54 protein-coding genes, 5 tRNA genes and 1 other RNA gene are annotated in these 54,577 nt (G+C 73.2%); 36 read left to right on the forward strand and 24 right to left on the reverse strand.

The annotated features are described in order from the left end of the window. Window positions 1–1,309: sulfatase-like hydrolase/transferase (locus AB0E83_RS13900; protein WP_362109973.1), on the forward strand; the 1,309-nt coding region annotated here is incomplete at its 5' end. Here AB0E83_RS13900 and AB0E83_RS13905 read toward each other — a convergent pair. Both AB0E83_RS13905 and AB0E83_RS13910 read right to left on the reverse strand, forming a co-directional pair. Continuing rightward, window positions 1,303–2,121: an META domain-containing protein gene (locus AB0E83_RS13905; protein ID WP_362109975.1), complete on the reverse strand. Its 819-nt coding sequence runs from the start codon at window positions 2,119–2,121 to the stop codon at window positions 1,303–1,305. The two genes, AB0E83_RS13900 and AB0E83_RS13905, sit on opposite strands and share 7 nt — an antisense overlap. Before the next feature lie 39 nt (window positions 2,122–2,160). Then, complete coding sequence (locus tag AB0E83_RS13910) at window positions 2,161–2,949, reverse strand: sterol carrier family protein (protein ID WP_362109977.1); 789 nt, start codon at window positions 2,947–2,949, stop codon at window positions 2,161–2,163. 65 nt (window positions 2,950–3,014) lie between these two features. On the opposite strand from AB0E83_RS13910, the gene AB0E83_RS13915 reads away from it, so the two are divergent. Next, window positions 3,015–3,425: a nuclear transport factor 2 family protein gene (locus tag AB0E83_RS13915; RefSeq protein ID WP_362109979.1), complete on the forward strand. Its 411-nt coding sequence runs from the start codon at window positions 3,015–3,017 to the stop codon at window positions 3,423–3,425. Between the two features lie 57 nt (window positions 3,426–3,482). Here the strand turns inward: AB0E83_RS13915 and purL are convergent, their stop codons facing one another. From purL to purS, 3 genes are all read right to left on the reverse strand, one after another. Then, entirely contained in the window at window positions 3,483–5,732 is a 2,250-nt protein-coding gene (gene purL / locus AB0E83_RS13920; protein WP_362109981.1) for a phosphoribosylformylglycinamidine synthase subunit PurL, read from the reverse strand. Between the two features lie 88 nt (window positions 5,733–5,820). After that, a complete protein-coding gene (purQ, locus tag AB0E83_RS13925; RefSeq protein WP_362109983.1) occupies window positions 5,821–6,501 on the reverse strand; it encodes a phosphoribosylformylglycinamidine synthase subunit PurQ in 681 nt (226 codons plus the stop codon). After that, entirely contained in the window at window positions 6,498–6,743 is a 246-nt protein-coding gene (purS, locus tag AB0E83_RS13930) for a phosphoribosylformylglycinamidine synthase subunit PurS (protein WP_215092426.1), read from the reverse strand. Before purS ends, purQ begins: the two co-directional genes overlap by 4 nt. A 366-nt stretch (window positions 6,744–7,109) precedes the next feature. Between purS and AB0E83_RS13935 the strand changes: the two genes are divergently transcribed. The 8 genes from AB0E83_RS13935 (at window position 7,110) to AB0E83_RS13970 (ending at window position 11,663) form a co-directional block, all read left to right on the forward strand. Continuing rightward, window positions 7,110–7,451 (forward strand): Lsr2 family protein, encoded by a 342-nt coding sequence (locus AB0E83_RS13935; protein WP_362109986.1) that lies wholly within the window; start codon window positions 7,110–7,112, stop codon window positions 7,449–7,451. Between the two features lie 99 nt (window positions 7,452–7,550). Next, a tRNA-Gly gene (locus AB0E83_RS13940) sits at window positions 7,551–7,622 on the forward strand. A gap of 81 nt (window positions 7,623–7,703) precedes the next feature. Next, window positions 7,704–7,776: transfer RNA gene (locus AB0E83_RS13945), tRNA-Gly, on the forward strand. Between the two features lie 150 nt (window positions 7,777–7,926). Beyond that, window positions 7,927–8,877: an ABC transporter ATP-binding protein gene (locus AB0E83_RS13950; RefSeq protein ID WP_362109988.1), complete on the forward strand. Its 951-nt coding sequence runs from the start codon at window positions 7,927–7,929 to the stop codon at window positions 8,875–8,877. Next, window positions 8,874–9,668 (forward strand): ABC transporter permease, encoded by a 795-nt coding sequence (locus AB0E83_RS13955; protein WP_362109990.1) that lies wholly within the window; start codon window positions 8,874–8,876, stop codon window positions 9,666–9,668. The genes AB0E83_RS13950 and AB0E83_RS13955 overlap by 4 nt, the downstream gene beginning before the upstream one ends. Window positions 9,669–9,694: 26 nt before the next feature. After that, complete coding sequence (locus AB0E83_RS13960) at window positions 9,695–10,957, forward strand: histidine kinase (RefSeq protein ID WP_362109992.1); 1,263 nt, start codon at window positions 9,695–9,697, stop codon at window positions 10,955–10,957. Then, window positions 10,954–11,568 (forward strand): response regulator transcription factor, encoded by a 615-nt coding sequence (locus tag AB0E83_RS13965; protein WP_362109994.1) that lies wholly within the window; start codon window positions 10,954–10,956, stop codon window positions 11,566–11,568. The genes AB0E83_RS13960 and AB0E83_RS13965 overlap by 4 nt, the downstream gene beginning before the upstream one ends. A 22-nt stretch (window positions 11,569–11,590) precedes the next feature. Then, window positions 11,591–11,663, forward strand: a tRNA-Gly gene (locus AB0E83_RS13970). 127 nt (window positions 11,664–11,790) lie between these two features. Here the strand turns inward: AB0E83_RS13970 and AB0E83_RS13975 are convergent. From AB0E83_RS13975 to ffs, 6 genes are all read right to left on the reverse strand, one after another. Continuing rightward, a complete protein-coding gene (locus AB0E83_RS13975) occupies window positions 11,791–12,699 on the reverse strand; it encodes a phosphoribosylaminoimidazolesuccinocarboxamide synthase (protein ID WP_362109996.1) in 909 nt (302 codons plus the stop codon). Between the two features lie 105 nt (window positions 12,700–12,804). Next, window positions 12,805–14,265, reverse strand: coding sequence for a N,N-dimethylformamidase beta subunit family domain-containing protein (locus AB0E83_RS13980; RefSeq protein ID WP_362109998.1), 1,461 nt, complete (start codon window positions 14,263–14,265; stop codon window positions 12,805–12,807). 217 nt (window positions 14,266–14,482) lie between these two features. Then, entirely contained in the window at window positions 14,483–16,324 is a 1,842-nt protein-coding gene (locus tag AB0E83_RS13985) for a hypothetical protein (protein WP_362110000.1), read from the reverse strand. Between the two features lie 250 nt (window positions 16,325–16,574). After that, window positions 16,575–17,825 (reverse strand): phosphoribosylamine--glycine ligase, encoded by a 1,251-nt coding sequence (gene purD / locus AB0E83_RS13990; protein WP_362110002.1) that lies wholly within the window; start codon window positions 17,823–17,825, stop codon window positions 16,575–16,577. A gap of 61 nt (window positions 17,826–17,886) precedes the next feature. Next, window positions 17,887–20,031 carry a DNA polymerase III subunit gamma and tau gene (locus AB0E83_RS13995; RefSeq protein WP_362110004.1) on the reverse strand — a complete coding sequence of 715 codons (2,145 nt, stop codon included), beginning with the start codon at window positions 20,029–20,031 and terminating at the stop codon, window positions 17,887–17,889. Window positions 20,032–20,097: 66 nt separating this feature from the next. Beyond that, window positions 20,098–20,196: signal recognition particle sRNA small type (gene ffs / locus AB0E83_RS14000), an RNA gene on the reverse strand. A gap of 131 nt (window positions 20,197–20,327) precedes the next feature. On the opposite strand from ffs, the gene AB0E83_RS14005 reads away from it, so the two are divergent. Next, window positions 20,328–20,415: transfer RNA gene (locus tag AB0E83_RS14005), tRNA-Ser, on the forward strand. Between the two features lie 111 nt (window positions 20,416–20,526). Here AB0E83_RS14005 and AB0E83_RS14010 read toward each other — a convergent pair. Next, window positions 20,527–21,096 carry a hypothetical protein gene (locus AB0E83_RS14010; protein WP_362110006.1) on the reverse strand — a complete coding sequence of 190 codons (570 nt, stop codon included), beginning with the start codon at window positions 21,094–21,096 and terminating at the stop codon, window positions 20,527–20,529. A 317-nt stretch (window positions 21,097–21,413) separates the two neighbouring features. On the opposite strand from AB0E83_RS14010, the gene AB0E83_RS14015 reads away from it, so the two are divergent. From AB0E83_RS14015 to AB0E83_RS14025, 3 genes are all read left to right on the forward strand, one after another. After that, window positions 21,414–21,827, forward strand: coding sequence for a hypothetical protein (locus AB0E83_RS14015; RefSeq protein WP_362110008.1), 414 nt, complete (start codon window positions 21,414–21,416; stop codon window positions 21,825–21,827). Between the two features lie 61 nt (window positions 21,828–21,888). Then, a complete protein-coding gene (locus AB0E83_RS14020; RefSeq protein WP_362110010.1) occupies window positions 21,889–22,563 on the forward strand; it encodes an ATP-binding cassette domain-containing protein in 675 nt (224 codons plus the stop codon). Between the two features lie 68 nt (window positions 22,564–22,631). Next, complete coding sequence (locus AB0E83_RS14025) at window positions 22,632–24,815, forward strand: FtsX-like permease family protein (RefSeq protein WP_362110012.1); 2,184 nt, start codon at window positions 22,632–22,634, stop codon at window positions 24,813–24,815. A 72-nt stretch (window positions 24,816–24,887) separates the two neighbouring features. On the opposite strand, the gene AB0E83_RS14030 is transcribed toward AB0E83_RS14025, so the two are convergent. Then, the gene (locus AB0E83_RS14030; protein ID WP_362110014.1) at window positions 24,888–25,361 is read right to left on the reverse strand and encodes a carboxymuconolactone decarboxylase family protein; all 474 of its coding nucleotides are present in this window, start codon (window positions 25,359–25,361) and stop codon (window positions 24,888–24,890) included. An 89-nt stretch (window positions 25,362–25,450) separates the two neighbouring features. On the opposite strand from AB0E83_RS14030, the gene AB0E83_RS14035 reads away from it, so the two are divergent. Both AB0E83_RS14035 and AB0E83_RS14040 read left to right on the forward strand, forming a co-directional pair. Then, a complete protein-coding gene (locus AB0E83_RS14035) occupies window positions 25,451–26,332 on the forward strand; it encodes an alpha/beta hydrolase (RefSeq protein WP_362110016.1) in 882 nt (293 codons plus the stop codon). Between the two features lie 91 nt (window positions 26,333–26,423). Next, window positions 26,424–27,488, forward strand: a complete 1,065-nt coding sequence (locus AB0E83_RS14040; RefSeq protein ID WP_362110018.1) for an aldo/keto reductase — start codon at window positions 26,424–26,426, stop codon at window positions 27,486–27,488. Window positions 27,489–27,717: 229 nt separating this feature from the next. On the opposite strand, the gene AB0E83_RS14045 is transcribed toward AB0E83_RS14040, so the two are convergent. Then, entirely contained in the window at window positions 27,718–28,353 is a 636-nt protein-coding gene (locus AB0E83_RS14045; protein WP_362110114.1) for a MarC family protein, read from the reverse strand. A 125-nt stretch (window positions 28,354–28,478) separates the two neighbouring features. Between AB0E83_RS14045 and AB0E83_RS14050 the strand changes: the two genes are divergently transcribed. Both AB0E83_RS14050 and AB0E83_RS14055 read left to right on the forward strand, forming a co-directional pair. After that, window positions 28,479–28,895, forward strand: coding sequence for a YciI family protein (locus AB0E83_RS14050; RefSeq protein WP_362110020.1), 417 nt, complete (start codon window positions 28,479–28,481; stop codon window positions 28,893–28,895). A gap of 138 nt (window positions 28,896–29,033) precedes the next feature. Next, on the forward strand, window positions 29,034–29,321 hold the full coding sequence (locus AB0E83_RS14055; RefSeq protein WP_362110022.1) for a metal-sensitive transcriptional regulator: 288 nt from the start codon (window positions 29,034–29,036) through the stop codon (window positions 29,319–29,321). 75 nt (window positions 29,322–29,396) lie between these two features. Here AB0E83_RS14055 and wrbA read toward each other — a convergent pair whose 3' ends face one another. Next, window positions 29,397–30,005: an NAD(P)H:quinone oxidoreductase gene (wrbA, locus tag AB0E83_RS14060; protein WP_362110024.1), complete on the reverse strand. Its 609-nt coding sequence runs from the start codon at window positions 30,003–30,005 to the stop codon at window positions 29,397–29,399. Between the two features lie 205 nt (window positions 30,006–30,210). On the opposite strand from wrbA, the gene AB0E83_RS14065 reads away from it, so the two are divergent. From AB0E83_RS14065 to AB0E83_RS14090, 6 genes are all read left to right on the forward strand, one after another. Continuing rightward, window positions 30,211–30,864: a helix-turn-helix domain-containing protein gene (locus tag AB0E83_RS14065; protein ID WP_362110026.1), complete on the forward strand. Its 654-nt coding sequence runs from the start codon at window positions 30,211–30,213 to the stop codon at window positions 30,862–30,864. A 75-nt stretch (window positions 30,865–30,939) separates the two neighbouring features. Then, entirely contained in the window at window positions 30,940–31,512 is a 573-nt protein-coding gene (locus tag AB0E83_RS14070) for an alpha/beta hydrolase (RefSeq protein WP_362110028.1), read from the forward strand. Window positions 31,513–31,522: 10 nt separating this feature from the next. Next, on the forward strand, window positions 31,523–32,581 hold the full coding sequence (pip, locus tag AB0E83_RS14075) for a prolyl aminopeptidase (RefSeq protein ID WP_362110030.1): 1,059 nt from the start codon (window positions 31,523–31,525) through the stop codon (window positions 32,579–32,581). A 323-nt stretch (window positions 32,582–32,904) separates the two neighbouring features. Continuing rightward, window positions 32,905–34,458, forward strand: a complete 1,554-nt coding sequence (locus AB0E83_RS14080) for a M28 family metallopeptidase (RefSeq protein WP_362110032.1) — start codon at window positions 32,905–32,907, stop codon at window positions 34,456–34,458. A 146-nt stretch (window positions 34,459–34,604) separates the two neighbouring features. Next, window positions 34,605–34,901 (forward strand): type II toxin-antitoxin system VapB family antitoxin, encoded by a 297-nt coding sequence (locus tag AB0E83_RS14085; protein ID WP_003999914.1) that lies wholly within the window; start codon window positions 34,605–34,607, stop codon window positions 34,899–34,901. 114 nt (window positions 34,902–35,015) lie between these two features. After that, the gene (locus AB0E83_RS14090; protein ID WP_362110034.1) at window positions 35,016–35,639 is read left to right on the forward strand and encodes a LytR C-terminal domain-containing protein; all 624 of its coding nucleotides are present in this window, start codon (window positions 35,016–35,018) and stop codon (window positions 35,637–35,639) included. A 16-nt stretch (window positions 35,640–35,655) separates the two neighbouring features. Here AB0E83_RS14090 and upp read toward each other — a convergent pair whose 3' ends face one another. After that, window positions 35,656–36,291: a uracil phosphoribosyltransferase gene (gene upp / locus AB0E83_RS14095; RefSeq protein ID WP_319011639.1), complete on the reverse strand. Its 636-nt coding sequence runs from the start codon at window positions 36,289–36,291 to the stop codon at window positions 35,656–35,658. Between the two features lie 218 nt (window positions 36,292–36,509). On the opposite strand from upp, the gene AB0E83_RS14100 reads away from it, so the two are divergent. The 4 genes from AB0E83_RS14100 to AB0E83_RS14115 all read left to right on the forward strand — a co-directional run bounded on the left by AB0E83_RS14100 (window position 36,510) and on the right by AB0E83_RS14115 (window position 38,198). Then, window positions 36,510–36,728: a hypothetical protein gene (locus AB0E83_RS14100; RefSeq protein ID WP_362110036.1), complete on the forward strand. Its 219-nt coding sequence runs from the start codon at window positions 36,510–36,512 to the stop codon at window positions 36,726–36,728. Between the two features lie 282 nt (window positions 36,729–37,010). Further along, the gene (locus AB0E83_RS14105) at window positions 37,011–37,559 is read left to right on the forward strand and encodes a hypothetical protein (RefSeq protein ID WP_362110038.1); all 549 of its coding nucleotides are present in this window, start codon (window positions 37,011–37,013) and stop codon (window positions 37,557–37,559) included. 47 nt (window positions 37,560–37,606) lie between these two features. Next, entirely contained in the window at window positions 37,607–38,047 is a 441-nt protein-coding gene (tadA, locus tag AB0E83_RS14110) for a tRNA adenosine(34) deaminase TadA (protein WP_362110116.1), read from the forward strand. Window positions 38,048–38,113: 66 nt separating this feature from the next. Next, a tRNA-Ser gene (locus tag AB0E83_RS14115) sits at window positions 38,114–38,198 on the forward strand. A 69-nt stretch (window positions 38,199–38,267) separates the two neighbouring features. Here AB0E83_RS14115 and AB0E83_RS14120 read toward each other — a convergent pair. Next, window positions 38,268–38,747, reverse strand: coding sequence for an SAM-dependent methyltransferase (locus tag AB0E83_RS14120; RefSeq protein ID WP_362110040.1), 480 nt, complete (start codon window positions 38,745–38,747; stop codon window positions 38,268–38,270). A 406-nt stretch (window positions 38,748–39,153) separates the two neighbouring features. Between AB0E83_RS14120 and AB0E83_RS14125 the strand changes: the two genes are divergently transcribed. From AB0E83_RS14125 to AB0E83_RS14150, 6 genes are all read left to right on the forward strand, one after another. After that, window positions 39,154–39,318: a hypothetical protein gene (locus AB0E83_RS14125; protein ID WP_362110042.1), complete on the forward strand. Its 165-nt coding sequence runs from the start codon at window positions 39,154–39,156 to the stop codon at window positions 39,316–39,318. A 9-nt stretch (window positions 39,319–39,327) separates the two neighbouring features. Continuing rightward, on the forward strand, window positions 39,328–39,621 hold the full coding sequence (locus AB0E83_RS14130) for a Dabb family protein (RefSeq protein WP_362110044.1): 294 nt from the start codon (window positions 39,328–39,330) through the stop codon (window positions 39,619–39,621). Window positions 39,622–39,889: 268 nt separating this feature from the next. After that, window positions 39,890–40,738 carry an RNA polymerase sigma factor SigF gene (locus AB0E83_RS14135; protein ID WP_362110046.1) on the forward strand — a complete coding sequence of 283 codons (849 nt, stop codon included), beginning with the start codon at window positions 39,890–39,892 and terminating at the stop codon, window positions 40,736–40,738. Window positions 40,739–40,973: 235 nt separating this feature from the next. Continuing rightward, entirely contained in the window at window positions 40,974–41,912 is a 939-nt protein-coding gene (locus AB0E83_RS14140; RefSeq protein ID WP_362110048.1) for an RNA polymerase sigma factor SigF, read from the forward strand. 599 nt (window positions 41,913–42,511) lie between these two features. After that, complete coding sequence (locus AB0E83_RS14145; protein WP_362110050.1) at window positions 42,512–42,811, forward strand: hypothetical protein; 300 nt, start codon at window positions 42,512–42,514, stop codon at window positions 42,809–42,811. Between the two features lie 152 nt (window positions 42,812–42,963). Further along, entirely contained in the window at window positions 42,964–43,512 is a 549-nt protein-coding gene (locus AB0E83_RS14150) for a TetR family transcriptional regulator (RefSeq protein WP_362110118.1), read from the forward strand. Between the two features lie 64 nt (window positions 43,513–43,576). Here the strand turns inward: AB0E83_RS14150 and AB0E83_RS14155 are convergent, their stop codons facing one another. Continuing rightward, window positions 43,577–43,801: a hypothetical protein gene (locus AB0E83_RS14155; RefSeq protein ID WP_362110052.1), complete on the reverse strand. Its 225-nt coding sequence runs from the start codon at window positions 43,799–43,801 to the stop codon at window positions 43,577–43,579. Window positions 43,802–43,983: 182 nt separating this feature from the next. Here AB0E83_RS14155 and AB0E83_RS14160 point away from each other — a divergent pair, with 182 nt between their 5' ends. Further along, complete coding sequence (locus AB0E83_RS14160; protein ID WP_362110054.1) at window positions 43,984–44,427, forward strand: MarR family transcriptional regulator; 444 nt, start codon at window positions 43,984–43,986, stop codon at window positions 44,425–44,427. Between the two features lie 59 nt (window positions 44,428–44,486). After that, window positions 44,487–46,079 (forward strand): MDR family MFS transporter, encoded by a 1,593-nt coding sequence (locus AB0E83_RS14165; RefSeq protein WP_362110056.1) that lies wholly within the window; start codon window positions 44,487–44,489, stop codon window positions 46,077–46,079. 81 nt (window positions 46,080–46,160) lie between these two features. Here the strand turns inward: AB0E83_RS14165 and AB0E83_RS14170 are convergent, their stop codons facing one another. From AB0E83_RS14170 to AB0E83_RS14195, 6 genes are all read right to left on the reverse strand, one after another. Further along, window positions 46,161–47,051, reverse strand: coding sequence for a TetR/AcrR family transcriptional regulator (locus AB0E83_RS14170; protein WP_362110058.1), 891 nt, complete (start codon window positions 47,049–47,051; stop codon window positions 46,161–46,163). Between the two features lie 34 nt (window positions 47,052–47,085). Beyond that, on the reverse strand, window positions 47,086–48,630 hold the full coding sequence (locus AB0E83_RS14175) for an MFS transporter (RefSeq protein ID WP_362110060.1): 1,545 nt from the start codon (window positions 48,628–48,630) through the stop codon (window positions 47,086–47,088). 89 nt (window positions 48,631–48,719) lie between these two features. Continuing rightward, a complete protein-coding gene (locus AB0E83_RS14180; RefSeq protein ID WP_362110062.1) occupies window positions 48,720–50,915 on the reverse strand; it encodes a glycosyltransferase family 39 protein in 2,196 nt (731 codons plus the stop codon). Beyond that, window positions 50,912–52,195 (reverse strand): bifunctional glycosyltransferase family 2/GtrA family protein, encoded by a 1,284-nt coding sequence (locus AB0E83_RS14185; protein WP_362110064.1) that lies wholly within the window; start codon window positions 52,193–52,195, stop codon window positions 50,912–50,914. The genes AB0E83_RS14180 and AB0E83_RS14185 overlap by 4 nt, the downstream gene beginning before the upstream one ends. 26 nt (window positions 52,196–52,221) lie before the next feature. Next, window positions 52,222–53,760, reverse strand: coding sequence for an ATP-binding protein (locus AB0E83_RS14190; protein ID WP_362110066.1), 1,539 nt, complete (start codon window positions 53,758–53,760; stop codon window positions 52,222–52,224). A gap of 4 nt (window positions 53,761–53,764) precedes the next feature. Beyond that, on the reverse strand, window positions 53,765–54,520 hold the full coding sequence (locus AB0E83_RS14195) for a response regulator transcription factor (RefSeq protein WP_362110068.1): 756 nt from the start codon (window positions 54,518–54,520) through the stop codon (window positions 53,765–53,767). Window positions 54,521–54,577: the final 57 nt, after the last annotated feature.

The following is a 54,577-nucleotide window of genomic DNA, read 5'->3' on the forward strand; positions in this document are numbered from 1 at the left end:
GTCCGCCGGGGCCGCCCCCGCCGAGCGCCCCTTCCGCGCCGCGCACCCGCGCCGCCACTCCCGCCGGCCGAACCTCCTCGTCATCCTGGGCGACGACCTCGGCTGGGCCGACCTCTCCTCGTACGGCTCCCCGCACATCCACACCCCGCACCTCGACCGGCTCGCCCGCGGCGGCGTCCGCTTCACCGACGCGTACTCCGGCTCCGCGACCTGCTCCCCCACCCGCTTCAGCCTCTACACCGGCCGCTACCCGGGCCGTACGAAGGGCGGGCTCGCCGAGCCGATAGCCGACAGGTCCGCCGGCCTGGACCCCACCCACCCCACGCTCGCCTCGCTGCTCCGCGACTCCGGCTACGCCACCGCCCTCATCGGCAAGTGGCACTGCGGCTACCTTCCCGACTACTCCCCCACCAAGTCGGGCTGGGACGAGTTCTTCGGCAACTTCGGCGGCGCCCTGGAGTACTACTCCAAGCTCGGCCTCGGCGGCGAGTACGACCTCTACGAGGGCGACGCCACGTACAAAGACCTCCGCTACTACACGCGGATCCTGACCGAGCGGGCGAGCGAGTACGTCTCCCGCGACCACGAGAAGCCCTGGCTGCTCAACCTCAACTTCACCACCCCGCACTGGCCGTGGATCGCCGACGGCGACGAGGAGGCGAGCGCCGAGATCGTCCGCCGGATCAAGGCCGGCGACCGCTCCGCGCTCTGGCACCAGGACGGCGGCTCGGTCGAGAAGTACAAGGAGATGGTCGAGGACCTCGACCGCTCGGTCGGCGAGGTCCTGGCGGCGCTGCGGCGCTCCGGCCGGGAGCGGGACACCCTGGTCCTCTTCGCCAGCGACAACGGCGGCGAGCGCTTCTCCTACAACTGGCCGCTCGCCGGCAACAAGGGCTCCCTCCAGGAGGGCGGCATCCGCGTCCCCACGATCCTGCGCTGGCCGGCCCGGATCGACGGCGGCCAGGTCAGCGACCTGCCCGTCTTCACCCCCGACTGGACGGCGACCCTCCTCGACGTCGCCGGGGCCCGCCCCCACCCCGCCCACCCGCTCGACGGCACCAGCCTCGCCGGACACCTGCTGCGCGGCGAGGAGGTGCCGGAGCGCGACCTGTTCTGGCGGGTGCGCGGCGAGCGGGCGCTGCGCCGCGGCGACTGGAAGTACTACCGCGGCAAGTCCGGGCGGGACCAGCTCTTCCACCTCGCCGAGGACGCCCGCGAGCAGGCCGACCGGGCGGCCGTCGAGCCGGCGCGGCTCGCCGGGCTGCGGGCGGCCTGGGAGCGCGTCGACGCGGGGCTGCTGCGCTACTGAGCCCGGTCGGCCCGTGCGGTCAGGCCCGCGCCGGCGCCGTCGGTGAGGGTCAGCGTCCGGTGGTCGATCCGGTAGGAGAGGGGGCCGTCGAGGAGCTCGTACAGCGTGGTCTCCAGGGCCATCTGCGGGCTCGTGCACATCATGCGGGTGGTGGCGGCCGGACCCTCGACGGTGAGGGTGCGGGCCTTCTCGTCGATCCTCGCCGTGGCGGAGAAACCGTTGCAGCCGAGGTTGCCGGTGATCCGGCCGTCGGCCCCGAGGACGAGGCGGGCCTTGTCCCCGCTCCCGGCCGGGAGGGAGGCGGCGGTGTCACCGGAGACCAGGCCGTCGACCTTCCAGGCGGTGCCGCGCAGCGGGGCGGACGGTTCGGCGGCCAGCTCGACCTTCCGCGTGCCGTCCGCGGAGGCGAGGGTCAGCGCGCCGTCCTTCAGGGTGCCCTCCAAGGGGCCGGTGAAGGCGGCGAGGAAGGCGGTCTCGAAGCGCTGCGCGTCGGCCGGGCAGCCCCGCTCGGTGATCTCCTCCTGGGTGACGGTGACGGTCGCTCCGGACACGGCGTAGCCCGCGCCGAAGTGGTTGCAGCCGGTGCTGCCCCGGGCGCGGCCCGCGTCGGTGAAGTCGACCCGGGCGCCGTCGGGGGCCGCCGAGCGGGCGCCGTCGACGGTGACCGCGCCGACCGTCCAGTGGGTGCCGGTCAGCGGGAGGTCGGGGTCGCCCGCTCCGCCGGGGCCGTCCCCGCCCTGTCCACAGGCGGTGAGCGCGGCGAGCAGGGCGACGGTGGCGGCGGCGAGGGTGGTGCTGCGCGGCTTCGGCATGCCGGTGGGACGCGCCCGGCCCCCGGCGGGTTCCCGGTCTCAGCCCATCAGGGGGAGCAGCCCCGTCAGATCGGCCCGCTCGCCACTGGCGGCGATCCGGGCCGCGTCGCGCTCGGCCGCCCAGTCGGTGCGCCCGGTGGCCAGGCGGATCCAGGTCAGCGGGTCCGTCTCGACGACGTTCGGCGGGGTGCCCCGGGTGTGCCGGGGCCCCTCCACGCACTGCACCACCGCGTACGGCGGGATCCGCACCTCCACCGCGCCGCCCGGGGCCTTCGCGGCGAGAGCGTCGGCGAGCAGCCGGGTGCAGGCGGCCAGGGCCTGCCGGTCGTACGGGATCTCCACACCGGTCGCCGCGGCGAGGTCGTCGGTGTGGACGACCAGTTCGACGGTGCGGGTGACGAGGAAGTCGGCCAGGACCATGGCGCCGAACCGGGTCGGCACGAGCCGGTCGCCGGACGCGTCCGCGAGCCGCTCCTCGAAGAGCGCCCGGGTCCGCCCGTAGAGGCCGGGCAGGTCGTCCGTGGCGATCGCCCGGGTGTCCTCGTCGATGCCGGCGGCGCCCCGGGCGGTGGCGAGCGGCCAGTCGACGAGGGCGAGTTCGCGCCGGGCCGGTTCGGGCTCGGTGAGCTTCCGGGAGAGCGAGCCGAGGACCATCGTCAGGTGCGCGGCCAGTTCCCGCACGGTCCAGTCGCCCAGCCGGGTCGGCCGGTCGAGGGCGTCCGGCGGCAGCGCGAGCACGGCGTCCGTGACGTGCCCGAACTGGGCGAGCACGGCGGTCCGGATCTTGGCGGGGTCGTAGCTGCGGGCGCGCTTCCTGGCAGGTGGCATGGGCAGAGGCTAGCGCCGAGACTTGAGGAAGGGGACAACTCCTCACGAAAGGCGGTGCCGGGGCCATGACCCATCACGAGCACCCCGACGCGGCTCTGGTGCGCCGCGGGTACGAGGCGTTCACCTCCGGCGACATGGAGACGCTCGCCTCCCTGATGACCGGCGACTGCACGCACCACTCGCCCGGCGAGAGCCAGATGTCCGGGCACTTCAAGGGACGGGACAACATCCTGGCCCACTTCGGGAGGCTCATGGAGCTGACCGACGGCACCTTCCGCGTGGAGCTCAAGGGCGTCTACCCGGACGGCCGGGGCCACGTCATGTCCGTCCACACCTGGCACGCCGACAAGGGCGACCGGGGCATCGAGATGGACGGCGGCCTCTTCTTCACGACGGTCGGCGGCAAGATCACCGACGTCGACGAGTGCGTCGCGGACATCACCGAGGCCGACGCCTTCTGGGGTCCCGCGGAGTGAACGGCGGACGGCCCCCGGCCCGTCTTCACGGGACCGGGGGCCGTTTCACGTGAAACGTCAGGCCAGCAGGCCCGGGATCGTCGCCTCGTGCGCGGTGCGCAGCTCCTCCAGGGAGAGCGTGAACTCGCCCTGGACGTCGACCGCGTCGCCGTCGACGACGCCGATGCGGGTCGCCGGCAGGCCGCGGGCGCCGCACATGTCGGTGAAGCGGAGCTCCTCGCTGCGCGGGACGGCGACGACCGCGCGGCCGGCCGACTCCGAGAAGAGGAACGTGAAGGCGTCCAGGCCCTCCGGGACGACCAGGCGCGCGCCGTTCCCGCCGCGCAGGCAGGACTCGACGACCGCCTGCACGAGACCGCCGTCGGACAGGTCGTGCGCCGCGTCGATCATGCCGTCGCGGGAGGCCGAGATCAGGATCTCGCCGAGCAGCTTCTCCCGGTCGAGGTCCACGGCCGGCGGCAGGCCGCCGAGGTGCTGGTGGATCACCTCGGACCAGGCCGAACCGCCGAACTCCTCCTTGGTGTCGCCGAGCAGGTAGAGGAGCTGGCCCTCTTCCGCGAAGGCGATCGGGGTGCGGCGGGTGACGTCGTCGATCACACCGAGGACGGCCACGACGGGCGTCGGGTGGATGGCGACCTCACCGGTCTGGTTGTACAGCGACACGTTGCCGCCGGTGACCGGGGTGCCGAGCTGGAGGCAGCCGTCCGCGAGACCGCGGGTGGCCTCGGCGAACTGCCACATGACGGCCGGGTCCTCGGGCGAGCCGAAGTTCAGGCAGTCCGAGACGGCGAGCGGCTTGGCGCCGGAGGCGGCGACGTTGCGGTACGCCTCCGCGAGGGCGAGCTGCGCGCCGGTGTACGGGTCGAGCTTGGCGTACCGGCCGTTGCCGTCGGTCGCCATGGCCACGCCGAGGTTGGTCTCCTCGTCGATGCGGACCATGCCCGCGTCCTCGGGCTGCGCCAGGACCGTGTTGCCCTGCACGAACCGGTCGTACTGGTCCGTGATCCAGGACTTCGACGCCTGGTTCGGGGAGGAGACGAGCTTCAGGACCTGGTCCTTGAGCTCGGCGCCGCCCTTCGGCCGGGGCAGCTTGCCGGCGTCGTCGGCCTGGAGGGCGTCCTGCCACTCGGGGCGGGCGTACGGCCGGTGGTAGACCGGGCCCTCGTGGGCGACCGTGCGCGGCGGGACGTCGACGATCTGCTCGCCGTGCCAGAAGATCTCCAGGCGCTCGCCCTCGGTGACCTCACCGATGACGACGGCGATGACGTCCCACTTCTCGCAGATCTCCAGGAAGCGGTCGACGTGCTGCGGCTCGACGATCGCGCACATGCGCTCCTGCGACTCGCTCATGAGGATCTCCTCGGGCGAGAGCGTCGCGTCGCGCAGGTGCACCTTGTCGAGGTCCACGCGCATGCCGCCGGAACCGGCGGAGGCCAGCTCGGAGGTGGCGCAGGAGAGCCCGGCGCCGCCGAGGTCCTGGATGCCCGCGACCAGCTTCTCCTTGAAGATCTCCAGGGTGCACTCGATGAGGAGCTTCTCCTGGAAGGGGTCGCCGACCTGGACGGCGGGGCGCTTGGTGGGCTTGGTGTCGTCGAAGGTCTCGGACGCGAGGACCGAGACGCCGCCGATGCCGTCGCCGCCGGTGCGGGCGCCGTAGAGGATGACCTTGTTGCCGGGGCCGGAGGCCTTGGCGAGGTGGATGTCCTCGTGCTTCATGACGCCGATGCAGCCGGCGTTGACCAGCGGGTTGCCCTGGTAGCAGGAGTCGAAGACGACCTCGCCGCCGATGTTCGGCAGGCCCAGACAGTTGCCGTAGCCGCCGATGCCGGCGACGACACCGGGCAGCACGCGCTTGGTGTCGGGGTGGTCGGCCGCGCCGAAGCGGAGCGGGTCGACGACCGCGACCGGGCGGGCGCCCATGGCGAGGATGTCGCGGACGATGCCGCCGACGCCGGTGGCCGCGCCCTGGTAGGGCTCGATGTACGAGGGGTGGTTGTGCGACTCGACCTTGAAGGTGACCGCGTACCCCTGGCCGACGTCGACGACGCCCGCGTTCTCGCCGATGCCGACGAGCATGGCGTCGTTCTGCGGGGCCTTCTCGCCGAACTGCTTCAGGTGGACCTTGCTGCTCTTGTAGGAGCAGTGCTCGGACCACATGACGGAGTACATGGCGAGCTCGGCGCCGGTGGGACGGCGGCCGAGGATCTCGCGGATGCGCGCGTACTCGTCCTCCTTGAGGCCGAGCTCCTTCCAGGGCTGCTCGCTGTCCGGCGTCTCGCTCGCGTGCTTGACGGTGTCGAGGGTCACGCTCGGTCGCTCCTTCGCGCGGGGTGGTGCGGGTGTCGACGGCCGGGGCGCTCAGTCGCTCCCTCGGCCGTTCCGGCGTCGAGGCTCATCAGGCGTTGACCAGCTTCTTGAGGATCGAGGTGAAGAAACCGAGGCCGTCCGTCCTGCCGGTGCCGATCAGCGGCTCGACGGCGTGCTCGGGGTGCGGCATGAGGCCGACCACGTTGCCCGCGGCGTTGGTGATGCCCGCGATGTCGCGCAGGGAGCCGTTGGGGTTCACGTCCAGGTAGCGGAAGGCCACCCGCCCCTCGGCCTCCAGCTCGTCGAGCACGCGCTCGTCGGCGACGTACCGGCCGTCCATGTTCTTGAGCGGGACCTCGATCTCCTGGCCCTCGGTGTAGTCCGAGGTCCAGGCGGTCTCCGCGTTCTCCACCCGCAGCTTCTGGTCGCGGCAGATGAAGTGGAGGTGGTTGTTGCGGAGCATGGCGCCCGGCAGCAGGTGGGCCTCGGTGAGGATCTGGAAGCCGTTGCAGATGCCGAGGACCGGCATGCCGGCCTTCGCCTGCTCGATGATCGTCTCCATCACCGGCGAGAAGCGGGAGATGGCGCCGGCCCGCAGGTAGTCGCCGTAGGAGAAGCCGCCGGCGAGGACCACGGCGTCGACCTGCTTGAGGTCCTTGTCGCGGTGCCACAGCGACACCGGCTCGGCGCCCGCGAGACGGGCGGCGCGCAGCGCGTCCTGGTCGTCGAGGGTTCCGGGGAACGTGACGACGCCGATGCGTGCGGTCACGACTCGACCTTCACGACGAAGTCTTCGATCACGGTGTTGGCGAGGAAGGTTTCGGCCATCTCATGGATGCGGGCGAGGGCGGCGTCGTCGACCGGTCCCTCCACCTCCAGCTCGAAGCGCTTCCCCTGACGGACGTCGGCGATCCCGTCGAACCCGAGGCGGGGCAGTGCGCGCTGCACCGCCTGTCCCTGCGGGTCGAGGATCTCCGGCTTGAGCATGACGTCGACTACGACGCGTGCCACTGGCACTCCCGGTGGTGTGTTGCGTGGGCGGTTCCCTCAGCGTACCTGCCTCCAAATTCTACGCGGGTAGAGATCTGAAGGATCCTACAAATGCCCAGGCCGGAAGCCGTTTCCCAACGATGATCCACTTCAAACCTCCCACACCCCTCCTCCCGTGAAATGCGAGTGAAATATTGCGGCGCCCATTGCCCGGGGACACGCGGAGACAATTGACGGGGCTTCACAATGCGACGCCCATCGCTGTACAAAGGAATACAGAGGAAAGCAGTATTGTCCCTGGGCAGCCAGAGGCCCGGTATCACCGCACGTCAGAGCCGTACCCCGGCCTCGCTCACGGCGGCGGGCCACAGGAAAGGACCGATATCCGTGGCGCAGCGAGTGGTGGTCACCCTCTCCGATGACATCGACGGCGGAGAAGCGGCGGAAACGGTCGCGTTCGGTCTCGACGGGAAGATGTACGAGATCGACCTGAATGCTGCCAATGCAAAGAAACTCCGCAAGGCGCTCGAGCCCTACCTCGCGGCCGGACGGAAGCTGACCGGGAAGGCTGCGTCCGGTGTGACCGGAACCACCACCGCGTACAAGCACACCGCCCTCGCCCCCGACCCGGCGGCGGTCCGCGCCTGGGCCCAGTCCCACAAGATGGACGTGCCGGCCCGGGGCCGCATCCCCAAGCGGGTCTACGAGGCCTTCCGCGCCGCGAGCTGAGCCGCCCCGCGGACCGGATTTGCGTTCCACCCCCGGTGATCGGCTAGAGTCTGGATCACGCCGAGGGGCGAGGCCGAAAAGCCGAGTCCCACGCAGCGTGCGGGTGTAGTTCAGTAGCAGAACATCCCCCTTCCAGGGGGAAGGCGCAGTGTGCGATCCCTGTCACCCGCTCTGCATCACGGTTACCGACCACTCCGGTGGATCAGGTAGAGTGGTGCTCGCACCGCCCGGTGAAAGCCGGTCGGGAGCAATGCGGACGTGGCTCAGTTGGTAGAGCATCACCTTGCCAAGGTGAGGGTCGCGAGTTCGAATCTCGTCGTCCGCTCAGGGTGAAGGCCCCGGTTCTCAGGAACCGGGGCCTTCGGCGTTTCCCCGGCCCTTTCCCGCACCTCGCGACCGGCGCCATGACATTTGTCAGTCCCGGTGATGACAGCGCGCACTGCCCCCCGCTGCCCGCGGACGGGAGGCTGGAGCCATGACAGCTGAAGCCCTGACCCCGGCCATCGAGGCGACCGACCTGAGCCGCAGCTACGGCGGCGGGTTCGAGGCGGTGCGCGGCATCTCCCTCTCCGTCGGCCGGGGCGAGGTCTTCGCCCTCCTCGGCACCAACGGCGCCGGCAAGACCTCCACCGTCGAACTCCTGGAGGGCCTGGCCGCCCCGTCCGGCGGCACCGCCCGCGTCCTCGGCCACGACCCGTACCGCGAGCGCGCCGCCGTCCGCCCCCGCATCGGGGTGATGCTCCAGGAGGGCGGTTTCCCCTCCGACCTCACCGTGGCCGAGACCGTGCGCATGTGGGCCGGCTGCACCAGCGGCGCCCGGCCCGCGGGCGAGGCCCTCGCCGCCGTCGGCCTCGCCGGCCGCGAGAAGGTGCGGATCAAGCAGCTGTCCGGCGGCGAACGCCGCCGCCTCGACCTCGCGCTCGCCCTCCTCGGCCGCCCCGAGGTCCTCTTCCTCGACGAGCCCACCACCGGCCTCGACGCCGAGGGCCGCCGCGACACCTGGGAGCTCGTCCGCGCCCTGCGCGACGAGGGCACCACCGTCCTCCTCACCACCCACTACCTGGAGGAGGCCGAGACCCTCGCCGACCGGCTGGCGATCATGCACCGGGGCCGGATCGTCCTCTCCGGCACCCCCGCCGAGGTCACCGCCGCCCAGCCCGCCCGGATCCGCTTCACGCTGCCCGCCGGCACGCCCGCCGCCCGGCTGCCGCTCGGCCTGAAGGCCGCCGCCGACGGCGACCGCGTCGAGATCCGCACCCACGCCCTCCAGGACGACCTCACCGAACTCCTCGGCTGGGCCCGCGACCACGGCGTCCGCCTCGACGGCCTCGACGCCCGCTCCGCCTCCCTCGAAGAGGCCTTCCTCGACATCGCCTCCCGCACGGAGGACGCCCCCGCCGGCCCGAAGGAGACCGCGACCCGATGAGCACGCACACGACCGGCGCCGGCCGCCCGTCCACCACCCTCACCCGGCTCGCCGCCCTCGGCCGGGCCGAACTCACCCTCCTCGGCCGCAACCGCAACAACCTCTTCATCGCGGCCCTCATGCCGCTGCTGATGATCTTCCTGCTGCGGTCCTCCCTCAAGGGGGTCGACGAGGCCACCCTCGGCATCTCCCTCTCCGCCGCCACCCTCATCGGCGGCACCGGCATGGTCCTGCTGCTCGTCGTCTACATGAGCCTCACCTCCAGCCTCACCGCCCGCCGCGAGGAGCTCGTCCTCAAGCGGCTGCGCACCGGCGAGGCCACCGACGCCGAGATCCTCGCCGGCGCCGCCCTGCCCGCCACCGCCATCGCCCTCCTGCAGTGCGCGGTCCTCACCGTCGGCGGCTTCACCCTGCTCGACGCCGCCGCCCCCGCCCGCCCCGACCTGCTGGTCCTCGGCCTCGCCGCCGCGATCGCGCTGCTCGCCGGGCTCGCCGCCGTCACCACCACCATCACCCGCACCGTCGAGAGCGCCGGCCTCACCACCCTGCCGCTCTTCCTCGTCTCCTCCTTCGGCTCCGGACTCTTCGTCCCCCGCGACGCCCTGCCCGGCCTCGCCGCCGACCTCGCCCAGCTGCTCCCGCTCAGCGGCGTCATGGAGTTCGTCCGGGCCGGCTGGCTCGGCACCGCCCACGCGGGCAGCCTGCTCACCGCCGCGCTCAATACAGTGGCCTGGGGCGTTCTGACCGGGTGGGCGGTCCGCCGCTGGTTCCGCTGGGAGCCCCGCCGCTAGGACGACCGAAGGGGGAGAGGGGACGGATGTCCGCGATGACGGGATGGTGGTCACGGCGCAGCGTCGCCGGGAAGGTCGAGCTGTACACCCGGTGGACCTTCCACCTCTTCGCGCCGATCGAGCTGTTCACCTTCGGCGGCATCCCGCTGAGCCGCTCCGCCGGGAGCCCGCTCGGCACCGCCGGAGCCCTCGGCCTCTGCCTGTGGGTCCTCGCCCACTCGGTGCTCTGCGCGGTGCTGGCCTCCCGCGGCCTCGACCACACCACGGGCGTCCGCTCCCGGCCCGTCCGGCTCGCGGCCGGCGTCGTCGCCGCGACCGCGACCGGCAACCTGGTCGTGGTCGTGCTGTGGACGACCGGCGCGCTGCCCGACGGCGGCGTGAACGCGAGCGTGGTCGTCGGCACCGCCGTCTTCACCGTCGGCATCCTCTCCCTCTGCGTCGACGGCGTCCGGCAGATGCTGTACGCGGCCGCCGGCGTCGCCCTCGTCACCGCGCTGCCCGTCGTCGTGCTCGGCCACGGCCTCCTCGAAGGACTCGCCACCGTCGTCGCCGTCCTCGTCGGCGGCGGCGCGTGCGCCGGCGCCTGCGGCTTCTCCTCCTGGCTGCTCGGCGTCGTCCAGGAGCTGGAGCGCTCCCGCGACCTCAAGGCCCGGCTCGCCGTCGCCGAGGAACGGCTCCGGTTCGGCCGCGACCTGCACGACGTCATGGGCCGCAACCTCTCGGTGATCGCGCTCAAGAGCGAACTGGCCGTCCAGCTCGTCCGGCGCGGCCGCCCCGAGGGCGTGGACCAGATGGTCGAGGTCCAGCGGATCGCCCAGGAGTCCCAGCGCGAGGTCCGGGAGGTCGTCCGCGGCTACCGGGAGGCCGACCTGCGGGTCGAGCTGGAGGGCGCCCGGGGCGTCCTCGGCGCCGCCGGCATCGACTGCGCCGTCGACGCCCCCGCCCTCGACCTGCCCGCCGGGGTGCAGTCCGCGCTCGGCTGGGTCGTCCGCGAGACCACCACCAACGTGCTGCGGCACGGCGACCCCCGGCGCTGCGCAATCACCCTGCGCGCGGAGGCCGGCGAGGCCGTGCTGACCGTGGAGAACGACGGGGCGGTACGGGACGGGGCCGCCGCCCCCGGCCGGACCGGCTCCGGCCTCGCCGGGCTGCGCGAGCGGCTCGGCGCGGTGGACGGCACCCTGGAGGCCGGGTTCGAGGGCCCGCACTCCTTCCGCGTCACCGCCCGGGTCCCGCTGCCCGCGCCGGGAGGAACCGGCGCCCGACAGGAGAAGGAGACGGTCGCGTGACCGACCCCGTACGCGTCCTGCTCGCCGACGACGAGCACCTGATCCGCGGCGCGCTCGCCGCCCTGCTCGCCCTGGAGGACGACCTGGTCGTCGTCGCCGAGGCCGCGACCGGGCCCGAGGCGCTCGCCATGGCCCGCGTCCACCGGCCCGACGTCGCCGTCCTCGACCTCCAGATGCCGGGGGCGGACGGTGTGACGGTCGCCACATCCATCCGGGACGAACTCCCGGACTGCCGCACGATGATCGTGACCAGCCACGGCCGCCCCGGCCACCTCAAGCGGGCCCTCGCGGCGGGCGTCCGCGGCTTCGCCCCGAAGACCGTCAGCGCCCAGCGGCTGGCCGAGCTGATCCGTACCGTGCACGCCGGAAACCGTTACGTGGACCCGGAGTTGGCGGCCGACGCGATCGCCGCCGGGGACTCCCCGCTGACCGCCCGCGAGGCCGAGGTCCTCGAACTCGCCGCCGACGGCGCCCCCGTCGCGGAGATCGCCCGGCGGGCCGCGCTCTCCCCCGGGACGGTCCGGAACTACCTCTCCTCCGCCGCCGCGAAGCTCGGTGCGGAGAACCGTCACGCGGCCGTGCGTCTCGCGCGGTCCAAAGGTTGGGTATAGTTAGCAGCGCGCTACGGCGCAGGCGGACGTGGCTCAGTTGGTAGAGCATCACCTTGCCAAGGTGAGGGTCGCGAGTTCGAATCTCGTCGTCCGCTCAGTGTGAAGGCCCCGGTTCTCAGGAACCGGGGCCTTCGTCGTGTGCGGAGTGTGCGGAGTGTCCGGCCCCGTCCCGGGGGCCGTGCGCCGTACGGCCCCCGGGCGGGACCGTACGGCGTCCGTCGGCTAGAAGCTGTCGGACCAGGACCTGCCGGTCAGCAGCTCGTACGCCTCCAGGTACTTGGCGCGGGTGGCGTCCACGACCTCCTGCGGGAGGGCCGGCGGCGGCTGCTCGCTCCTGCGGTCCCAGCCGGAGGCCGGGGAGGTCAGCCAGTCCCGCACGAACTGCTTGTCGTACGAGGGCTGGGCGCGGCCCGGCTGCCACTGGTCGGCCGGCCAGAAGCGGGAGGAGTCCGGGGTCAGCACCTCGTCGGCGAGGACCAGGGTCCCGTCCGCGAAGCCGAACTCGAACTTGGTGTCGGCGAGGATGATCCCGCGCTCGCGGGCGATGTCCCGGGCCCGGCCGTAGACGGCGAGGGTGGTCTGGCGCAGCAGGGCGGCGGTCTCGGCGCCGACCTGGCGGGCGACCTCCTCGTACGACACGTTCTCGTCGTGGTCGCCGACGGCGGCCTTGGTCGCCGGGGTGAAGATCGGCGCGGGCAGCTCGGAGCCGTCGGTCAGGCCCTCGGGGAGCGCGAGGCCGCAGACCGTGCGGGACTGCTCGTACTCGGCCAGGCCGGAGCCGGTGAGGTAGCCGCGGGCGACGCACTCGACCGGGACCATCTCCAGCGACCTGCAGATCAGGGTGCGGCCGGCCCAGTCGGCGGGCGCCCCGGCCGGCAGCTCGGTGGAGAGCACGTGGTGGGGGACCAGGTCGGAGAGCTGGTCGAACCACCACAGGGAGAGCTGGGTGAGGACGCGCCCCTTGTCCGGGATCTCGGTGGGCAGGACCCAGTCGTACGCGGACATGCGGTCGCTCGCCACCATCACGAGCTCACCGGCCTCGTTCCGGTACAGGTCGCGCACCTTGCCCGTGTGCAGGTGGGTCAGGCCCGGAACCTCGACGGGCTCGGGCTTTTCTACGAATCCGGACACGGTTCCTCCGCGTAGGTTGATCCAGGAACGGTCCGATTCTCTCGTACACGGGACCGGGGCCGGTCGCCGGGCCCCTCGCCACCGCCGGTCAGTGGCGCCTCCTGGTCAGTCCCTCTTACAGATGCGGTCGAGGAGATTGGCGGTGGCGCGCTGGACGCGGGGATCCACATGGCCCGGCCGGTCCAGCGCCGGCGACCAGGCGAAGGTGCCGGAGGCGAAGACCCAGGCCCCCGACGGCGCCCGGTAGAGACTGGTCTCCTGGTGGCGCAGCGCCCCGTCGCCGTCCCGGTAGGGCGAGTGGGCGAGCAGGATCCGGCCCTCGTGCTCGGGGAGCGGGGTGCGCGGGAAGTAGCGGTCCGCCTCGCCGGCGACCAGGCCGGGGAGCTCGTCGCCGTCGCCCGCGCCGGTCGCCTCCCAGAGCCAGTGCTCCGCGTTCCGCACGACGAGCGGGTGCGGTTCGGGCACCCGGCCGGCGTACTGGATGCCGAGGAGCTGCTGCTCGGGGCGGTCGACCTCGCGCCAGAGGGCGGGGCGGCCGGGGCCGCGGCGCTTGCGGCAGGTGAGCAGCCGGTCCGGCACCCCGGACGGCGAGGGGCCCAGCTCCACCTGCCAGTACATGGTGTTGGCGGAGAGGAAGACCAGCGAGGTGCCCTGGTCGCGGGCGTGTTCGGCGGCCTTCCGCATCGGTGCCGACCAGTACTCGTCGTGGCCGGGGAAGACCAGGCCCCGGTAGCGGGTCGGGTCGATCCGGCCGGCGTGCAGGTCCCGGGTCTCGGCGTAGGCGAGGTCGTAGCCGTACCGCTCCGCCCAGCGGATGAAGTCGTAGGCGTGGCCGACGTGCAGGGGCAGGCCGGCGCCCGCGTACGGCCGGTCGAAGGAGACCGTGATCGCCGCCTCCTCCTCGCCGAGCAGCCGGCCCTCCTCGTCCCAGGCGTGGTAGAGGCTGGCGCCGGTGCGCCCGTCCTCCGGGTAGAGGTTGTACGCCTGCCAGGTGACGTCCGGCAGGACGAGGAGGAGGTCCGCGGGGTGCGCGTCCCGCACGGTGAAGGGGATGTGGGAGCGGTAGCCGTCGGCGGTCGTGAGGACGGCGACGTACGCGCCGAGCGACCAGTAGCTCGGGACCTGGAGCCGCCAGGACTGCCACCAGTGGTGGCAGGAGACCGTGCGGTCGGCGGTGAGCGGGGGCGGCTGGACGATCCCGGAGAGCCGCGGGCTCGTGGTGATCTTCGCGGCGCCGTCCCCGCCGTAGTGCCCGATCCGGTAGACGTCGACCGAGAACGGCTGCGGCGGGTCCACGGTGACGTGGAAGTCGATCGACTCGCCGGGCGCCACGGCCCCGCCGGAGGCGAAGCCCTTGATCTGCCGGCGCACGTCGTCGGCGGTGCGCGGCCCGCCGGCGCCGCCGCCGGCCAGGGTCTCGTCCGCGTACCAGGGGACCATCTGGCCCGTGTCGTCGAAGTAGTTCTCCGAACCGCGCAGCCAGGGCAGCGGGCCCTGGCCGAAGGGATCGGAGACCGCGTGCGCGAGCGCGCCCGACTCCCACCGCCTGATCTGCTCCGCCCCCATGCGGCGCCCCTCCCTCGACTCCCCCGGTCATTGCCGCGGGCTCCTGCCCGCGGGTGATGCCCTCTGTCCGTGCCGGTCTGTCCGTGCCGGTCTGTTCAGTGCCGGTCTCCAGCACATCACATAACGCACGCGGTCCGTCACCGTTCGTCGTGAATCGACGAAGGTGGAACACGAGGCTCCGGTAAGGCCCGCCGGGCGCCGGAAGGGACGGCGGGCGTCAGAGGAGGCGGACGGGCTTCTCCGGGCGCACGCCGGTGCTGCTGAGCCAGGCCCGGAGGGGGGCCGGGTCGCCCTCCTCGACCAGGGCCAGCACGCGCGGCCCGAGGTCGGCGGCCCGCTCGCCGCCGACGAGCAGCGCGGGCCCGTCGAGCCAGTCGAGGCCGGGCGCGGCCGCGGTGGTGTCGACGGCGGCGCAGCAGACCAGCGCGGTCACGTGGTCGGCGAGCAGGTCCCGGCCGGTGCGGGGCGGGAGGAGCGGGCAGAGCGGCCAGGGCCCGTCGGGTCCGGTGAACCCGGCGACGCCGCCGCCCGCCGCGGCCGCGACCCGCGCCTCCCGCTCGGCCTCCTCGCGCGCCACCTGCGCGCTGAGCGCGGCGGCGAGGGCCTCGGCGGCGGGGTTGCGGGCCTCGCCCTCCTCGTCCTCGCCGTCCTCCGCGCCGGGGGGCACGACGGGGAGGTGGTCGTCGTCCGGTACGAGCTCTCCGGCGAGGTCCTCCGCCGCGGGCCGGGTCTCCCGGGTGCGGGGCCCGGCGCCGTCGTCCCCCGCGCGGGCGGGCTCCTGCGGGGCCGTCAGGTGGGTGAGGACGCGGGTGAGGGTGGGGCCCTCGGGGGTGCCGGGGGCAGGGGCCTCCGTGAGCCGGTCGAGGACGTCGTGGAGGCGGGCCGCGTCCGCGCGCCACTTCCGGTCGACGACCTCCTCCGGGTAGCGGCTCCACTCCACCGGCGCCCAGTCCGGGCCGGGCTCGGCCGGGCCGCCGTGGAAGAGCCGGGCGGCGAGCAGCGAGGCGGCCTCGTCGACCGCGCCGGGCTCCTCCAGGAGGTCGCAGGCGGGGCGCTCGCCGAGCCGGGAGGAGAAGCCCTCCGCCAGCCGGTCGCGCCGGGAGAGTTCGGTCAGGGCGGAGACGACCCCCGCGTCGAGCCGGGCCGGCCAGCGGCCCATCCGCCAGGCGGGCAGCGCGACCCGGGTGAGGAGCCGGTCCCAGCCCGCGTAGGCGAGGCCGACCTGCTCCTGGGCGACGATCCGCGCCCCGTGGTCCACGGCCTGGGCCCGCTCGGAGCCGGCGACGGCAACCCCGCGCTCCATCTCGGCGGCGTGCGGTCCGCAGGCCCGCAGCAGCAGCCGGGCCACCGGGGCCACGCCCCGGGCGCCGAGCCGGCGGAGCGCGCCGAGCCCGGGATCGCCGGGGACGGCGACGGCCGCGTCGAGACCGCGGACGAAGCGGCGGGCGGCGGCTATGTCGGGGTCGGCGGCCGGGCCCGTGCCGGCGACGACCGGTGCGAGGACCGCGCGCAGCTCTCCGACCCGCATCCACCACAGGAACGGGGAGCCTATGACGAGGACGGGGGCGCCCGGTCTCCCGGGGGCGCCCGCGCGGGCGTGCGCCGGGTGGGAGCGGTCCTCCAGCCAGCTGTCGCAGTCCGGCGTCAGGGCTATCGCGGAGGGGGCGGGCACGTCGAGCCGGTCGGCCAGGTCCCGCACGAGGCGGTGGAGGTCGGGGGCGGCGGTCTCGGTGAGCTCCACCGTCGGCGTCACCGCCGGGCGGGCGCGGGCGACGACGAGCGCGACGGCCGCGGCGGCGAGCAGGACGAGGACCGCGAGGACGGTCACGGTCCAGCGGGCGGTGGCCCAGCCGGAGCCGGTGAAGTGGCCGGTGACCTCGCCCGCGTACAGCACGACGGCGACGGCTGCGGGGAGCACCGCGGCCCCCAGCGCACGCCCCCGGACGCGCAGGACGGCGAGGGCGCGGGAGTGCGCGGCGCGCGCGCCCCACTCCTCGCCGAGGCTGCCGCTGTCATGGCCGCCGTTTCCGAAGCCGCTGCCGGACACGCCGTACCTCACCCCCTCTGCCTGTCCTCGACGGGACTCTCCGTGGCGGTGTTGCTCACTCCCCCACTGTGACACCGGGCACTGACATCGCAATGCCGGTGGGCCAAGTGCCGGAACGCCTGCGCCGCACCCTAGTTGGGGCTTCGGCGGTCGTCATCCGGATGGCCGAGTCGTCACCCGATCGAATGGCTTTGGGTAAAGGTGGTGCCGAGGACGGGGCCGTGCGGTTGACTGCGCGGCCGCGCCCTCGGCGCCCCTCCGGTCAGGCCCGGGCGGCCTTGAGCGCGATGTCCGTACGGTGCTGGGAACCGTCAAGGCGGATGCGGCCGACTGCCGCGTAGGCGCGCTCGCGGGCCTGGGCCAGGTCCGAACCGGTGGCGGTGACGGACAGGACCCGGCCGCCGGCGCTCACGATCGCGTCGCCGTCCCTCTTGGTGCCCGCGTGGAGCACGTACGCGTGCGGCGCGTCCTGCTCCGCGACCTCGGCGAGGCCCTCGATGGGGTCGCCGGTGCGCGGGGTGCCCGGGTAGTTGTGGGAGGCGACGACCACGGTGACGGCGGCCTCGTCGCGCCAGGCCAGCGGCGCCTGGTCGGCGAGGGTGCCGTTGGCGGCGTGCAGCAGCACGCCGGCGAGCGGGGTCTTGAGCCGGGCCAGGACGACCTGGGTCTCCGGGTCGCCGAAGCGGGCGTTGAACTCGATGACCCGCACGCCGCGGCCGGTGATCGCCAGACCGGCGTACAGCAGGCCGGAGAAGGGGGTGCCGCGGCGGCGCAGCTCGTCGACGGTCGGCTGGAGGACGGTCTCCATGACCTCGTCGACCAGCTTCGGGTCGGCCCACGGCAGCGGCGAGTAGGCGCCCATGCCGCCGGTGTTGGGGCCCTCGTCGCCGTCGAGCGCGCGCTTGAAGTCCTGCGCGGGCTGGAGCGGGAGGACGGTGGTGCCGTCGGTGATGGCGAAGAGCGAGACCTCGGGGCCGTCGAGGTACTCCTCGATGACCACGCGGTCGCAGGCGAGCGCGTGGGCGCGGGCCGCCTCGACGTCCTCGGTGACGACGACGCCCTTGCCGGCCGCGAGGCCGTCGTCCTTGACGACGTACGGGGCGCCGAAGGCGTCGAGGGCCTCGTCGATCTCGGCGGGGGTGGTGCAGACGTAGCTGCGGGCGGTCGGGACGCCGGCGCCGGCCATGACGTCCTTGGCGAACGCCTTGGAGCCCTCCAGCAGCGCCGCCTCCTGGGAGGGGCCGAAGACCGGGATGCCGGCGGCGCGGACGGCGTCGGCGACGCCGGCGACGAGCGGGGCCTCCGGGCCGACGACGACCAGGTCGGCGCCGAGGTCGCCGGCGAGCGCGGCGACCGCGCCGCCGTCCAGCTGGTCGACGGGGTGCAGCTCGGCGACCTCGGCGATTCCGGCGTTGCCGGGCGCGCAGTGCAGAGCGGTGACGTCGGGATCGAGGGAGAGAGAGCGGCACAGGGCGTGTTCGCGGGCGCCGCCGCCGATGACGAGGACCTTCACGCCAGCCAGGGTATCCGGATGGCCGGGAAGGTCCTTGTGCGGGCCACCGAGCGAGACGGCCCTACTCGTTCGTGTATTCCTCCACAACGGTGGCGCCGAGCTCGCGCACGATCAGCTCGTGCCCGGAGAGCGCCGACTCGACGAGGTCCGGATCGTCCTCCTCCGGCACGTCGTCCTCGGGCGCCACGGGCTGCGGCTGCGCCGGGGCGGGAGCGGGTGCGGGGGTCGCCCGGGGCACGGGCGCGGCGGCCTGCGGCACCTGCGCCGGGGCGGCCTGCGCGGGCGCGGGGGCCTGGGGGGCGGGAGCCGGGACGGACGGCGCGGGCGGGCCCTGGGGCCTCCCGCCGCCGAAGCCTCCGCCGCCGCCTCCGCCGAATCCCCCTCCGCCTCCGCCGAATCCCCCTCCGCCTCCGGAGAAGCCGCCGCCGGAGAAGCCGCCGCTGCCGGAGGCGCTCCCGGCACCGGGCGGGGGCGCGGAGCCGCCCGACGGGTCGACGATCGCCTCGACCTTCCAGTGCACGTTGAACTGCTCGGCGAGCGCGGCCCTGAGGACGTCCTCGCTGCCGCTGCTCGCGAAGTTGTCCCGCGCGCCCGCGTTGAGGAAGCCGAGCTGGAGGGTGGTGCCGTCGAAGCCGGCCACCTGCGCGTTCTGGCTCAGCAGGATCCAGGTGAAGCGGCGCCGGTTCTTGACCGCCTCGAGGATGGACGGCCACATGTTCCGCACCTGGGCGGCGCCGGCCGCCATGTCGCCCGCCGGGGCCTGCGCGGCGGGCTGCGCCTGCGGCTGCGGCTGTACGGGGGCGGGCACGGGGGCCGCCTGGGGCGCGGCGGTGGGCCATCCGCCGGGCCGGGCCGCCCCGGGCCAGGCACCGGGCCGCGCGGCCTCCGGCTGGGCCGGCGGCTGCGCCTGTACGGGCGCGGGCGCGGCCTGGGCCGGGGGCGGCGGCGGGGCCATCGGCGTATGGGCGTCGGGCCCGGGGACGTACCCCATCGGCGGCCCGGCGGGCGGGGCCGGCGTGAAGACGGCGGCGGCCGGCGGCGCGGCGGCGGCCCCGCGCTCCAGCCGGTCGAGCCGGGCGAGCAGCGACCGCTCGTCGTCGAAGGCGGCGGGCAGCAGCACGCGCGCGCAGATCAGCTCCAGCTGGAGCCGCGGCGAGGTGGCGCCGCGCATCTCGGTCAGTCCCGCGTTGACCAGGTCGGCGGCGCGGCTCAGCTCGGCGGCCCCGAAGACGGACGCCTGGGCCTGCATCCGCTCGACGACGTCGGCGGGCGCGTCGATGAGGCCCTTCTCCGCGGCGTCCGGGACGGCGGCCAGGATCACCAGGTCCCGCAGCCGCTCCAGCAGGTCGGCGACGAACCGGCGGGGGTCGTTCCCGCCCTCGATGACCCGGTCGACGACCTCGAAGGCGGCGGCGCCGTCCCCCGCGGCGAAGGCGTCCACCACGGAGTCCAGCAGCGACCCGTCCGTATAACCGAGGAGCGAGGTCGCCATGGCGTACGTCACACCCGACTCCCCGGCGCCGGCGAGGAGCTGGTCCATCACGGACATGGAGTCACGCACGGACCCGGCGCCGGCGCGCACGACGAGCGGCAGCACCCCGTCCTCGACGGGGATGCCCTCCCGTCCGCACACGTCACCGAGGTACTCCCGGAGCGTCCCCGGCGGCACCAGCCGGAAGGGGTAGTGGTGGGTCCGCGACCGGATGGTCCCGATGACCTTCTCGGGCTCGGTCGTGGCGAAGATGAACTTGAGGTGCTCCGGCGGCTCCTCGACCACCTTCAGCAGGGCGTTGAACCCCGCCGAGGTGACCATGTGGGCCTCGTCGATGATGTAGATCTTGTACCGGCTGGAGGCGGGCCCGAAGAACGCCTTCTCCCGCAGGTCACGGGCGTCGTCCACACCACCGTGCGAAGCGGCGTCGATCTCGATGACGTCGATCGACCCCGGCCCGTTGCGCGCGAGGTCCCGGCAGGACTGGCACTCCCCGCACGGGGTGGGCGTCGGCCCCTGCTCGCAGTTGAGGCAGCGGGCCAGGATCCGCGCGCTGGTCGTCTTGCCGCAGCCGCGCGGTCCGCTGAACAGGTACGCGTGATTGACCCGGTTGTTCCGCAGGGCCTGCTGCAACGGGTCGGTGACATGCTCCTGCCCGATGACCTCGGCGAAGGACTCGGGGCGATAGCGGCGGTACAGCGCGAGAGACGACACGTATACGAGGTTATAGGCGCACACCGACAACCCGGGAAAACCGCGGCCCCCTCGCCCCGCCCCCGAAACGCAAGCGCCCCCCACGCACCCGCCAGAGCCGACCTACCCTTGCTGCCTTCCGGCCCTGGGGGAGTTCAGTCAGATAGCGCCGCGTGAGGGGCTCCGCCCAGCCTACCCGATCCGCTCCCCTGCTCCATCCCCCTCCTCCGCCCTCCCCTCCCCGTCCCCCTCCCCCTCTCCTCCCGCCCGCGGATCACGTTCGCGAGCACCCTCCGCGGTCATGTAATGTTCTCCACGGAGGATTCGCCTAGAGGCCTAGGGCGCACGCTTGGAAAGCGTGTTGGGGGCAACCCCTCACGAGTTCGAATCTCGTATCCTCCGCCAGCCCGAAGGGCCGGACCGCGAAAGCGGCCCGGCCCTTCGGCTTTTCCGGAACTCTCCCCCGTCCGACCCCCTCCAGACCGGCCGGCGCTTCCCTACGCCCCGTGTTCCCGGTCACACCGGACAGGGCCGGTACTCCAGACTCAGCTCGCGGTCGACCGCGTAGCTCGTCCGCATGGAGGCGTCGATGACCTGCGGCCAGGAGCCGTACTTGGCGTAGAGCTGGTCGGCGGTGGGGCCGAGGGGGTTGCCGTACTTCGCCTGGTTCCGCGCCTCCAGGACGGCGACCTCCTCCGGGGTCATCCCGGCGCGGGTGATCGCCTTGGCCTGGTTCCTCATGTCGACCAGCTCCCGGGCGATCTCCTCGTCCGTCGCGCCGGCCTCCCGCATGGCGGCCTCCGTGCGGCGCATGTCCTCCAGCAGCCCGTGGTACCGCATCCGGGTCCGCTGGGCCTCCACCTTCTCGTCCATCGGCATCACCCGGATCCGGCACACCACCGGGTCGGTGCTCGGACAGGGGTCGTCCGCGGAGACCGGCCGCTCCAGCGGCGCCGTGATCACGGACCCGCACGCCTCCGCCGCCGAAGCGACGGAAGCCGCGCCGGCCCCGAGGAGCGCGAGCGCGGCGGCGAGGGGGACGAGGGCGCGGCGGACGGCGCGCCGGGGAGTGAGATCGATACGCATGCACGCATCCTTCGGCAGCGCCATGGATCACTTCACGCAGGCGCACCGATGATCACTCCTACGGGCCACGCCTCCTTCACCGCCTTCACCCCCACCCCGCTGACCTGCGCCTTTCCCACCCCCACCCACGCCTCGCCCCTCTCCACCCGACCTCAGATCCCCTCGAGATCCGGCCGAGAAGAGCTTCTTTTTCGACGTTCCGTTCACCGGATCGGGCGGTGATCAGACGGAGGCACGTTCCTGCGTCATTCGCACCGTAGTTGAGCCGATACGTTCTGTGACGACCAGTCGGCTCATTAAGCAACCAGGGGCAACTCATGGGCAAGTTGAGGAAGTCGGTAACCGCAGCGGTCGTCGCGGGGCTGTTCTTCGGAGGAGCGGGAGCAGCAGTCGCGGACTCGTGGCACAAGCTGAGCATGCGCTCGACGGGCGTTTTCTTCAAGGGCACCTACAAGTGGGAACCCAAGTTCGTGCATCACGGCGGGTTCCACATCGACGGAACGCTGGCTGACACCGACCCCGACGACGGACACAACGTCTACCTGCGCGCCAAGGTACAGGCCTACGACTGGACTCGGGTCAAGGGCGTCCAGAAGAAGGAGATCCACGTCAACCACGTCTTCTTCGACGGCGCAATGCTCGAGTCCACGACGGCAAAGATCCAGGCATGCCGGGACCGGGGTTCGCTGCGGCCTGACAACTGCTCGAAGCTTCGGAAGTTCGCGCGCTGACCATCGACCGTCCAGGGGAGCCGCACTCAGCGGCTCCCCTTTTTCAAGGAGTCCCAGCACTGTGGACGTCATTCTCCGCGCCGAGGGCGTGGACTTCTTCTACGGCGAACAACAGGTGATCAGTGGCGCCGACTTCACGCTCGCTCGGGGTGAAGTGGCCGCCATCATGGGGAGCAGTGGCTCTGGCAAGTCCTCTCTGCTGTACTGCCTTGCCGGCGTACTCCCCCCGGCAAGTGGAACGGTCGCCTTCGACGGGGTGGCGCTGTCCTCCTTGCCGGACGCCGAGTTGAGTGCCTTACGCCGTGAGCGGATCGGTTTCGTCTTTCAGTACGGAGAGTTGCTTGACGAGCTCACCGTCGAGGAAAACGCCGCCCTGCCTCTGCGCCTGGCAGGAGTCGCCAAGGATCGAGCCCACGCGGCTGCCGGTCGGATCCTCGGCCGATTGGGCCTGGGCGACCTTCTCCGCCGCAGGGCATCGAAACTGTCCGGCGGACAACGTCAGCGGATCGCCGTCGCACGGGCCCTCGTTCACCAGCCGGACGTGGTGTTCGCGGACGAGCCGACCGGCGCGCTCGACAGCGTCAATGCCTCAGCAGTCCTGGAGGAGTTCCTGCGGCTGGCGAAAGACCAGGACACTGCGGTGGTCGTCGTCACGCACGATCCAGATGTCGCCGCCAGGGCCGATACCCAGTACACGATGGTTGATGGCGTACTCACACAGCGGGTGACCGCGTGAGCCCCTTTCTTCTCGGGCTTCATCTGCTGTGGGGCACAGGTCGCAGGGGGCGTACGCGCTTCCTACTGATGGCTTTCGGCTCCGCGCTGGGGGTGGCCTGTCTCGCTGCGGTGCTGACCATTCCCGCAATTCTCGAAGCACATGACGTGCGCACCACGGCGCGCTCGCCGAAAGCCGCCCAGCAGGGCAACGTCGTATATCAGAATTTCGTCGATCCCTACGGATCGAGACCGCTGCGACGGACCTTCCTGGCCCGCACAGGGCCCGGTGAGGCCCCCACACCCCCAGGGATCACCGCGCTCCCCGGTCCCGGAGAAGCTGTCGTCTCACCAGAGCTACGTGATGTTCTCGCCGCGCACCCCAACGCCTCGGGCCTGGTGCCCGGCCGGGTGACGGGAATCATCGGGCCTGAGGGACTCGGTGGTCCAAACGAGCTCTACGCCTATGTCGGCACCACTCCCGACAAGCTGACCGAGCCACGCGCGCTCGACCGCTTCGGGAGCAGTCACCTCCAGGACGAGATCGTCGACCAGGAGACTCTGGGCATCCTCCGGTTCACCCTCGGCTGCATTGTTCTCCTCCCCCTTGTCGTCTTCCTTTCCGTCTGCGCGCGTCTCTCCGGAGAGTCCCGTGCACGGAGGCTGGCCGCGCTGCGGTTGGTAGGTCTCAGCATCAAAGACACCGTGCGGGTCAACGCGGCGGAGAACGTCGCGGCGGCGCTCCTCGGGGCAGTGCTTGGGCTCGCCGGATATCTCGGCGCCAACGAGGTCATGGCGCGGATCGGGCTACCAGGGTTCCAGTGGTACCCGGCGGACGGGCGGCCCGAAGGGTCGACCGTGGTTGTGTGTCTGGTCGGATGCCCCGCGCTCGCGTGGATCGTCGGACTGTACAGCGGCCGGCGGGCAGCGCTCTCGCCGATCGCGGTGCGTCGGACAGCGGAACGGCGACCGCCTCGGCGGATCGGGGCGCTGCTGTTGGTTCCGGGGATGGGGGTGATCGGCGGCTATTGCGTGATGAGCGTGATGGGACGGGATCCGTCCGGCGGATCCGCCAGCTCAACACTCGTTCCCTGTGCCGTGATTCTGACCGGTGCGGGCCTTGTGTTCGGGCTTCCGCCCGTGACTGCCTGGCTCGCCCGGCGACTTGCCGGCGTCTCCAGGTCCCTGCCGATGACGCTGGCGATGCGGCGTACGGAAGTGGACCCGGGCTCCTCGCTGCGGGTGGTCACCGGGCTTGTCCTGTTGGTCTTCGGCGCATCGCTCACGCAGGGCGTACTCATCGAGTTGGACCAAGTCAGCCGACGAACGGCGCCGCTGCAGGAGTACGTGATCCAAATGAAGGACCTCACGCCTGCGCAGCGGCAGCAGCTGAAGAAACTTCCCGGCGTACGCACGCACCTTGCCTCGTACAGTTCGTGGACACCGCCTGGCTCCCGCTACAGCAAAGGCCTCGACGTGGTCGTCGGCACCTGTGAGCAGGTCGCCGCGGTCGCGATCTCGGTTCAGGGCTGCGTGGACGGCAAGGTCATGAGGCTGAGCGATGGCCAGCCTCTGTCCGAGTACGACCCGAAGCCCGGTGAACGGTTCCCGTTCGCGCTTCGGGACGGGCGGAAGGCCGTTCTCACCGTTCCTGAGGCCAGTGCGGAGCTGCATGCCTATCAGCCTTCCGTTCTCCTGTCCGGCATGCTGCTCGTGCCGCCCTCGCTGGCGCCTGCGGGGCTTGCCGCCGAGGCGGGGAGTCTGACGCTGGTGTCCGGGGCCGAGGACGGGACCGTGCGGGCCGTGCTCGACGGGATCGGGGCGGTGGCGCCTACCGCGGAGGTGGAGGCGGTGGGGATCGTGATCGAGGCGCTGGCTCAGTTGGCGGTCATCCGGAGCCTGCTGGGGGTGGGGATGGTGCTCGGGCTGGTGGTGGGGGTGGCTGCGTTCGTCGTTTCCGTGGCGGATCGGGCTCTGGAGCGGCGGGGGCAGGTGGTGGCGCTGGGGTTGTTGGGGGCCCGGGCGGGGACGTTGCGGGTGGTGCAGGTGGTGCAGGTGTCGGTGCCGTTGGGGGTGGGGCTGGGCGGGGCCGTGGTGGCGGGGTGGCTGGCCGAGGCCAGTTATCTGATCACGGGGGGCGGGGCCGTGCACTGGGACTGGGAGGGGTTGCCGGTGCTCGTGGGGAGTGCCGTGGGGGTGTTGGTGGTGGCCGGGATCGCGTCCGTGCCCGTGGTGCGGAGGCATGTCGATCCCGAGCACATTCGGCGGGATTGAGTCCCGGAGGCCGCTGGGGCGGGCGCCGCCCGTGCTTCTCCTCTGCCGGGAGGGAGTACGGGCGGCGGCGGGTCAGGCGAACTGGCCCGGGACGTAGTCGCCGGCGGGCTGCTGGGTCATGACGTTGAGGCGGTTGAAGGCGTTGATGAGGGCGATCAGGGAGACCAGGGCGGCGAGCTGCTCCTCGTCGTAGTGCTTGGCCGCGTTCTCCCAGGCCTCGTCGGTGACGCCGCCGTGGTGGTCGGCGAGGCGGGTGCCCTGCTCGGTGAGTTCCAGGGCGGCGCGCTCGGCGTCCGTGTAGACCTTGGCCTCGCGCCAGGCGGCCAGCATGTGGAGGCGGAGGGCGGTCTCGCCGGCCGCCGCGGCGTCCTTGGTGTGCATGTCGAGGCAGAAACCGCAGCCGTTGATCTGGCTCGCGCGGATCTTCACCAGTTCCTGGGTGCTGTGCGGGAGCACGGCGTCCGGGATCGCGAAGCCGGCCGAGGCGAGGTGCTTGACGACCTTGCCGGCGATCGGGCTGGCGAAGAGGTTGAGGCGGGCTTCCATGGGGTTCCTCCGTGGTCGTTCTCCGTGGGCTTTCATGGGGGTGACGGAGCGGGGACATCGGATGTGACGGGGGCTGGGCGGAGATGGGCGTGAGCTACGTCACTCGTGAAGTCGTGCGCGGGGGTGTGTCCCTGGCGGTGCGCGACTGGGGCGGGGGCGAGGGCGGGGCCGGTGCCGAAGTCGGCGTACTGCTGCTGCACGGGCTCGCCGGGCACAGCGGGGAGTGGGACGGGCTCGCCCGGCGGCTGCGCGGCGACGGGTACCGGGTCCTCGCGCTCGACCAGCGCGGGCACGGGGAGAGCGAGCGGAGGCCGGAGGACGTGTCCCGGGCTGCCTATGTCGACGACGTGCTCGCGGTCGTCGAGGAGTTCGGGGGGCGAGGCGCGGGAGCGGGAGGCGCGTCCGGGGCCGGGGCGCGAGGCGGCGGGCGGCCCTTCGTGCTCGTCGGGCAGTCGTACGGCGGTCTCGCCGCGCTGCTCGCCGCCGCTCGGCGGCATCCGCGGATCGCGGGGGCCGTCCTGGTCGAGGCCGGGCCCGAGAAGTCCTCGCCCGAGGAGGTGGCGCAGGTCGTCGGGTGGCTGACGGGGTGGCCGGTGCCGTTCGGGAGCCGGGAGGAGGCCGTCGCGTACCTCGGCGGCGGGGCCGTCGGCGAGGGGTGGGCCTCCGGACTGGAGGAGCGGGGCGACGGGTGGTGGCCGCGGTTCGACGCCGCCGTCCTGGGCCGCTCGCTCGCCGAGAACGCCTGCCGTTCCTGGTGGGAGGAGTGGGACGCCGTCGAGGTGCCCCTCCTCTCCGTCCTCGGGCAGCACGGGATCATCGGCGACGGGCAGTGGGACGGGATGGCCCGGCGGCAGCCCGCGCTGCGCGGGGTCTGCCTGCCGGGCGCCGGGCACGATCTGCACCTGGAGCGGCCGGAGGAGCTGTACGGGGTCGTGGCGGCGTTCCTCCGGGAGGTCACCGCCGGGGCGTAGGGCCCCGGGGACTCGGGGACTCTTCCGCGGGGCCGTCCGCCGGCGCCGGGGGCTTGCCTTCGAGTCCGCTCCAGCCCCTAGGGTGCGGCGCATGCGCTATCGGGTACTCGGCGGGACCGGGATCGAAGTCAGCACCTACTGCCTCGGCACCATGATGTTCGGGTCGGTCGGCAACCCCGACCACCAGGACGCCGTACGGATCATCCACTCCGCCCTCGACCGGGGGATCAACTTCGTCGACACCGCCGACATGTACTCGGCGGGCGAGTCCGAGGAGATCGTCGGCAAGGCGCTGCGCGACCCGCGCCGCCGCGACGAGACCGTGCTCGCGAGCAAGGTGTACTTCCCCGTCTGCGGGGACGGGCCCGCCCGGGGCGGACTCTCCCGGCGGTGGATCGTCCGGGCCGTGGAGGCCAGTCTGGCGCGGCTCGGGACGGACCGGATCGACCTGTACCAGGTGCACCGGCCGGACCACAGGACCGACATCGAGGAGACCCTGGACGTCCTCGGCGACCTCGTCTCCCAGGGGAAGATCCGGGCCTTCGGCTGCTCGGCCTTCCCCGCCGAGCGCATCGTCGAGGCGCACGCCGTCGCCGAGCGGCGCGGGCTGCGCCGGTTCCGGACCGAGCAGCCGCCGTACTCGCTGCTCGCGCGCGGCGTGGAGACCGCCGTGCTGCCGGTGGCGCAGCGGTACGGCATGGGCGTGCTGACCTGGGCGCCGCTCGCCTCCGGCTACCTGTCGGGGGCGTACCGGAAGGGGCGCGGGGTCGACATGACGCGCGGACGGGCGGCGCTCACCCCGCACCGCTTCGACCCGGCCCTCCCCGAGAACGTGGCGAAGCTCGACGCCGTCGAGGAACTGGCCCTGCTCGCCGAGGAGATCGGCTGCTCGCTGCCCGAACTCGCGGTCGCCTTCGCCGCCGCGCACCCGGCCGTCACCTCGGTGATCCTCGGGCCGCGGACCATGGAGCAGCTGGACGGGCTGCTGAAGGGCGCCCCGCTCGTCCTCGGCGACGACGTCCTCGACCGGATCGACGCGATCGTGCCGCCCGGGACCGACCTCTACCGCGCCGACGGCGTCTGGCGGCCGGCCGTCCTCACCGACCCGGCGCTCCGGCGGCGTCCGGTGGGCGAGCGGGCCGCCGCCGATTCCTGAGCGGGGGCGGGGTTGATCTCCGGACGGAGCGGTGCCGATCTCCGAGCGGGGTGGTACCGATTCCTGAGCGGGCGGGGCTGATCTCCGGACGGAGCGGTGTCGGTTCCTGAGCCGGGCGGAGCGGTGCCGATTCCTGAGCGGGCGGGTCGGGGCGGCTGAGCCGTTTCCGTACGGGCGGAGCGGGGCGGGCTGTTCCGTGCCCGCCCTCGTGCAGGCCGCCGGGAGGGGGCTAGTACCGGTTCAGGACCGGGGTCCCCAGGTCGGAGAGGCCGTCGAGGATCAGGTCCACGCCGACCGCGGCGAGCAGCAGGCCGAGGAGCCGGCCCAGGAGTTCGATGGTCGCGTGGTGGGTGCGGCCCAGGACCGGGACGAGCAGCAGGACGCAGATCAGGTCGAGCGCGATGACCGCCACGTACGCCCCGACCACCGTCGAGCGCCAGCCGACCGAGTAGCGGGCGGCGCCCTCGATGAGCAGGGCGGTCATCGCGAGCGGGCTGACGACGTACGGCATGAGGAGTTCGCGGACGCCGCTGGGGATGTCGGGGGCGTCGTCGTGCGGGCCGTCGGAGCCGAGGTGCATGCCGAGGACGAGCCCGACGGCGTAGAGGAAGAAGATGACGCCGCCCGCGATCTGGAGCGCGGGGGTGCTGATGTGGAAGAGGTCGAGCAGCCAGGGGGCCGTGCCGCCGGTGACCAGTCCGACGAAGACCGCCGCGCCGGAGGCGACGAGGGCGATCGTGCGGAGCTGCCGGAGGGGGTGGACCTGGGCGAGGCCGGCGAAGGCGAGGAGCACCTTCGGCGGGCCGACGACGGAGAAGAAGGTGATGAAGGCGGCGGAGAAGGTGAAGGGGTGCACAGCGGACATCATGGGGCGGTCGGGTGATTCGGGACGGATTTCAGGATCTCGTCCGCGCGGTGTCGAGAACGCGGGGGCGGCTCCGACCCACCTTCGAGAGAGGTACCCACCCCACATACGGCACGGAGGTCGTCATGAAGTACCTGGTGATGGTTGAGGGCTCGCACGCCGACTACGAGGCGATGAGCGGTCGCGGCTCGGCGCAGAGCCCGGCCTGGGACAAGGAATCGCTCACGGCGATGTTCGACTTCATGAACACGCTCAACGAGGAGCTGCGCGCGAGCGGCGAGATGCTCGACGGGCAGGGGCTGACCGACCCGGCCGAGACCCGGCTGGTGTCGCTGGACGCGGAGGGCCGGCCGGTGGTGACGGACGGCCCGTACGCGGAGACCAAGGAGGTCCTGGCCGGTTACTGGGTGCTGGAGTGCGCGAGCCTGGAGCGCGTGACGGAGATCGCCGCCCGCGTGGCCCGCTGCCCGCAGCCGGCCGGTGCCCCGGAGTACCCCGTGGTGATCCGGCGGATCGACGAGACGGGGCCGTCGCAGGACTGACGCGGGGCCGAGCGGGCCGGAGGGGCGCACGGAAGCGGCCGGCCCGGCCCGTCCGCGGCGGGTGTCATCCTTGGTGGTCGGAGGCCCCCGTACCCGGGGCGCACGTCACCCCCCGGGGTATCTGCTGGAGGAGCGGTTGTGGAACTCGATCTCGCGGGCGCGGAGCTCAAGGCCGTGCTGAACCGGCTGCGCCGGGCGCAGGGGCAGATCTCCGGCGTGATCCGGATGATCGAGGAGGGGCGCGACTGCGAGGAGGTCGTGACCCAGCTGGCCGCCGCCTCGCGGGCGCTGGACCGGGCCGGGTTCGCGATCATCGCGACGGGGCTCCAGCAGTGCCTGACGGACATGGAGCACGGGAAGCGGGACGGCGAGGACCCGGAGAAGATGCGGGCCCGGCTGGAGAAGCTGTTCCTGTCCCTGGCCTGAACGGCCGGCGGTCCCGTACGCGCGCACCCCCGGCGGAGAGCCTTCCGCCGGGGGTGTTCCGCGTCCCGCGCGGGGTCAGTCGACCGGGAGGCCCTTCAGGCGCTTGGCGATCGTCGTCAGGCGGGCGCCCTGGTGACGGGCGGCGGCCAGGACGTTCTCGCCGGGGGCGCCGTTGGCGGCGGGGTGGGCGGTGCCGTACGGGTTGCCGCCGGCCGCGTAGACGGCGGGGTCGGTGAAGCCGGGGGCGACGATGACCGAGCCCCAGTGGTGGAAGGTGTTGTAGAGGGCGAGCAGCGTGGACTCGTTGCCGCCGTGGAGGTTGTGGGCGCTGGTGAAGCCGGTGGCGGGCTTGTCCGCCATGACGCCGCGCTGCCACAGGCCGCCGGTGGTGTCGATGAACTGCTTCAGCTGGGCCGCCACGTTGCCGAAGCGGGTCGGCGAGCCGAGCGCGTACGCGTCCGCCCACTCCAGGTCCTCCAGGGCGGCGAGCTCGACGCCGGCGGTGGCGTCGACGTGGGCGCGCCAGGCCGGGTTGGCGTCGATCGCGGCGTCCGGGGCCAGCTCGGGCACGCGCCGCAGCCGCACCTCGGCGCCGGCCTTCTCCGCGCCCTCGGCGACCGCCTGGGCGAGCTGGTGCACGGCACCGGTGGACGAGTAGTAGACGACGGCGACCTTCACGGACATGACGGGCTCCTCAGCATCGGCGCGGACCACAAGCGGATCAGTTTCCGTTTCGCTGCCCCGAGCCTAAGCGGATAGCTATCCGAATGACAAGGGGGGCGGGTATGCTCGGAGAACGGGACCGACGGAAACCGGCGTCCCGGCCACCGGGGGGACCGGTGGCGGACAGACCGACGACGGGGGCGCGACGAAGGGCAGGGACGGGCCGATGAGCACGAGAAGACCGGGAACCGACGACGGGCCCGCGCCCCTGCTCGCCCTGCTCCCCACCGCGCCCCACGCCGGCCCCGGCGCCGGTCCCGTCCCCGAGCGCGCCGACGCCGCCCGCAACCGGCGCCGGATCCTCGACGCCGCCGCCCGGATCGTCGCCGAGCAGGGCCCCGACGCGGTCACCATGAACCAGGTCGCCCACGCCAGCGGCATCGGCGTCGGCACCGTCTACCGCCGCTTCGGCGACGTCTCGCAGCTGCTGTGGGCGCTCCTCGACGACCGCGAGCGGCAGTTCCAGGAGGCGTACATGGGCGGCCCGCCGCCGCTCGGCCCCGGCGCCCCCGCCGAGGAGCGGCTCGACGCCTTCCTCGACGCGCTCGTCGACCGCGTCGCCGAGCAGCGCGCGCTCCTGCTCGCCGCGCACTCCGCGGCGCCCCGCACCCGCTACCACAGCGGCGCCTACCTGCTCATGCACACGCACGTGGCGATGCTGGTGGGCCTGATCCGGCCCGGCGCCGACTCCGCGCTCCTCGCCCACCTCCTCCTGGCGCCCTTCTCCCCGGACCTGGTGCACCACCTCACGGTGGAGCAGGCGCTCCCCGCCGAGCGGGTCAAGGCGGGGGTACGGGAGCTGCTGGCGTTCCGCGCGTAGGGACCCGGCCCGGCGCCCTGTCCACCCCTCGGAAAGGCCTGGACCGGGACCGCGCGCCCGCCCCACGATCGGGCCATGACCGCACCGAAGACCTTCCTCGTCCTCCACGGCTTCCAGAACCACCGGCCCGCCGGGCACTGGCAGCACTGGCTCGCCGGCGCCCTGCGCGAGCGCGGCCACGAGGTCCGCTACCCGCAGCTGCCCGAGCCGGACGCGCCCGTCCTCGACGCCTGGCTGGACGCCCTGGAGGAGCACGGGAAGCGGCCGGCCGAGGGCGAGTTCGTCGTCCTCGCGCACAGCCTCTCCGTCCTGCTCTGGCTGCGGGCGGGCGCGCGCCGGCCCGCGGCCGACCGGGTCCTGCTCGTCGCCCCGCCCTCCCCCGGCGTCACCGCCTCCATCCCGGAGATCGCCGCCTTCGCCGACGGCCTCGACCTCGCCGAGGAGGGCGTGGCGGCCCGGCTCGTGCACGGCGACAGGGACCCGTACTGCCCCGAGGGCGCCGGCCTCCACTACGGCACCCCGCTCGGCCTCGACACGGACCTCGTGCCGGGCGGCGGCCACCTCAACCCCGACTCCGGGTTCGGGCCGTGGCCCGCCGTGCTGCGCTGGTGCGAAAACCCCGAGACCCGGATCACCGGCGCCGAGTAGCGTCGGGCGGATGCGCCCCGAGACCCCTCCGCACCGCCCCGAGTCCCCGTCGAGCCGGCCCCAGTCCCCGTCGGGCCGCCCCGAGTCCCGGTCGAGCCGGCCGGACGCCCCTCCGGCGCCGGGCCGCCCCGAGCCCGTCCCGTACGAGGAGGGCCTGCTCGACGTCGGGGACGGCAACCGCGTCCACTACGAGGTCCACGGCGACCCGGCGGGGAAGCCCGCGCTCGTCGTGCACGGCGGGCCGGGCTCCGGGTCCTCCCGGACCGCACCCCGGCTCTTCGACCCGGAGAAGTACCGGGTCGTCCAGTTCGACCAGCGCGGCTGCGGGCGCTCCCTCCCGCACGCGAGCGACCCCGCCGCCGACCTCTCCGTGAACACCACCGCCCACCTGGTGGCCGACATGGAGCGGCTCCGCGTCCACCTGGGGATCGACCGGTGGCTGCTGTACGGCGGCTCCTGGGGCTCGACGCTGATCCTCGCGTACGCGCAGGCGCACCCGGAGCGGGTGAGCGAGATCGTCCTCGCCTCCGTGACCACCACCCGCCGCTCCGAGACGGCCTGGCTGTACGGGGGCGTCGGCCGGTTCTTCCCCGAGGCGCACGAGCGGTTCCGGGCCGGGGCGGGGCACGCGGAGGACCCGGTGGGGGCGTACGCGGCCCTCATGAACCACCCCGACCGGGCCGTACGGGAACGGGCGGCGGCCGACTGGTGCGCCTGGGAGGACGCCGTCCTGTCGACGGAGGGCATGGGGACCCCGTACACCGACCGCGTCGACGACGCCCGGCTCGGTTTCGTCCGGATCTGCTCCCACTACTTCGCGCACGGCGCCTTCCTGGAGGAGGGCGCCCTGATCCGGGACGCGCACCGGCTCGCCGGCATCCCCGGGGTGCTGATCCACGGGCGGCTCGACCTGGGCGGGCCGCTCACCACCGCCTGGGAGCTCGCCCGGGCCTGGCCGGACGCCGAGCTCCACGTGGTGGAGAAGGCCGGTCACCTGGGCGGCGACGAGACCCGGCGACTGATCGTGACCGCCCTGGAACGCTTCGCGGACGGTGATCCGGCCCGGTGACCCGGGCAGGTGACCCGGCCGGCGGTCCGGGCGGGTGACCCGGCCGGCGGTCCGGCCGGGTGATCCGGTCGGGCGACTCCGCCGGGCGGGGCGGGCCGTCCGGCGGGATCATCGAAGCATGGGCCCGGGTCCGCGCCCCGGGCAGGAGGTGGAGCCCGATGCGAAAGCCGCGAAAGCCGCGAAGGACGGGAAAACGTCCGGGAATTGAGAATTCCAGATGTCATTCCTGTTCAGGGTGACATGAATTGCGCCGGACGTGTTCACAGAAGGCCCTCGCGATGGCTAACTTCCCCTCAACCTCGTCCCCATCGGGAAGGACTTCTGTGAACGCATCGCAGCGTCGTGCCGCGGCCATCCTCGCCGCGGCGGCCCTCGCCACCCCCCTGGTCCTCGCCTCGCCGGCCACCGCCGTGAAGGACCCCGCCGCCGCGCCGGCCCGGGACGCGGCGAAGCTGTCGAAGAAGCTGGTCCGGGAGACCACGGGCAAGGACGCCTTCAGGCACCTGCAGAAGTTCCAGGCGATAGCCGACGCGTCCGGCGGTCACCGCGCGGCCGGCTCGCCCGGCCACGACGCCTCGGCCGCGTACGTGTACGCGCAGCTCAAGAAGGCCGGCTACAACGTCTCGTACGAGAAGTTCGACTTCGTCTACACCGAGACCCTCGCCGAGAAGGCCTCCGTCGTCGGCGCCGCGCCCCGCGCGTTCGACATCAAGGCGATGACGTACACGAAGTCCACCCCGGTCGGCGGCATCACCGCCGCCCTGGCCGCCGTCCCGGTCGACGCCGACGGCACCACCGGCTGCGAACCGGGCGACTTCGCCTCCTCCTCCTTCACCGGCAAGATCGCCCTGATCAAGCGCGGCGGGTGCAGCTTCGCGGCCAAGCAGGAGAACGCCGCCGCGGCCGGCGCCGCCGGCGCGATCGTCTACAACAACACCGCGGGCGTCCTCTCCGGCACCCTCGGCGAGCCGGCCGCGGGCAAGATCCCGACCGGCGGCATCACCCAGGCCGAGGGCGAGAAGCTCGCCGCGGAGCTCGCCGCCGGACCGGTGAACCTCTCCTTCGAGATCCGCCAGCTCCAGGAGGAACGTTCCACCAACAACGTCATCGCGGAGACCAAGGGCGGCAACGCCGCCAACACCGTGATGCTCGGCTCGCACCTCGACTCCGTCACCGCCGGCCCCGGCATCAACGACAACGGCTCCGGCTCCGCCGGCCTCCTCCAGGCCGCCCTGGAGCTCGCCGAGTCGAAGGCGAAGGTCCGCAACAAGGTCCGCTTCGCCTGGTGGTCCGCGGAGGAGAACGGCCTCCTCGGCTCCGAGCACCACGTCGCCAACCTGACGGAGCTCGACAAGAAGGAGATCAAGCTCTACCTCAACTTCGACATGATCGCCTCGCCGAACTACGGCCTGTTCGTGTACGACGGCGACAACTCGGACAACGTCGGCGAGGGCCCCGGCCCCGAGGGCTCCGCGCAGCTGGAGCGCGACATCACCGACTTCATGGACAAGCAGGGGCTGCCGCACGAGGGCACCGACTTCACCGGCCGCTCCGACTACGGCCCGTTCATCGAGGTCGGCATCCCGTCCGGCGGCACCTTCACCGGCGCCGAGGGCATCAAGACCGCCGCGCAGGCCGCCAAGTTCGGCGGTGAGGCCGGGGTCGCCTACGACGTGAACTACCACGCGGCGGGCGACGACATCACCAACGTCAACATGACCGCCTTCGACGCCAACATCGACGTCATCGCCAACGCCGTGGGCACCTACGCCCACGACATCTCCTCGCTGCGCAAGCCGGTCGTCTCGGTGCCGACCGAGGGCGACGCGGGCAGCGGCGGCGGCCTGCACGACGACCACCACGAGGTCACCGAGTAACCACCGCCTCCGGCGGGCGGGGGCCCCCTTCCCGGGGAGCCCCCGCCCGCACGACCCCCCTATGCCGGTTGTGCGGCGTTCTGTCCCGGCATCCCGTCGGCTCCGCGTGGCTGCGCCGGGAGCCGTGCGCCCGGTAGGCTTTCCGTGTGATCTTCAAGCGCATCGGAAACGGCAGGCCGTATCCCGACCACGGCCGGGAAAGCACCCGGCAGTGGGCGGACGTCGCCCCGCGCCCGGTCCGCCTCGACCAGCTCGTCACCACCAAGGGCCAGCTGGACCTGGAGACCCTGCTCGCCGAGGACTCCACCTTCTACGGCGACCTCTTCGCGCACGTCGTGAAGTGGCAGGGCGACCTCTACCTCGAGGACGGACTGCACCGCGCCGTCCGCGCGGCCCTCCAGCAGCGCCAGGTGCTCCACGCCCGGGTGCTGGAGCTCGACTGACCCGCCCCCGGAGGGTGCCGCGCCTGATCCTTTCGGGCGCAGTTCACGCCCATCCGGCCGCGATCACATGATCATCAAGTAGGCATCGCGCACGGGCGGCATTACGCTGCGCCCATGAGCATGCTCACTCCCCCCGGCATGGGCGGAAAGTACCGCATCACGGGGGATGTCTACCCGCGCATGCGCCGACCCCACCGCCGGCGCAGGATCGTCCTGGCCTCCGCCGCCGCCGTGGTCGTGCTCGGCGCGGCCGGCTGGGGCACGCTCCAGCTCGTCGACGTCTTCTCCGGCGGCGACGACACCCGGAAGACCGCCGCGGGCAAGCAGGCCGACTGCAAGCCCTCGCCCAGCCCCGCTCCGGCCGCCAAGCTGCCCAAGCCCGCCCAGGTCACGGTGAACGTCTACAACGCGACCCCGCGCAGCGGACTCGCCAAGGCCACCGCCGACGAGCTGAAGAAGCGCGGCTTCACCATCGGCAAGGTGGGGAACGCGCCGGCCGCCTACGACAAGAAGGTCGCCGGCTCCGGGCTGCTGCTCGGCGCCCCGGCCGCCGCCAAGGGCGCCTTCGCCGTCCTCGGCACCCAGCTCGCGGGCACCACGACGAAGGTCGACGCCCGCACCACGGCGGACGTCGACCTGATCATCGGGACGGCCTTCAAGGCCCTGTCGCCCAAGGCGACGGCCGACAAGGCGCTGCTCGTGCTCAACAAGCCCAAGCCGGTGCCGGGCCGCTGCTGAGTCCTGCGGGCGACCGCTACTCGGCGGTGCCGTACATGCGGTCGCCGGCGTCGCCCAGGCCCGGGACGATGTAGCCGTGCTCGTTGAGCCGCTCGTCGACCGAGGCCGTCACGACGGTCACCGGCGTGCCCGCGAGCTCGCGCTCCATGACCTCGACGCCCTCCGGGGCGGCGAGCAGCACCACGGCCGTCACGTCGTCCGCGCCGCGCCGGATCAGCTCCTGGATCGCCGCGACCAGCGTGCCGCCGGTCGCCAGCATCGGGTCGAGCACGTACACCTGGCGGCCGGACAGGTCCTCCGGCATCCGGGTGGCGTAGGTCGACGCCTCCAGCGTCTCCTCGTTGCGGATCATGCCCAGGAAGCCGACCTCGGCGGTCGGGAGCAGCCGGACCATGCCGTCCAGCATGCCGAGCCCGGCGCGCAGGATCGGGACGACCAGCGGGCGCGGGTACGACAGCTTCACGCCGGTCGTCGGCGTGACGGGGGTCTCGATGTCGACCTGCTCGGTGCGCACGTCCCTGGTCGCCTCGTAGGCGAGCAGCGTGACCAGCTCGTCGGCGAGCCGGCGGAAGGTCGGGGAGTCCGTGCGCTTGTCGCGCAGCGTGGTGAGCTTGTGGGCGACCAGCGGGTGATCGACGACGTGGAGACGCATGACTCCACAGTAGCCCGCCGCACACCGGCCCCCGTCCACCGCCGGTCCCGGCCCGTCACGGCCGTCCCACCGGCCCCCTGCCCCTCACCGGCCGCGTCGCCCCGCGGCCGTCCCGCCGGCCCCCGGGGCACCACCGGGCGCGTCCCACCACTGGCCCCGACCCGGGGCGCTGCGGCAAGGTGGGGGCACAGGGACCCAGCGATGGGGTGGTGTGGCCGATGCCCGACCCGAAGAACACATCCGGCCAGGACCGGGCCGAAACGGAGCCCCGGGCGCCGGAGACACAGCCGGAGACCGACGCGGAGCGCCGCAGGCGCCGCGCCCAGTTCCTCCGCGAGCTGGGCGAGGCCAAGGCGCTGCGCGACCGCGTCCAGCCGCGGCGCGCCCGGGCGGCCCGGATGAGACAGGCCATGCGGATGCGGACCTTCCGCTGGTGAGGCCCGGGGGGACCCGGCGGGGTCCGGCGGAATCCGGTGCGGCCCGGCGGGATCCGGTGGGGCCCGCCCGTGCGACGGGCGGGTGCCCTCCGTGCGCCGCGAATGCGCCCCCTCCGTGCGCCGGGGTCGTACGCCCACCCGAACGCGGTGTGGTTCAGACTGATGCACGACGCAAGAGCCGAAGACCTCTCCTGAGGCCGTCGTTTCTGTCACGATGCCGATTGGGCGGGGCTCAGGAGCGCGCCGCCGGATCATCACACCTCTGATCAGTGGGAGAGTCAGGTGTACTTCGCCGCACTGCTCGCGCGCACCGAAGACGGGTGGGAAGCGAGCGATACGGAGCTCGACGACGTGGAGACGCTGGCGGACCTGGCCGATCTGGCCCGCGAAGCGGCGGCCGACGAGGGGGAGACCGTTCTCGTCTTCATCGAGCAGGAGGACGCGTGGTTCGGCATCGTCCGCGTGGACGGGGAGGACGACCCCCGGGTCTACGTCTCCAACGCGGCGGCCGCGAACCGCTCCTCGTACGGGGAGATCCTCGTCTCGGAACTGCTCGGCGACGACGACCCGGACAGTGAGCTCGACGAACTCGACCGGCTCGCGGCCCTGGACGGCACCGAGGAAGGCGAACCGGAGCACGCGGCCGGCGGGGACGAGGACGACGCCGCCGCGGGCAGCGCCGGGATCGCGCCGGCCGGACCGCTCGGCGAGGGCCGGATCCTCGCCGACCTCGGCCTGTCCGAGCGGGACCTCCTCGCCCTGACCGACGACGCCCTCGGGGAGATCGCCGACGCCATCGGCGCCTCCGACATCCTGGAGGCCGTCCGCTAGTGCCGTCCGCAGTGCCCGGCCCCGTGCCGGATCTTTGGCGGGACGCCATGCGCCTCGCCCTCGCCGAGGCCGCCGCGGCCGTGCCGGCCGGTGACGTACCGGTCGGCGCGGTCGTGCTCTCCCCGTCCGGCGAGCTCCTCGCCCGCGGCCGCAACGAGCGGGAGGCGACCGGCGATCCGACCGCCCACGCGGAGGTCCTGGCACTGCGCCGGGCCGCCGCCGCCACCGGCGAGTGGCGGCTGACCGGCTGCACCCTCGTCGTGACCCTGGAGCCCTGCGTGATGTGCGCGGGCGCGCTGGTCCAGTCCCGGGTCGAGCGGGTCGTCTACGGCGCCGACGACGAGAAGGCCGGCGCCGCCGGCTCCCTCTGGGACCTGGTCCGCGACCGCCGCCTCAACCACCGCCCGGAGGTCGTCAGGGGCGTCCTCGGGGACGAGTGCGCCGAGCAGCTCACCGGCTTCTTCCGCAGCCGCTCTCCCCTGCCGTGACCTGCGGCGGACCCGTCCGCCGATACGGATTTCATCGCTGAGCGACTTTGGGCTAAGCTCTCTCTCGGTAGCGTGTCCGAGCGGCCGAAGGAGCTCGCCTCGAAAGCGAGTGTGGCGCAAGTCACCGAGGGTTCAAATCCCTCCGCTACCGTTGAAGACGCCCCTCCGCCAGGCAACTGGCCGGAGGGGCGTTCTGCATGCCCGCGGGGACGGGCGGGGGTCAGTAGTACGCGCGCATGATCTCGGTGGCCCACTCCGGCTGGGTGGTGGCCCCGCGCGGCCCGAACTCGGCCATGTACGGCTTGATGTCGAGCACCGGGGTGCCGTCGACCGCGTCCAGGCCCTCCACGTGGACGTCACGGCCGTCGACGCGCAGCAGCCGGCAGCGGGAGACGCCGAGCCGGTTGGGGCGGTTCTTGCCGCGCTGGGCGAAGATGCCGACGAGGGGCCAGTCGGTGTTGCCGCGCGGGTGCCGGGCGCCGGTCTCCACCTTCCCCACCGGCACCCGGTCGAAGTGGTAGACGACCTCGACGTGCGAGAAGGCGTCCAGGCCCGCCAGGGCCTCCGGTGCGAAGCGGTCGTCCAGCCGGATCACCGCCGCCACCCCGCCCCACTTGTCGTCCCGGACCTCCGCCCGGCCGCCGACCACCCGGCCGACCGGAGCCGAGACGACCTCCACGGGGCTGCTGCTCTCGGACATGCGCCGCACCTTTCGCGAGACGGGGACGATCACGAGCCACCGTACGACGGACGGGGCGTGAGGGGGCGTCATGCGAGAGAGGAGGGCGGACCCTCCCGGCGTGAAGGAAGAGGCCGGGGGGAGCGGCATCGGGGGGACAAGCCGCTCCCCCCGATGAGAACCGGTCCGACAAGTCCTGCGCCGCGGTCAGGGGGGAAGCTCGCGGCGCGGACCCCGCAGTGCGGGCCGGTTCCATGCGCCCCGCGGATTCCTGCCAGATCCGCCGGGCTCGACATCCATCCTGCTCCCCCCTCACCCGCCCGGGGGACGGCGAAAGACCCCGAAGACCGGGTCCTTGGTCCATAAAGGCTCGGTTAGAGTGGGCCACCGCCGAGGCGGGGTCGCGGTACGGGGAGGGTGAGGGCGGATGTCCCAGGCGAGGAAGTTCGCGGTCTACGCGTTCGGGGTCTTCGTGCTGTACGCGATCATCACGTCCCCCGACCGTTCCGCCGAACTGGTCCAGATAGGGTTCGAGGGCCTTTCCGGCGCCGCCAAGGGCGTCGGCGAGTTCATGACCGAACTCATCAATTAGGAGCCCTCCGTGATCCGCCATCTGGTCCTCTTCAAGCTCAACGAGGGCGTCGAGCGCGACGAGCCGCGCGTCGTCGCCGGCGTCGAGGCGTTCCGCGCGCTCGGCGGGCAGATCCCCGAGCTGCGCTTCTGGGAGTGCGACTGGAACGTGTCGGACCGGCCGATCGCCTACGACTTCGCGATCAACTCGGCCGTCGAGGACCTGGAGGCGCTCCAGCGCTACCTGGACCACCCGGCCCACCAGGCGGGCGTCGCGCTGTGGCGCGAGTTCTCCACCTGGGTGATCGCGGACTACCCCTTCTAGGGGCCGTTCGCCGCCCTCCGGGGCCCCTTTTCCGGCGCACTCCTCCGAGACCCCCCGCCCGTACGGGCGGGGGGTCTCGCGCGTTGCCGCCCGGCGCCGCTCCGGCCTCCGGTTCGTCGTCCACCATGCCTTCAACACGTGGTTATGCGGTGCTTGCACACAGTGGACATGTCTTGTGATGCTATGACCGCTTTTGATGGATGACTTGACCGTTTGACCGTAGTTGTCCCAGTCGACCAGCTACACCAGCCAAAGGGGTGGCGTGAACGTGCCGGCCAGTACAGCGCCTCAGGTCCCGCCCCAGCACGAGGCGGGCGGGGCCGCGGACACCCCGCGCCCCCGGGACCGGAGCAGCCGCGGCGCCGACACCCGCGCGCTCACCCAGGTGCTGTTCGGGCAGCTCAAGGACCTGGAGCCGGGAACCCCCGAGCACGACCGGGTGCGCGGGGCCCTCATCGAGGCCAACCTGCCGCTCGTGCGGTACGCGGCGGCCCGCTTCCGCTCCCGCAACGAGCCGATGGAGGACGTCGTCCAGGTCGGCACGATCGGCCTGATCAACGCGATCGACCGGTTCGACCCCGAGCGGGGCGTGCAGTTCCCGACCTTCGCCATGCCCACCGTGGTCGGCGAGATCAAGCGGTACTTCCGCGACAACGTCCGCACCGTCCACGTGCCGCGCCGGCTGCACGAGCTGTGGGTGCAGGTGAACGGCGCCACCGAGGACCTGACGACGGCGCACGGGCGCTCCCCCACCACCGCCGAGATCGCCGAGCGGCTGCGGATCGGCGAGGACGAGGTGCTCGCCTGCATCGAGGCCGGACGGTCGTACCACGCCACCTCCCTGGAGGCCGCGCAGGAGGGCGACGGGCTGCCCGGACTGCTCGACCGGCTCGGCTACGAGGACCCGGCGCTCGCCGGCGTCGAACACCGCGACCTGGTCCGGCACCTGCTCGTCCAGCTCCCCGAGCGGGAGCAGCGGATCCTGATGCTGCGTTACTACAGCAACCTGACCCAGTCCCAGATCAGCCAGGAGCTCGGGGTCTCGCAGATGCACGTGTCAAGGCTCCTCGCCCGCAGCTTCGCCCGCTTGAGATCCGCAAACAGAATCGAGGCGTGACCGGAACGGGTAGACCGGTTCGGAGCGGTTTCCGGCGTCCCAAATGCCGTACACCCCTTGTTTCCTGCGGATATGCGCCCCCTTCTTGTCGACAAGTCACTACAGCGTGTTGCCGACATGTGACATTCTGCTGGGGACGCGTTTGCCGCAGCCCCACGGCCGGTATTGAGGTGGAAGCTGCGTTCCTCCGATGGTCGCGGCCCACCGCGACCGTCCGCGACCTCCAGGGGGTGGCATGTCCGCAGATCAGGGCAGCTCGAAGGTGCTCACGCTCACGCCCGTGCCGGTCCTCGTGCCCGAGCCCGTGCCCGCGCAGAAGACGGCGACGACGGCGGCCGAGAGCGAGACGCTCCCGCCGGTCTCCGCGGCCTCCCCGCCGCCCGCCGTCGCCCCGGAGTCCCTCGACACCCGCACCCTCTCCCGCTCCCTGTTCCTGCGGCTGCGCGCCCTCGACACCGAGGGCGCCGCGGCCGACAGCCCGGAGCGGACCTACGTCCGCGACACCCTCATCGAGCTGAACCTGCCGCTCGTGCGGTACGCGGCGGCCCGCTTCCGCTCGCGCAACGAGCCGATGGAGGACATCGTCCAGGTCGGCACCATCGGCCTGATCAAGGCGATCGACCGCTTCGACTGCGAACGGGGCGTGGAGTTCCCGACGTTCGCCATGCCGACCGTCGTCGGCGAGATCAAGCGCTTCTTCCGCGACACCTCGTGGTCGGTGCGGGTGCCGCGCCGGCTCCAGGAGCTGCGGCTCGCCCTCACCAAGGCCAGCGACGAGCTCGCCCAGAAGCTCGACCGCTCGCCGACCGTGCCCGAACTCGCCGCCGTCCTCGGGGTGTCGGAGGAGGACGTCGTCGACGGCCTCGCGGTGGGCAACGCGTACACGGCCTCCTCGCTCGACTCGCCCTCCCCGGAGGACGACGGCGGCGAGGGCTCCCTCGCGGACCGCCTCGGCTACGAGGACGCGGCCCTGGAGGGCGTCGAGTACCGCGAGTCCCTGAAGCCGCTGCTCGCCAAACTCCCGCCCCGGGAGCGGCAGATCATCATGCTCCGCTTCTTCGCGAACATGACCCAGTCGCAGATCGGCGAGGAGGTCGGCATCTCGCAGATGCACGTCTCCCGGCTGCTGACCCGCACCCTCGCCCAGCTCCGCGAGGGCCTGATCTCCGACTGACTTCCGCAAAGGCGCCCCTCGGTGACGGTGCGTCAGTCACACTGGGGCGCATGAGGCGCAGGAAGCAGCCGGTACTCGTGGCGGTGGCGCTCTGCCTCGGCGGAGCGCTCACCGCCTGCGGAGGCGGAGACGGCGAGGGGTTCACGGCGGTCGGCGCCGGTCCCTCGCCCGGCGGCGCGGTCGGGCCCTCGGGCGCGGTCACCCTGGTCCCGCTGGACACCCCCACGGCGAGCGGCACCATCTCCAGCACCTCGTCCCCGCCCCCGGCGCCCGGGACGCCGGCCACGTCCGCCCCGGCCGACCCGGCCCCCTCGCCCTCCCTCACGACCGGCGCGGGCACGGGCACCGGCACCGGCACGGTTTCCCGGCCCGGCGCGGGCTCCGGGACCGGTACGGGCGGTGGCGCGGGCGGCGGTACGGGCTCCTCCGGCGGTTCCGGAGGGGGTACGCCGTCGGGTACGCCGTCCGGCGGTTCCCCGGGCGGCGGCGGCTCGCCGTCCGGCGCGACCCCGAGCCCGCCCCGTACCCCCGGCGCCACGTCCGCGCCCGCCACCCCCACCCCCCGGCCGACCACCGGCACCCCCGCGCCCGGTCCCGCCGTGCTCGCCGTCTCCGCGCCGGTCACCGCCGACGCCGACCGGCGCTGGTGCGAGCGGGTCACGGTGACCTTCGAGAACACCGGGGGCTCCCCCGTCACCTCCGGCACCGCCACCTTCGCCACCCACGTCATCGGCGCGCTCGGCCTCGACTGGGGCACGGTCACCACCACCCAGCCGCTGCCGGTCCCGATCGCCGCCGGGGCGGCGCGGACGCGGACGTACACGGTGTGCGTGGACTCCTGGCGGGTGCCGCTCGGCATGCGCGTCGACACCCGCGAGGTGACCGCTAGCTGGCGGTGAGCCCGTACCGCACCCCGGTCAGCTCCTCGGAGAGGTCCCACAGGCGGCGGCCCGTCTCCGGGTCGGCCGCCGCGGCGGAGGGCCGCACCCCGGCCCCCGGCCCCGCCGCCCCGTCCCTCGCCCAGCGCAAGCGGCAGCTCGTCGCGACCGAGCTGACCGAGACCGCGCTCCAGCTCTTCGCGCACAGGGGCTTCGAGGCCGTCACGGTCGACGAGGTCGCCACCGCCGCCGGCGTCTCCAAGCGGACCTTCTTCCGCTACTTCGCCTCCAAGGAGGACGTGGTCGTCCAGTTCCTCGCCGGGATGGGCGCCGACATGCGGGCGGAGCTGGCCGCCCGGCCGGCCGGGGAGCGGCCCTCGGCCGCGCTGCTGAGCGCCGTCTCCGTGCCGCTCGCCGCCTGCGGCGACCACGCCGAGCGGACCCTGCCCGTGGTCCGGCTGATCCTGCGGACGCCCGCGCTGCTCGCCCGCTTCCTGGAGCACGAGGCGGGCTGGCGGGAGGAGCTGGCCGAGGAGCTCGCGCGCCGGCTCGGGACCGACCCGGCGGAGCTGTACCCGGCGCTCGCGGCGGGCATGGCGCTCACCGCCTTCGAGACGGTGCTGTGCCGGTGGAGCGAGGACGCCGGGGGGCCCGATCCGCTCGTCCTCATCGCGCGGGCCTTCGAGCTGCTGGCCCCGGCGCTGGACTCCGTACCGGGGTGAACGCGGGAGGGGCCGGCTCCGTACGGGTACGGAACCGGCCCCTCCGACGTGCGGGGACAGCGGGTCAGGCGACGGCGAGCCAGACGACGGCCGCCACCACCACGATCGCGGCGATCACGCCGGCGATCACGCCGACGCGCGGACCGGCCGAGGCCGCCGCGGCCTGCTGCGGCTGGTGCTGGGGGCCCTCGTCGACGAAGGCGCGGAACATCTGGGTGCTGCCGGCGGGGTCGTAGCCCTCGGGGCCCTGGGCGCCCTGGCCGTACGGTGCTTGCGGGTTGTGTGCCATGGGCCAGGACCCTAGCGAAAGCCGGGTGGGGGGCCCAAGCCCCGGCACCCCGCCGCCGCCCGACCTCCACCGCACCTCCGCTTTGCCGATTCTTTAGCACCGTTTGACCGATTTAGTTTGCCTGGAGCAACCATCCATCTCTATGGTTGCCCTAAGCAACAAGTTGGGACAGGGGGCGCGAGATGGAAGCGCGGAACCGCTACGAGGAGCTCGCCCGCGCGGTGAGCGCGTTCGGGGCGGTGAAACGCGGCCTCGCCCGCGTCCTCCCCGGTGACTGCCAGGGAGCCTCCGCGGCCGTGCTCGCCCTGCTCAAGCACCACGACGACATGCGGATGAGCCGGCTGGCCGAGCTCATGGCCGTGGACATGTCGGTGTGCAGCCGCCACGTGGCGCACACCGTGGACCGCGGCTGGGTCGAGCGCCTGCCCGACCCCGGCGACGGCCGCTCCCGCATCCTGCGGCTCACCCCCGCGGGGGTCGCGATGCTCGCCGAACTCGACCGGCGGGTGACCGAAGCCTTCACCCACCACCTCGCGGAGTGGTCCGACGACGACGTCGCACTGCTCACCACCCTGCTCGCCCGACTCCGCGACTCCTTCGGGGACTGCCGGGCCCTTCACGCCTGACCGCGCCGACCGCGCGCGAGCCCGCCCGACCACGCTCGAAACCAGAGGAATCCCACTTCATGGCTACGACCACGCCCGACACCGGTGTGCGGGGCGCCCCGGCCGCCGGATCCGGAGACCCCGCCGCTCCGATGACGCACCGTCAGATCATGGAGGCGCTCTCCGGGCTGCTGCTCGGCATGTTCGTCGCCATCCTGTCCTCGACGATCGTCTCCAACGCCCTCCCGCAGATCATCACCGACCTGGGCGGCGGCCAGTCCGCCTACACCTGGGTCGTCACCGCGACCCTGCTCGCGATGACCGCCACCACCCCGCTCTGGGGCAAGCTGGCCGACCTCTTCTCCAAGAAGCTGCTCATCCAGATATCCCTGGCCATCTACGTGGCCGGCTCGATCGTCGCCGGCCTCTCCCAGTCCACCGGCATGCTCATCGCCTGCCGCGTGGTCCAGGGCGTCGGCGTCGGCGGCCTCACCGCCCTCTCGCAGATCATCCTCGCCGCGATGATCTCCCCCCGCGAGCGCGGCCGGTACAGCGGCTACCTCGGCGCGGTCTTCGCCGTCGCCACCGTCGGCGGCCCGCTGCTCGGCGGCGTCATCACCGACACCGAGTGGCTCGGCTGGCGCTGGTGCTTCTACGTCGGCGTGCCGTTCGCGGTCATCGCCCTGATCGTGCTCCAGAAGACCCTCAAGCTGCCCGTCGTGAAGCGCGAGGTCAAGGTCGACTGGGCGGGCGCCTTCTTCATCAGCGCCGCCGTCTCCCTGCTCCTCGTCTGGGTCACCTTCGCCGGTGACAAGTACGACTGGATGTCCTGGCAGACCGTGGCCATGGTCGGCGGATCGGTCCTGCTCGGCGCGGTCTTCGTGCTCGTCGAGTCCAAGGCGTCCGAGCCGATCATCCCGCTGCGCCTCTTCCGCAACCGGACCATCACCCTGGCCTCGCTCGCCTCGCTCTTCGTCGGCGTCGCGATGTTCGCCGGCACGGTCTTCTTCAGCCAGTACTTCCAGCTGGCCCGGGGCGAGTCGCCGACCATGTCCGGCGTCCTCACCATCCCGATGATCGCCGGCCTCTTCGTCTCCTCGACCGTCTCCGGCCAGGTCATCACCAAGACCGGCCGCTGGAAGGCCTGGCTGGTCAGCGGCGGCGCGCTCGCCACCGCCGGCCTCGGCCTCCTCGGCACCCTGCGGTACGACACCCCGTACTGGCACACCGCCCTCTTCATGGCGGTCCTCGGCCTCGGCCTCGGCATGATGATGCAGAACCTGGTGCTCTGCACGCAGAACCAGGTCGCCCCGTCCGACCTCGGCGCCGCCTCCTCCGTCGTCACCTTCTTCCGCTCCCTCGGCGGCGCGATGGGCGTCTCGGCGCTCGGCGCGGTCATGGCCCACCGGGTCACCGACTACGTCAAGGAGGGCCTGGCCGAGCTCGGTCCGAAGGCCGCGGGAGCGCTGGGCCAGGGCGGCACCGGCGGCGCCATCCCCGACGTGGACAAGCTGCCCGCCCCGATCCGCACGGTGGTGGAGAGCGCGTACGGACACGGCGTCGGCGACGTCTTCCTCTACTCGGCGCCGTTCGCGCTGCTCGCCTTCCTGGTGACGCTCTTCATCAAGGAGGTCGCGCTGAAGAGCAGCACGGTCACGCCGGAGGAGGCCTAGAAAGGACTCCCGGCCGCGCTTCGAGCGGAGGCGCGGCCGGGACGGGACGGAGCGGCGGGCAGGGGACGGCCCGCCGCTCCGTCATGCTTCCGGGGCCCCGTCGGTTCCCCGCGCTTCCGGCGCCCCCTCGGCCTCTCCGGTCTCCCGGGCCCCCTCGGCCCCTCCGGTCTCTCCGGCCTCCCGGGCTCCCTCGGTCTCTCCGGTCTCCCGGGTCTCCCGCACGACCATCACCTCGATGCCGGCCACCAGGAGGTCCAGCGCGAAGGCGAAGTCCCGGTCCCAGATGTCGCTGACCGAGCCGTGCGAGGCCCGCTCGTCGAGCAGGTCCACCATCGGCTGCAACGACTCCATGAAGGCGGGGTCGTCCCGGAACGCCTTGATCGACGCGCCGTAGAAGTCGTCCGAGTCCATCCCGGCCTCGGCGGCGCGCCGCCCGAACTGCGCCTCGATCGTCCCGTAGCCGTACACGAACTGGAAGACGGCCGACATCGCGCTCGGCCGCCGGCTCAGCGGCAGGCCGGTCGCGGCGATCGTCTCCTGGATCTTCGCGCCGACGGCGATCGCGTTCGGCCCGATGTTCAGGTACTGGCCCGCGCACGGCGACATCCACGGGTGGCGGACCAGCATCCGGCGGTACTGGAGGGCGAGGGTCCGCAGGCGCTCCCGCCAGTCCCGGCCCTCGTCGACCGCGGCCAGGCCGATCTCGCCGTACACGGTGTCGATCGCGTACTCGATGATGTCGTCCTTGGTGTCCACGTACCAGTACAGGGACATCGCGGTGACGCCCAGCTCGGCGGCGAGCCGGCGCATCGACAGCTTGGCGAGCCCGTCCCGGTCGAGCATCCGGACCGAGGCGGCCACGATCCTGTCCCGGTCGAGCCCGGCCGGACCGCCGCCGGTACGGGCGGCCCGCCGCTCCAGCCAGACGCTGGAACCCGCCGGGTTCCTGTCCCGGTCCGCGGCCTTGACCATGCGGTTCCTCCGTCCGTCGGCGCTCGTGACCATGCTAGGCAGCGGTGACGGACTCGGGTGCCGCGGGCTGCTCCGCCCGCTCCGTCCGCTCCGCCCGCCGCAGCAGGAAGGCGGCGAGGAGACCGCCGACGAGGACGGCGACCGCACCGACCAGCTGGCTCGTCTGGAGCCCGGAGGCGAAGGCGTCGGAGATCCGCGCCCGCTCGGCCTCGTCGCCGGCGGCCGCGAGGGCCGCCGGGAGGGAGGCGGCGGTGACGGTGACGAGGGCGGCGAAGCGGGCGTTGAGGACCGCGCCGAGGACGGCGACGCCGAGGCCGTTGCCGAACTCGGCGAGGGTGCCGTTGACGCCCGCGCCCACGCCCGCCTTCTCCGGCGGGATCGCGCTCATGATCGCGTTGGCCATGGCCGGGTTGGAGACGGCGAGGCCGACGCCCATGAGGACCAGGCCGAGCAGCATCCCCCAGTAGGTGCCGTCCGAGCCGCCGCCGATCAGGGCGATCGAGGCGAGGCCGGCCGCGACCAGCGTCATGCCGACCGTCACGGTGAGCGGGGTGCCGAGCCTCATCACGATCCGCGGGCCGATGCCGCTGAGGTTGAGGAGGACGACGGTCAGCGCCAGCGGCGCCATCCGCAGCCCGGCCTCCAGCGGCTCGTACCCGAGCACGAACTGGAGGTGCTGGGTCAGCAGGAACATCGAGCCGCCCATCCCGAACATCACCAGGATGGCGCCGGCGACCGCGCCCACGAACTTCTGGTTGCGGAAGAAGTGCATGTCGAGCATCGGGTACGGGGTGCGCAGCTCCCACAGCGCGAACGCGGCAAGCACCACGACGCCGATCGCGGCCGGGACCAGCACCTCGGTGGAGGTCCAGCCGTGCTCCGGGCCGGTGATGATCGCGTACACGGCGGCGGTCATGCCGATGGTGGAGAGCAGCGCGCCGAGCAGGTCGGGGCGGTCGCCCTGGGGGTTCTTCGACTCGGGGACCAGCTTGAGGACGGCGACGAGGCCGACCACGGCCACCGGGATGTTGATCAGGAAGATCATCCCCCACCAGAAGTGGTCGAGGATCACGCCGCCGATCAGCGGTCCGGCGGCGAAGCCGAGCGAGCTGACGGTGGCCCAGAGCGCGATGGCCTTCACGCGCTCGGAGTCGTCGAAGATCTGCATGACGACGGCGAGCGTGGTGGTCATGAGCAGCGCGCCGCCGACGCCCATGCCCGCGCGGGCGGCGATCAGCTGGCCGGAGGAGCCGGCGAGGCCGGCGGCGAGCGAGCCGAGGCCGAAGAGCGCGAGGCCGACGGCGAGGAGCTTCTTGCGGCCGTAGCGGTCGGCCGCGTTGCCCGCGGTCAGGAGCAGGCCGGACTGGACGAGCGAGTAGGCGTTGATCATCCACTGGATGTCGCTGGTGGAGGCGTGCAGCTCCGTGGTCAGCGAGGGGATGGCGACGCTGAGGACGGTGTTGTCGAGGAGCACGGTGAGCTGGGCGAGACAGATGACGCCGAGGATCAGCCAGCGCTGGGGATGGCCGCCGGTCGGCGTGGCCGCCGGCGAGGGCGTGGCCGGGGGCGTGGCCGTCATGGAAGCTCCTTATACGGTGTACGAGGGTGCCGGGCTCGTACACCGTACAAGAGCTCTCGTACGCCGTATAGCGATTTTTGCCGGGGCGGCTACTTCGGGCTGGTCAGGTCGTAGAAGGTCGCTCCGCCGACGGTGGTGGCGGTGAAGTTCTCCTGCACCCAGGCGGTGATGGCGGAGCCGCTGCCCATGCCGCCTCCCATGCCGCCGCCTCCGCCCGTGCCGCCTCCGCCGATGAAGTAGTGGATCCTCCCGTCGGCGACGTACCGCTGGAACTCGGCGAGGGTCGGGGACGGGTCGCTGCCGTTGAAGCCGCCGATCGCCATCACGGGCTTCTCGGTGGCGAGCTGGTAGCTCGCCGCGTTCTGGGCGCCGATCGCGGCGGCGGCCCAGGTGTACGCGTCGGCGTCCCGGAGCAGCTTCGCCTTGGCCTCGGCGCCGACGCTGGCGCCGTTGAGGAGACCGCCGAGGCCGCCGCCGGCCATGCCGCCGCGCTCGCCGGAGCCGGGCATCCCGCCGGTCTGGCCCATGGGGGGCTGCTGCCCGCCCTGGTTCTGGCCGCCCTGGTTCTGGCCGCCTTGGTTCTGGCCGCCTTGGTTCTGGCCGCCGCCAGGGAAGCCGTTCGGGGGCTGCATGCCGTTGGGGGGCTGCGTGCCGTTGGGGGGCTGCATGCCGTCGGCGCCCTGGCCGCCGCCGTCCATCCGTGTCATCCCGGGCGGCAGTTCGCCGCCGCCCGGGAACGCGCGGCCGCCGCCCGGTCCGCGACCGCGTCCGCCGAAGCCCGCGCCCGCCGGGCCCGCCGTGACGATGGAGCCCTGGTGGCCGGTGGACAGCGTCTCCAGGGTGTACGCGAACGGGCCCGCGAGTCCCGCCGCCAGACCGAGGCCCGCCAGCGCGAGGCCCGCCCGCCGGTCGACCCGGCCCGCGGCCGGCAGCCCCAGCGCGGCCACCGCGCCCGCGCCGAGCACCGCCCAGCGCAGCCACGGCAGGTGGTCCGGCGTACGGCCGAGCAGCACCCAGCCCCACCAGGCCGTCACGCCGGCCGCGACCGCGAGGCCGGCCGCGGCGGCGAACCGGGTCCGCTCCTCCCACAGGACCGCCGCGCCCATGCCGATCAGGGCGGCGAGGTACGGCGCCAGGGCCACCGTGTAGTACTCGTGGAAGATGCCGGCCATGAAGCTGAAGACGCCCAGCGTCATCAGCAGCGCCCCGCCCCACACCAGGAACGCGGCCCGGGCCGTGTCCGTGCGCGGCGCCCTCCGGGTGACGACGAGTCCGGCGACCAGCAGGAGCAGCGCGGCCGGCAGCAGCCAGGAGATCTGGCCGCCGACGGAGTCGTTGAACATGCGCAGCAGGCCGGTCTCGCCCCAGCGGCCGCCCTGGCCGCCGCCGGGGCCGCCCCCGCCGCCGACGCTGCCGACCTCGTCGCCGTTGATCCGGCCGAGGCCGTTGTAGCCGAAGGTCAGCTCCAGGAAGCTGTTGTTCTGCGAGCCGCCGACGTACGGGCGCGAGGCCGCCGGCCAGAGCTCGACGAGCGCGACCCACCAGCCGCCGGAGACGACCAGCGCGAGCCCGGCCAGGCCCAGTTGCCCGAACCGCCGCAGCGGCCGGACCGGGGCGCAGACCGCGTACACGAGCGCGAGCGGCGGCAGGATCAGGAACGCCTGGAGGGTCTTCGTCAGGAACGCGAGGCCGAACGCGATCCCGGCGCCCACCAGCCACTTCGTACCGCCCTCGGCCCGCTCCAGGGCCCGCAGCACCGCGTACCCGGCGACCGTCATGAGCAGCGCGAGCAGCGCGTCCGGGTTGTTGAAGCGGAACATCAGCGCGGCCACCGGGGTCAGCGCGAGCACCGTGCCCGCGAGCAGTCCGGCGCCCGCGCCGAAACGGCGGCGGACCGCCGCGTACAGCACGGCGACCGTGGCCGTGCCCATCAGCACCTCGGGCAGCAGGATCTGCCAGGAGCCGAGGCCGAAGAGGCGGACGGAGAGCGCCATCGGCCAGAGCGCGGCGGGCGGCTTGTCGACGGTGATGGCGTTGGCCGCGTCGAGGGAGCCGAAGAAGAACGCCTTCCAGCTCTCGGCGCCGGCCTGGACGGCCGCCGAGTAGAAGGAGTTGGCGTAGCCGGAGGCGGTCAGGTTCCAGAGGTAGAGCGCGGTGGTGGCGGCGAGCATGCCGAGGAGGGCCGGGCGTACCCAGCGGGCGTCCTCGGGCCGGCCGCGCCACAGCCGGGCGAGCCGGCCGGGCGTCGCCCCGGGGGCGGTGGGCGGATGCGGTGGGGTGGTCATCGGGGGTCCTCCGGAGCGGGCCGGCGGTCCGGGAAGACCCAGAGCCGGAAGAGCAGGAAGCGCAGCACGGTCGCGGCGAGGTTGGCGACGACGAGCACGGCGAGTTCGGTGGAGTGCGCCGGGTCGCCGGTCGCCGCGCCGAGCGCCGCGAGCGAGCCGCTGGTCAGGGCGAGGCCGATGGCGAAGACCACGAGCCCCTGCGCCTGGTGGCGGACGGCCCGGTCGCGGCCCCGCACGCCGAAGGTGAGCCGGCGGTTCGCGGCCGTGTTGGCGACGGCGGAGACGAGCAGGGCGGCGGCGTTGGCGGCCTGGGCTCCGGCGCCGAGCCGGAAGAGGGAGTAGAGCGCGAGGTAGCAGAGCGTGGAGAGCACGCCGACCACGCAGAAGCCGACGAGCTGGCGGGCGAGTCCGCCGGGGACCCCGGCGAGTTCGCGGTCGCGCGGGTCGTCGCCGAAGGGCCGGGCGAGCCGGTCCAGCGGCAGCGAGCCGGTGGCGAGCGCCCGCCCGACCCGCCACACGCCCTTCAGGTCGTCGGTGGCGGTCCGCACGATGTGCACGGACGAGTCGGGGTCGTCGACCCAGTCGACCGGCACCTCGTGGATCCGCAGCCCGGCCCGCTCGGCGAGGACCAGCATCTCGGTGTCGAAGAACCAGCCGGTGTCCTCGACCATCGGCAGGAGCCGTTCGGCGACCTCGCGCCGGATCGCCTTGAAGCCGCACTGGGCGTCGGAGAAGCGGGCGGCGAGCGAGCCGCGCAGGATCAGGTTGTAGGCGCGGGAGACGAACTCCCGCTTGGGCCCGCGCACCACCCGCGAGGAGCGGGTGAGCCGGGAGCCTATGGCGAGGTCGGAGTGGCCCGAGATCAGCGGCGCGACGAGCGGGAGGAGCGCGTTGAGGTCGGTGGACAGGTCCACGTCCATGTAGGCGAGGACGGGGGCGTCGGAGGCCGACCACACGGTCCGCAGCGCCCGGCCGCGGCCCTTCTGTTCGAGCCGTACGGACCGCACCTCGGGCAGCTCGGCGGCGAGGGCGGCGGCGAGGGCGGGCGTGGCGTCGGTGGAGGCGTTGTCGGCGACGGTGACGCGGAAGCCGTACGGGAAGGTGCGCTCCAGGTGCGCGTGGAGCCGGCGGACGCACGGCTCCAGGTCCTTCTCCTCGTTGTGGACGGGGATCACCACGTCCAGAACGGGCCGGCCCGCTTCGCTCGCCGGCAGGTGCTCCCGGGCGGGGAGGGTGCCGGGGGCCTGCGTCGCGGGCCCCGCGAGGGTGTGGGTTCGCATGCCCACGACCCTCGCCGGGCCCGCTGTCACGGCTGTGTGATCAGCCTGTGGTGCGCCTGTGAGTGCGCCTCCGCCGGGAGGGTCACCGAGAAGACGGTCCGGCCGGGGGCCGACGCGACCGTCACCTCGCCGCCGTGGGAGGTGACGACGGCCCGCACGATGGCGAGGCCGAGCCCGGTGGAACCGGCCTGCCGGGAGCGGGAGGCGTCGCCGCGGGCGAAGCGCTCGAAGACGGCGGGCAGCAGCTCGGGCGGGATGCCGGGTCCGTCGTCCTGGACCTCGACGACGACGGCCGTGCCCTCGGTCCGGACGCGGGCGGTGACGGTGGTCCCGGGCGGGGTGTGCGTCCGGGCGTTGGCGAGGAGGTTGAGCAGCACCTGCTGGAGCCGGGCGGCGTCGCCGCGGACGGGCGGCGGTCCGTCCTCCGCAGGCAGTTCGAGGCGCCAGTGGTGGTCGGGCCCGGCGGCGCGGGCGTCCCCGACGGCGTCCACGACGAGCGGGACGAGGTCCGTGCTCTCGTGCGCGAGGGGGCGGCCGGCGTCGAGCCGGGCGAGCAGCAGCAGGTCCTCGACCAGGCCCGTCATCCGGGTCGCCTCGGACTCGATCCGGCCGAGCGCGTGCCGGGTGTCGGGCCCGCACTCCTCCCGGCCGCGCCGGGTCAGTTCGGCGTAGCCGCGGATCGAGGCGAGCGGGGTGCGCAGTTCGTGGCTGGCGTCGGCGACGAACCGCCGGACGCGGGTCTCGCTCCGCTGGCGGGCGTCGAGGGCCTCGTGGACGTGGTCGAGCATCCGGTTGAGCGCGGCGCCGACCTGCCCGACCTCGGTCCGCGGGTCGGCCTCGGCCTCCGGGACCCGCTGGGGGAGCGCCACCTCGCCGCTGCGCAGCGGCAGCCGGGCGACCTGGGCGGCGGTGACGGCGACCCGGCGCAGCGGCCGCAGCGCGATCCGCACCAGCACGGTCCCGGCGAGCGAGGCGGCGGCCAGGGAGGCGCCGGTGAGGCTGAGCTCGACGAGGACGAGGGTGGAGAGGGCGTTCTCGACCTCGGCGAGCGGGATGCCGGTGAGGAAGGCGCCGCCGATGCCCTCGGCGTAGGTGACCCGGTACGCGCCGAGGCCGCCGGGCAGCTCGACGGTGTGCGCCCGGCCGTCGCGGGGCACCTCGGCGAGCGCGGTCTTCTGCGCCGCGTCCAGCTTCTCGACCGGGAAGCGGGGCCGCCCGTCGGCCGTGCCGTCGCCGGCCACCTCCGTCGAGTACCCCGCCTCGGTGACCTCGTCCCCGGCGACGACGGCGCCGAGGGTGCCGATCGGGGAGCCCGGGTCGCCGAGGAAGACGAGCCGCCCCCGGTCCCGCCCCGGGGTGGGACCGGGCGGCGCGACCGGCGGCCCGGCGGCCCGCTGGGCGATCCCGGTCAGCTGCTCGTCGGCCCGGTCGTAGAGGTAGGACCGGTACGCGATGGTGGTGACCGTGCCGATGACGGCGGCGACGACCGCGATCAGCGCGACGGCGGAGACCACCAGCCGCGTCCGCAGCGACCACGGCCGCCGGGCGCGGCCCCGGAGGCGCACGTGGTCACTCCCCCGGCTTGATGAGGTAACCGGCCCCCCGCCGGGTGTGGATCATCGGCGAACGACCGGCGTCGATCTTCCGCCGCAGGTAGGAGATGTAGAGCTCGACGACGTTGGCCTGGCCGCCGAAGTCGTACGACCACACCCGGTCGAGGATCTGCGCCTTGCTGAGCACCCGGCGCGGGTTGCGCATGAGGTACCGCAGCAGCTCGAACTCGGTCGCCGTGAGGTGGATCGACTCGCCGCCCCGGGTCACCTCGTGGCTGTCCTCGTCGAGGGTGAGGTCGCCGACCGTGAGCACCGACTCGCTGCGGGCCTGCGCGGCCCCGGAGCGACGGATCAGGCCGCGCAGCCGGGCGACGACCTCCTCCAGGCTGAACGGCTTGGTGACGTAGTCGTCGCCGCCGGCCGTGAGCCCGGCGATCCGGTCCTCGACGGCGTCCTTCGCCGTCAGGAAGAGGACCGGCACGTCGGGCAGTTCGCGCCGGATCGAGCCGAGCAGGCTGAGCCCGTCGACGTCCGGGAGCATGATGTCCAGGACGACGACGTCGGGCCGGAACTCCCGCACGGCGCGCAGGGCCCCGGCCCCGTCGCCGGCGCTGCGGACCTGCCAGCCCTCGTAGCGCAGGGCCATGGAGAGCAGTTCGGAGAGGGAGGCCTCGTCGTCGACGACGAGGACGCGGACGGCGGTGCCGTCGGCACGGAGCAGATCGGCGCGGGTGCCGCGGCGGGCTGATGTGCTGCGAGTGGTGACGGTCATGGCTCCCACGCTCGCCGCCGCCGCTGAGATCCCCCTTGCGCTTTCCTGTGAATTCCC

It is taken from the genome of Streptomyces sp. NPDC035033 (assembly GCF_040636735.1).
Taxonomy (GTDB): domain Bacteria; phylum Actinomycetota; class Actinomycetes; order Streptomycetales; family Streptomycetaceae; genus Streptomyces.

What these genes read in the sequence shown, in the direction of transcription:
- AB0E83_RS13905 (WP_362109975.1), bottom strand. Translation starts at nt 2,121, where the DNA reads ATGCCGAAGCCGCGCAGCACCACCCTCGCCGCCGCCACCGTCGCCCTG.
- AB0E83_RS14185 (WP_362110064.1), bottom strand. Translation starts at nt 52,195, where the DNA reads ATGCGAACCCACACCCTCGCGGGGCCCGCGACGCAGGCCCCCGGCACC.
- tadA (WP_362110116.1), top strand. Translation starts at nt 37,607, where the DNA reads ATGCGCCTCGCCCTCGCCGAGGCCGCCGCGGCCGTGCCGGCCGGTGAC.
- AB0E83_RS14070 (WP_362110028.1), top strand. Translation starts at nt 30,940, where the DNA reads ATGACCGCACCGAAGACCTTCCTCGTCCTCCACGGCTTCCAGAACCAC.
- AB0E83_RS13980 (WP_362109998.1), bottom strand. Translation starts at nt 14,265, where the DNA reads ATGGGGGCGGAGCAGATCAGGCGGTGGGAGTCGGGCGCGCTCGCGCAC.
- AB0E83_RS13955 (WP_362109990.1), top strand. Translation starts at nt 8,874, where the DNA reads ATGAGCACGCACACGACCGGCGCCGGCCGCCCGTCCACCACCCTCACC.
- AB0E83_RS14090 (WP_362110034.1), top strand. Translation starts at nt 35,016, where the DNA reads ATGAGCATGCTCACTCCCCCCGGCATGGGCGGAAAGTACCGCATCACG.
- AB0E83_RS14160 (WP_362110054.1), top strand. Translation starts at nt 43,984, where the DNA reads ATGGAAGCGCGGAACCGCTACGAGGAGCTCGCCCGCGCGGTGAGCGCG.
- upp (WP_319011639.1), bottom strand. Translation starts at nt 36,291, where the DNA reads ATGCGTCTCCACGTCGTCGATCACCCGCTGGTCGCCCACAAGCTCACC.
- AB0E83_RS14165 (WP_362110056.1), top strand. Translation starts at nt 44,487, where the DNA reads ATGGCTACGACCACGCCCGACACCGGTGTGCGGGGCGCCCCGGCCGCC.
- AB0E83_RS14040 (WP_362110018.1), top strand. Translation starts at nt 26,424, where the DNA reads ATGCGCTATCGGGTACTCGGCGGGACCGGGATCGAAGTCAGCACCTAC.
- AB0E83_RS13960 (WP_362109992.1), top strand. Translation starts at nt 9,695, where the DNA reads ATGTCCGCGATGACGGGATGGTGGTCACGGCGCAGCGTCGCCGGGAAG.
- AB0E83_RS14030 (WP_362110014.1), bottom strand. Translation starts at nt 25,361, where the DNA reads ATGGAAGCCCGCCTCAACCTCTTCGCCAGCCCGATCGCCGGCAAGGTC.
- wrbA (WP_362110024.1), bottom strand. Translation starts at nt 30,005, where the DNA reads ATGTCCGTGAAGGTCGCCGTCGTCTACTACTCGTCCACCGGTGCCGTG.
- AB0E83_RS14120 (WP_362110040.1), bottom strand. Translation starts at nt 38,747, where the DNA reads ATGTCCGAGAGCAGCAGCCCCGTGGAGGTCGTCTCGGCTCCGGTCGGC.
- AB0E83_RS14140 (WP_362110048.1), top strand. Translation starts at nt 40,974, where the DNA reads ATGTCCGCAGATCAGGGCAGCTCGAAGGTGCTCACGCTCACGCCCGTG.
- AB0E83_RS14125 (WP_362110042.1), top strand. Translation starts at nt 39,154, where the DNA reads ATGTCCCAGGCGAGGAAGTTCGCGGTCTACGCGTTCGGGGTCTTCGTG.
- AB0E83_RS14050 (WP_362110020.1), top strand. Translation starts at nt 28,479, where the DNA reads ATGAAGTACCTGGTGATGGTTGAGGGCTCGCACGCCGACTACGAGGCG.
- AB0E83_RS14065 (WP_362110026.1), top strand. Translation starts at nt 30,211, where the DNA reads ATGAGCACGAGAAGACCGGGAACCGACGACGGGCCCGCGCCCCTGCTC.
- AB0E83_RS14045 (WP_362110114.1), bottom strand. Translation starts at nt 28,353, where the DNA reads ATGTCCGCTGTGCACCCCTTCACCTTCTCCGCCGCCTTCATCACCTTC.
- AB0E83_RS14155 (WP_362110052.1), bottom strand. Translation starts at nt 43,801, where the DNA reads ATGGCACACAACCCGCAAGCACCGTACGGCCAGGGCGCCCAGGGCCCC.
- AB0E83_RS13950 (WP_362109988.1), top strand. Translation starts at nt 7,927, where the DNA reads ATGACAGCTGAAGCCCTGACCCCGGCCATCGAGGCGACCGACCTGAGC.
- AB0E83_RS14100 (WP_362110036.1), top strand. Translation starts at nt 36,510, where the DNA reads ATGCCCGACCCGAAGAACACATCCGGCCAGGACCGGGCCGAAACGGAG.
- AB0E83_RS13910 (WP_362109977.1), bottom strand. Translation starts at nt 2,949, where the DNA reads ATGCCACCTGCCAGGAAGCGCGCCCGCAGCTACGACCCCGCCAAGATC.
- AB0E83_RS14175 (WP_362110060.1), bottom strand. Translation starts at nt 48,630, where the DNA reads ATGACGGCCACGCCCCCGGCCACGCCCTCGCCGGCGGCCACGCCGACC.
- pip (WP_362110030.1), top strand. Translation starts at nt 31,523, where the DNA reads ATGCGCCCCGAGACCCCTCCGCACCGCCCCGAGTCCCCGTCGAGCCGG.
- AB0E83_RS14170 (WP_362110058.1), bottom strand. Translation starts at nt 47,051, where the DNA reads ATGGTCAAGGCCGCGGACCGGGACAGGAACCCGGCGGGTTCCAGCGTC.
- AB0E83_RS14195 (WP_362110068.1), bottom strand. Translation starts at nt 54,520, where the DNA reads ATGACCGTCACCACTCGCAGCACATCAGCCCGCCGCGGCACCCGCGCC.
- AB0E83_RS14180 (WP_362110062.1), bottom strand. Translation starts at nt 50,915, where the DNA reads ATGACCACCCCACCGCATCCGCCCACCGCCCCCGGGGCGACGCCCGGC.
- AB0E83_RS14015 (WP_362110008.1), top strand. Translation starts at nt 21,414, where the DNA reads ATGGGCAAGTTGAGGAAGTCGGTAACCGCAGCGGTCGTCGCGGGGCTG.
- AB0E83_RS13915 (WP_362109979.1), top strand. Translation starts at nt 3,015, where the DNA reads ATGACCCATCACGAGCACCCCGACGCGGCTCTGGTGCGCCGCGGGTAC.
- AB0E83_RS14025 (WP_362110012.1), top strand. Translation starts at nt 22,632, where the DNA reads ATGGCTTTCGGCTCCGCGCTGGGGGTGGCCTGTCTCGCTGCGGTGCTG.
- AB0E83_RS14010 (WP_362110006.1), bottom strand. Translation starts at nt 21,096, where the DNA reads ATGCGTATCGATCTCACTCCCCGGCGCGCCGTCCGCCGCGCCCTCGTC.